The 43,094-nt window shown below is 42.5% G+C and carries 39 protein-coding genes, 1 pseudogene and 1 riboswitch (1 of these 41 only partly in view); of the genes and pseudogenes, 23 read left to right on the top strand and 17 right to left on the bottom strand.

The window, feature by feature from the left end:
- Positions 1-640: 640 nt before the first annotated feature.
- The 7 genes and pseudogenes from NH462_RS23070 to NH462_RS18585 form a co-directional block, all read left to right on the top strand.
- A pseudogene (locus tag NH462_RS23070) lies at positions 641-898 on the top strand (hypothetical protein); the annotation flags it as partial.
- Positions 899-943: 45 nt separating this feature from the next.
- Positions 944-1,438: an HNH endonuclease gene (locus NH462_RS23065; RefSeq protein ID WP_201435463.1), complete on the top strand. Its 495-nt coding sequence runs from the start codon at positions 944-946 to the stop codon at positions 1,436-1,438.
- A 13-nt stretch (positions 1,439-1,451) separates the two neighbouring features.
- Positions 1,452-1,913 carry an SMI1/KNR4 family protein gene (locus NH462_RS18605; protein WP_236596569.1) on the top strand — a complete coding sequence of 154 codons (462 nt, stop codon included), beginning with the start codon at positions 1,452-1,454 and terminating at the stop codon, positions 1,911-1,913.
- Between the two features lie 406 nt (positions 1,914-2,319).
- The gene (locus NH462_RS18600) at positions 2,320-3,189 is read left to right on the top strand and encodes a polymorphic toxin type 15 domain-containing protein (protein WP_253107145.1); all 870 of its coding nucleotides are present in this window, start codon (positions 2,320-2,322) and stop codon (positions 3,187-3,189) included.
- Between the two features lie 13 nt (positions 3,190-3,202).
- Positions 3,203-3,880: a GAD-like domain-containing protein gene (locus NH462_RS18595; protein WP_253107143.1), complete on the top strand. Its 678-nt coding sequence runs from the start codon at positions 3,203-3,205 to the stop codon at positions 3,878-3,880.
- A gap of 84 nt (positions 3,881-3,964) precedes the next feature.
- Positions 3,965-5,320: a hypothetical protein gene (locus NH462_RS18590; RefSeq protein ID WP_253107142.1), complete on the top strand. Its 1,356-nt coding sequence runs from the start codon at positions 3,965-3,967 to the stop codon at positions 5,318-5,320.
- Between the two features lie 262 nt (positions 5,321-5,582).
- On the top strand, positions 5,583-5,846 hold the full coding sequence (locus tag NH462_RS18585) for a hypothetical protein (protein ID WP_010376000.1): 264 nt from the start codon (positions 5,583-5,585) through the stop codon (positions 5,844-5,846).
- 142 nt (positions 5,847-5,988) lie between these two features.
- Here NH462_RS18585 and NH462_RS18580 read toward each other — a convergent pair whose 3' ends face one another.
- A complete protein-coding gene (locus NH462_RS18580; protein WP_010376002.1) occupies positions 5,989-6,522 on the bottom strand; it encodes a DinB family protein in 534 nt (177 codons plus the stop codon).
- A 186-nt stretch (positions 6,523-6,708) separates the two neighbouring features.
- Here NH462_RS18580 and NH462_RS18575 point away from each other — a divergent pair, with 186 nt between their 5' ends.
- Both NH462_RS18575 and NH462_RS18570 read left to right on the top strand, forming a co-directional pair.
- Entirely contained in the window at positions 6,709-7,437 is a 729-nt protein-coding gene (locus tag NH462_RS18575; protein WP_010605622.1) for a glutathione peroxidase, read from the top strand.
- 289 nt (positions 7,438-7,726) lie between these two features.
- Entirely contained in the window at positions 7,727-9,187 is a 1,461-nt protein-coding gene (locus NH462_RS18570; protein ID WP_253107140.1) for a dihydrolipoyl dehydrogenase, read from the top strand.
- Positions 9,188-9,231: 44 nt separating this feature from the next.
- Here NH462_RS18570 and NH462_RS18565 read toward each other — a convergent pair whose 3' ends face one another.
- Genes NH462_RS18565 through NH462_RS18555 form a run of 3 tightly spaced genes read right to left on the bottom strand, consistent with a single transcriptional unit; the run spans position 9,232 to position 12,505 of the window.
- Positions 9,232-10,965, bottom strand: coding sequence for an EAL domain-containing response regulator (locus NH462_RS18565; protein WP_253107138.1), 1,734 nt, complete (start codon positions 10,963-10,965; stop codon positions 9,232-9,234).
- Between the two features lie 11 nt (positions 10,966-10,976).
- Positions 10,977-11,396 (bottom strand): response regulator, encoded by a 420-nt coding sequence (locus NH462_RS18560; protein ID WP_253107133.1) that lies wholly within the window; start codon positions 11,394-11,396, stop codon positions 10,977-10,979.
- An 11-nt stretch (positions 11,397-11,407) separates the two neighbouring features.
- A complete protein-coding gene (locus tag NH462_RS18555) occupies positions 11,408-12,505 on the bottom strand; it encodes a PAS domain-containing sensor histidine kinase (protein ID WP_253107131.1) in 1,098 nt (365 codons plus the stop codon).
- A gap of 260 nt (positions 12,506-12,765) precedes the next feature.
- On the opposite strand from NH462_RS18555, the gene NH462_RS18550 reads away from it, so the two are divergent.
- The 4 genes from NH462_RS18550 (at position 12,766) to NH462_RS18535 (ending at position 15,969) form a co-directional block, all read left to right on the top strand.
- Complete coding sequence (locus NH462_RS18550; RefSeq protein ID WP_253107129.1) at positions 12,766-13,689, top strand: diguanylate cyclase; 924 nt, start codon at positions 12,766-12,768, stop codon at positions 13,687-13,689.
- A 138-nt stretch (positions 13,690-13,827) separates the two neighbouring features.
- Positions 13,828-14,430 carry an alpha-ketoglutarate-dependent dioxygenase AlkB gene (locus NH462_RS18545; RefSeq protein ID WP_253107127.1) on the top strand — a complete coding sequence of 201 codons (603 nt, stop codon included), beginning with the start codon at positions 13,828-13,830 and terminating at the stop codon, positions 14,428-14,430.
- A gap of 7 nt (positions 14,431-14,437) precedes the next feature.
- Complete coding sequence (locus tag NH462_RS18540; RefSeq protein ID WP_253107125.1) at positions 14,438-15,157, top strand: nitrilase-related carbon-nitrogen hydrolase; 720 nt, start codon at positions 14,438-14,440, stop codon at positions 15,155-15,157.
- Positions 15,158-15,228: 71 nt separating this feature from the next.
- Positions 15,229-15,369: riboswitch (yybP-ykoY riboswitch) on the top strand.
- Positions 15,370-15,405: 36 nt separating this feature from the next.
- A complete protein-coding gene (locus NH462_RS18535; protein WP_253107123.1) occupies positions 15,406-15,969 on the top strand; it encodes a manganese efflux pump MntP family protein in 564 nt (187 codons plus the stop codon).
- Positions 15,970-16,462: 493 nt separating this feature from the next.
- Here NH462_RS18535 and NH462_RS18530 read toward each other — a convergent pair whose 3' ends face one another.
- Positions 16,463-18,628 (bottom strand): M3 family metallopeptidase, encoded by a 2,166-nt coding sequence (locus NH462_RS18530; RefSeq protein WP_253107120.1) that lies wholly within the window; start codon positions 18,626-18,628, stop codon positions 16,463-16,465.
- A gap of 238 nt (positions 18,629-18,866) precedes the next feature.
- Here NH462_RS18530 and NH462_RS18525 point away from each other — a divergent pair, with 238 nt between their 5' ends.
- The gene (locus NH462_RS18525; RefSeq protein ID WP_010376023.1) at positions 18,867-19,442 is read left to right on the top strand and encodes a DJ-1/PfpI family protein; all 576 of its coding nucleotides are present in this window, start codon (positions 18,867-18,869) and stop codon (positions 19,440-19,442) included.
- 46 nt (positions 19,443-19,488) lie between these two features.
- Here NH462_RS18525 and NH462_RS18520 read toward each other — a convergent pair whose 3' ends face one another.
- From NH462_RS18520 to NH462_RS18510, 3 genes are all read right to left on the bottom strand, one after another.
- On the bottom strand, positions 19,489-22,887 hold the full coding sequence (locus tag NH462_RS18520) for an ATP-binding protein (protein ID WP_253107118.1): 3,399 nt from the start codon (positions 22,885-22,887) through the stop codon (positions 19,489-19,491).
- Between the two features lie 154 nt (positions 22,888-23,041).
- Complete coding sequence (locus tag NH462_RS18515) at positions 23,042-24,025, bottom strand: glutathione S-transferase family protein (RefSeq protein WP_253107116.1); 984 nt, start codon at positions 24,023-24,025, stop codon at positions 23,042-23,044.
- Between the two features lie 9 nt (positions 24,026-24,034).
- Entirely contained in the window at positions 24,035-24,322 is a 288-nt protein-coding gene (locus NH462_RS18510) for a pirin-like C-terminal cupin domain-containing protein (RefSeq protein WP_253107114.1), read from the bottom strand.
- Between the two features lie 270 nt (positions 24,323-24,592).
- Between NH462_RS18510 and NH462_RS18505 the strand changes: the two genes are divergently transcribed.
- From NH462_RS18505 to NH462_RS18495, 3 genes are all read left to right on the top strand, one after another.
- Positions 24,593-25,102, top strand: coding sequence for a DUF2141 domain-containing protein (locus NH462_RS18505; protein ID WP_010376030.1), 510 nt, complete (start codon positions 24,593-24,595; stop codon positions 25,100-25,102).
- Positions 25,103-25,250: 148 nt separating this feature from the next.
- The gene (locus NH462_RS18500; protein WP_010376032.1) at positions 25,251-26,138 is read left to right on the top strand and encodes an ABC transporter ATP-binding protein; all 888 of its coding nucleotides are present in this window, start codon (positions 25,251-25,253) and stop codon (positions 26,136-26,138) included.
- Positions 26,139-26,140: 2 nt separating this feature from the next.
- Positions 26,141-26,866, top strand: a complete 726-nt coding sequence (locus NH462_RS18495) for an ABC transporter permease (RefSeq protein WP_253107112.1) — start codon at positions 26,141-26,143, stop codon at positions 26,864-26,866.
- A 251-nt stretch (positions 26,867-27,117) separates the two neighbouring features.
- Here the strand turns inward: NH462_RS18495 and NH462_RS18490 are convergent, their stop codons facing one another.
- A complete protein-coding gene (locus NH462_RS18490; RefSeq protein ID WP_253107111.1) occupies positions 27,118-27,537 on the bottom strand; it encodes a DoxX family protein in 420 nt (139 codons plus the stop codon).
- Positions 27,538-27,672: 135 nt separating this feature from the next.
- Positions 27,673-28,569, bottom strand: coding sequence for a LysR family transcriptional regulator (locus NH462_RS18485; RefSeq protein WP_010376038.1), 897 nt, complete (start codon positions 28,567-28,569; stop codon positions 27,673-27,675).
- Between the two features lie 103 nt (positions 28,570-28,672).
- Here NH462_RS18485 and NH462_RS18480 point away from each other — a divergent pair, with 103 nt between their 5' ends.
- Positions 28,673-29,518 carry an SDR family oxidoreductase gene (locus NH462_RS18480; RefSeq protein WP_010376040.1) on the top strand — a complete coding sequence of 282 codons (846 nt, stop codon included), beginning with the start codon at positions 28,673-28,675 and terminating at the stop codon, positions 29,516-29,518.
- 51 nt (positions 29,519-29,569) lie between these two features.
- On the opposite strand, the gene NH462_RS18475 is transcribed toward NH462_RS18480, so the two are convergent.
- On the bottom strand, positions 29,570-29,926 hold the full coding sequence (locus NH462_RS18475) for a hypothetical protein (protein WP_010605604.1): 357 nt from the start codon (positions 29,924-29,926) through the stop codon (positions 29,570-29,572).
- A gap of 199 nt (positions 29,927-30,125) precedes the next feature.
- Entirely contained in the window at positions 30,126-30,692 is a 567-nt protein-coding gene (locus tag NH462_RS18470) for a uracil-DNA glycosylase family protein (protein WP_253107110.1), read from the bottom strand.
- A gap of 192 nt (positions 30,693-30,884) precedes the next feature.
- Between NH462_RS18470 and NH462_RS18465 the strand changes: the two genes are divergently transcribed.
- Genes NH462_RS18465 through NH462_RS18455 form a run of 3 tightly spaced genes read left to right on the top strand, consistent with a single transcriptional unit; the run spans position 30,885 to position 33,102 of the window.
- A complete protein-coding gene (locus NH462_RS18465) occupies positions 30,885-31,190 on the top strand; it encodes a hypothetical protein (protein WP_253107108.1) in 306 nt (101 codons plus the stop codon).
- Positions 31,187-32,770, top strand: coding sequence for a PepSY-associated TM helix domain-containing protein (locus tag NH462_RS18460; protein ID WP_253107100.1), 1,584 nt, complete (start codon positions 31,187-31,189; stop codon positions 32,768-32,770). Before NH462_RS18465 ends, NH462_RS18460 begins: the two co-directional genes overlap by 4 nt.
- Positions 32,770-33,102, top strand: coding sequence for a DUF3325 domain-containing protein (locus NH462_RS18455; RefSeq protein ID WP_010376049.1), 333 nt, complete (start codon positions 32,770-32,772; stop codon positions 33,100-33,102). Before NH462_RS18460 ends, NH462_RS18455 begins: the two co-directional genes overlap by 1 nt.
- A 348-nt stretch (positions 33,103-33,450) precedes the next feature.
- On the opposite strand, the gene NH462_RS18450 is transcribed toward NH462_RS18455, so the two are convergent.
- Positions 33,451-34,017: a hypothetical protein gene (locus tag NH462_RS18450; RefSeq protein WP_253107098.1), complete on the bottom strand. Its 567-nt coding sequence runs from the start codon at positions 34,015-34,017 to the stop codon at positions 33,451-33,453.
- Between the two features lie 459 nt (positions 34,018-34,476).
- On the opposite strand from NH462_RS18450, the gene NH462_RS18445 reads away from it, so the two are divergent.
- A complete protein-coding gene (locus NH462_RS18445) occupies positions 34,477-37,359 on the top strand; it encodes a hypothetical protein (protein ID WP_253107096.1) in 2,883 nt (960 codons plus the stop codon).
- 26 nt (positions 37,360-37,385) lie between these two features.
- Here the strand turns inward: NH462_RS18445 and NH462_RS18440 are convergent, their stop codons facing one another.
- The 3 genes from NH462_RS18440 to NH462_RS18430 form a co-directional block, all read right to left on the bottom strand.
- The gene (locus NH462_RS18440) at positions 37,386-39,050 is read right to left on the bottom strand and encodes a hypothetical protein (protein WP_253107094.1); all 1,665 of its coding nucleotides are present in this window, start codon (positions 39,048-39,050) and stop codon (positions 37,386-37,388) included.
- Between the two features lie 66 nt (positions 39,051-39,116).
- Positions 39,117-41,036, bottom strand: a complete 1,920-nt coding sequence (locus tag NH462_RS18435; protein WP_039495438.1) for an alkaline phosphatase PhoX — start codon at positions 41,034-41,036, stop codon at positions 39,117-39,119.
- A gap of 196 nt (positions 41,037-41,232) precedes the next feature.
- Complete coding sequence (locus tag NH462_RS18430; protein ID WP_253107092.1) at positions 41,233-41,769, bottom strand: lipocalin family protein; 537 nt, start codon at positions 41,767-41,769, stop codon at positions 41,233-41,235.
- 174 nt (positions 41,770-41,943) lie between these two features.
- On the opposite strand from NH462_RS18430, the gene NH462_RS18425 reads away from it, so the two are divergent.
- Positions 41,944-42,486 carry a hypothetical protein gene (locus NH462_RS18425; protein WP_366034083.1) on the top strand — a complete coding sequence of 181 codons (543 nt, stop codon included), beginning with the start codon at positions 41,944-41,946 and terminating at the stop codon, positions 42,484-42,486.
- A gap of 303 nt (positions 42,487-42,789) precedes the next feature.
- Here NH462_RS18425 and NH462_RS18420 read toward each other — a convergent pair whose 3' ends face one another.
- Positions 42,790-43,094, bottom strand: the 3' end of a protein-coding gene (locus tag NH462_RS18420) for a class I SAM-dependent methyltransferase (protein WP_253107088.1). 361 nt of this gene lie beyond the right edge of the window; 305 of the gene's 666 nt are visible here — the last part of the coding sequence; its start codon lies beyond the right edge, outside the window; the stop codon is at positions 42,790-42,792.

Below are 43,094 nucleotides of genomic sequence, written 5' to 3'. Positions count from 1 at the left end.
TAACTTAGACGACAGCGGTAAAGCAAAAATTGAGAATGCACCGCCCGGTCAATACACCGTGCAATATGGTGAGGATAAACGCGATTACCTACCAGAAGATAATCGCCCTAAAAATCCACTGTATGGACAAATCACCCCAGCGCAAGCGGCTGAAATGGTACGCAGCGGCAATACCGCACCACTGATAGAAGCCAATGGCATTGCAACCCAAGCAGGTGATTGGTTGTGGGGCACACTACAAGGCGACTTTAATCAAAACCCCTCCACGTCACAAATCGTAGTAGGTACCTTGATTTCCATGATACCGATTATCGACCAAGTCATGGATTTACGAGATATCATCGCCAATGTCATGCTACTGACTGACGATGATGAAGCCAACGACACCGACGCTTGGCTTGCCTTTACCCTCACGGGCATTGGTTTAGTGCCAGTTGTGGGCTCAGCAGTCAAAGGTGTGGGCAAGGTTATCTTAAAAAATACAGGAGAATCCCTCTCTGCTGCGCTTGCCGTTTTACGCAAGCTAGGCAAAGGCGACCCAGTTAAGTACCTAAGAGACATCAACTGGCAAGACCTTGGAAAACAATCCGCTACGGAAGTAAAAAACATCGTCAAAGGCCTGCGCGATTCACTTGATGACATGTCTACCAGTTGGCACTACGACCTACTACTTCCAGACGCCGCCATTGAAGGCATGCAAGCCACGGTAAAACGCTTAGACGACGTCACCCCCAAAATCGACCAGCATATGCAACAAGCCGCCCAAGAAATCGGACAGCGAGTTAATAAAGCACTGGATGAGTATCAAGGCCAATCACCAATTCGAGGCGTCACCGATAAGCCCACCAAAGCCAAAGCCGATGAATTGGAGCCACCAAAAGGGAATGAGTTGCCGGGGGTAAAAAATAGTTTTGAAGGCACAACCACTATAGATCCGCAATCCATGGAAAAGCTGAACGACTTAGAACGTAAAGTTAAAGTATCAGATAGTGGAAAAGCAATAATACAGTTTGGCATAAACGCTGGGAAAGAAAAAACAATTATTCTTTCTAAAAAAGCTGGCCAGATAGAAACCAGGAATGGCATTACTTTAGCGAGAGATAAATATGGATTTCCTATCTTTAACAGCAAATTCGATACACATGTACCCAATAACCTTTTAGGTAATAAAGATGCTGCTTCACACTTTCAATATGCAAATGAAAGGCTGAGGAGTTCACTACAGAAAAACCCAAGTTTAGCTGAAGAGATGGGGCTAACAAATATTCAATTAAAACATTTCTTAAAAGACCCTGCCCCCAAAAAGCCACCAGCAGGATTAACTTGGCATCACCATCAAGATACAGGTAGAATGCAGTTAGTCAATCAAATAGAACACGACGCTTTCGTGCCCCATACTGGAGGAATGTCTATTTGGGGTGGAGGCTATAAAAAGTAACAAGGAGCAAAAAGTGAATATAATTTGGGAAGAGTATGTAGATCCTCCTTTGCAAGATATCTCGAGCAATGAGATTTCAACCATAGAGGCCATTATAGGTTTTATACTACCTGCTGATTACAAATCTTTTATAGTTGACAAGCAGGGGTTAGTACCATCTAAAGAGGTAATTGAATCAGGTGACTTAGCACCCGTACCGTTTGGACCGTTATTTCACGTTTTAGAAAATTGTTCCTCTGAACACATGCTATATAGTGCTCTGGAAAAATTTAATAAATGGAAAGATTTATATCCGAATATCTTTCCTATTGCTGATGCCGGAGGTACTGGCAACTTTTTTGCCTATAATTTTAATATTGATCATTCAAATCCACCTATAATCTTCGTGAATGTGGAAGAAGATCCTGATTCACCAGAAGCTTTTATATATGTTTCAAGAGATATAAATGAACTTCTCAATAATTTGAGAGCTTAGTAACCTAATCTGAATCTGGATATATCTTCCATACGTGCTTCTAGGCTTACCCAAGGGTGTTGACTTGTTTTACACCCTTAGCAGTTTTGTGGACAGAGACTAGGAGGCATAGTGCCGCACGGTACGATGTGTGCATCGCAGGGCAAAACTGCCGGAAAATTCTAGCCAAACTGTGGGTAAACTGAGTTGCTCAACCAGTCTGAGCACCAAAATGTCAATATTCAGAATCGACTAAATAGAGGTCTATAGACAAGGTTATCTTAAAAATACCGGAGAATCCCTCTCTGCTGCGCTTGCCGTTTTACGCAAGCTCGGCAAAGGTGACCCTGTTAAATACCTAAGAGACATCAACTGGCAAGACTTAGGAAAACAATCCGCCACGGAAGTAAAAAACATCGTCAAAGGCTTGCGCGATTCACTCGATGACATATCTACCAGTTGGCACTACGACCTACTACTTCCAGACGCCGCCATCGAAGGCATGCAAACCACGGTTAAACGCCTAGACGACGTCACCCCCAAAATCGACCAGCATATGCAACAAGCCGCCCAAGAAATCGGACAGCGAGTTAATAAAGCACTGGATGAATATCAAGGCCAATCACCAATTCGAGGCGTTACCGATAAGCCCACCAAAGCCAAAGCCGATGAGTTGGAGCCGCCAAAAGGGAATGAGTTGCCGGGGGCTAAACTCAAAGCTATAAAAATGAAGAAGTATAGACCTCCTTGCTTCATGCCTGGCGAAGACTTAGCGAAGAACTTTAAGGGTGGTAAGCAAGCTCTAGAAAAAGAGTTTTATAAACAACTAAAAGCTCAGCAGCACGGCATCAATAAAATGACGGTTGAACAATATTTAGAAAACCGTAAAACCTTGACTGACCTTGTTAAAGAGCATGGACATAAAAAAGCAAGAAAAATTCTAACGAATGGCGGAATGGCACAAGTATCAGCAAGAAAGAAGTTAGAGGACGAAATGTATGAATCAATATTAAAAAGTTTGAGAAAGCAGGGTATTAAAGGTCGAAATGCTGATAAAGTCGCAACAGAGAAGATAAAAGAACAAATGTCTCAGTTAGCTGCTTTACATGATCCTGACCTGATAGCGGGCGGTAGTGATAAGATCAACAAACTCGGAAATAAAAATGTAAACTCCTCTCTCGGTTCTCAGTGGTCTAAAGGGGGGAGAGTTTCCGGTATGGATGAGGCAGCAAGGGTTGCGTTGAGAACAATGGGCCCTACCACCCAAATGAATATAGAATTAGAACGGTGTAAGTAAGGAGGTTAGAATAATGACCAAACAATTTGAAATAGATGAAGATTTCGAGTGGTTTCTTGAAAAGTTTGAAGAGCCTAGTGAAAAAAATCAAGCCCCAGCAGAAATAATAAAAAAGTTTGAAGGTAAACTACCTACTAGATTATTAGAATATTGGAGTGAATACGGATTTTCTGGTTTCGGGGAAGGACTTTTTTGGTTAACTAATCCCGATGATTTTGAAGATACCTTAGATGCATGGCTTGGAGATATAGGTATCATCGAGCAAGACACATATTATGTAATTGCTCGCAGTGCTTTTGGAGAGCTATTCTTATGGGGAGAGAAATTTGGACATAAATATCTAATCGACCCATCTCACGGTTGGATTATAGAGAAAGAAGGTAATGCCGAAGACATAGCAGTTGGAGAAGAAAACGATGCCATACAGTTTTTCTTTGGTGCAAAAAGGCCAACATCGCTGGATATAGATGATACGAGTGGAGGCTTACTTTTTGAGAAATGTAAACTTCGATTATCTCAATTAAAATATAACGAAATGTATACTTTTGAACCCGCTTTTTTTCTTGGTGGGCAGCCTACCATTGACAATGTCAGTAAAGTAAATATTTTCGCCCATCTAAGTGTATTAGCATCATTTGGTCAGAAAGAAATACTAGACCAACAAGGGCTTATAGCTAAGGCTTATTCATAATAAATGCTCCTGTTATTAAAGTAGCAAATAAAAACCACTTAACTCCTTACCACTAAAAACACTTACTTATTAATTGAAAATGCGATGATGATTAACTTTGAACTCATCGCTAATCAAATTGACGTCAGCGCCACACAAAATATCACCCTTAAGGCGGGTCGCAGCCATCGCAGTGTTATCCAAAGTGATATAAACCTCAAGGCAGACAACAACCTCACCATCACCGCACCGGCGGGAAGTCAAATCATCCAAAGCCAAGGCAATATCACAGTAAAAGGCAGTGGCTCTGGCAACCTCACCCTTGCCAATGGTGGCAGTGAAATCAGTATTGACTCAAGTGGTAATGTCAACATCTTTGCAGACAAGTTACTGACCTTAAAAGGCAAAGCCATGACCGTGTTTGACGGCAGCATGGAGCAAGATATTGATGGTAAACAAAGTGCCACTATGCCGAGTGTACCGCAAATTCAAGCGCTCTCTGAGAATGCTCGACTCTCATTGGCTGCCGATGGCATTGCCACCATGGCAAGCAGTACCATTGAGCTGTCTTATACCTATCAAGATGGCAGCCCAATTATGGGCGCACCTTATACCATTCGATTTGCAAACGGCACAGCGCTGACCGGTAACTTAGACGACAGCGGTAAAGCAAAAATCGAAAATGCACCGCCTGGTCAATACACCGTGCAATATGGTGAGGATAAACGCGATTACCTGCCAGAAGATAATCGCCCTAAAAATCCTCTGTATGGACAAATCACCCCAGCGCGAGCGGCTGAAATGGTACGCAGCGGCAATACTGCACCACTGATAGAAGCCAATGGCATCGCAACCCGAGCAGGTGATTGGTTATGGGGCACCCTACAAGGCGACTTTAATCAAAACCCCTCCACGTCACAAATCGTGGTAGGTACCTTGATTTCCATGATACCAATTATCGACCAAGTCGTGGATTTACGAGATATCACCGCCAATGTCATGTTACTGACTGACGATGATGAAGCCAACGACACTGACGCTTGGCTTGCCTTTACCCTAACGGGTATTGGTTTAGTGCCAGTAGTGGGCTCAGCAGTCAAAGGCGTAGGCAAGGTTATCTTAAAAAATACCGGAGAATCACTCTCTGCTGCGCTTGCCGTTTTACGCAAGCTCGGTAAAGGCGACCCAGTTAAATACCTAAGAGACATCGACTGGCAAGACCTAGGAAAACAATCCGCCACGGAAGTAAAAAACATCGTCAAAGGCCTGCGCGATTCACTCGACGACATGTCTACCAGCTGGCACTACGACCTACTACTTCCAGACGCCGCCATCGAAGGCATGCAAGCCACGGTAAAACGCCTAGACGACGTCAACACCACACCAGAAAAGCATAACTTCTCGGCGGATAAACCACCTCCCACTACGCTATCCGGCTTGTGGTTTGAGGAGTCAGTGTGATGTGGGGCGACGTTTTCTTGATTCGCTCAATAGCGTTGTTTCAACGGAATAAACGAGGAGCACATAAATACCACTTTAAGATATTTTTGGCTCTAACTACAGAAGTGCGGTACGGGGAATAACTAGATTAGGTTCCAAGAAAAACCCCACTGGATACGAGGTTACAGATTTTTCAAACGGATACGCCAAAGCTATATATCTAATAGAAGATGGTAACATTAAATTGCACACATTATCCCCTGAACTAAAGAAGTGAATTAGAATGAGCAAAATTAAAGAACCTTTAAGATCAATATTAAGAGACTATTGTCATGTTGAAGTTTATGATTCCAATATATTAAGAATGGATATCGGTCACGGAGAATCTTACCCTTATGACAGCGACTTGGTAAAGGCTCAACTTCGGGAGGCTATAGACTTAAATCTTATTTCACTAACAGAGTATGAAGAATTAACAGACGAAGATTTTGACTCGATAGAGGACCTTCATGAATGGCTAGAGGAGCTCTATTCAGAGTTATTATGAAAAGTTAGCGAGTGAAATTCTTATTAGCAGGCTTTGCCGAACACGGTTTTGAATAGACCTGTAGAGCTAATGTCTAGCTTTATAACCCTTCTCATTGCTGATAACACTAGACATAACTGAAGCGGTAAAACCAGCCAGAGCACTAACCAAATGATATAGGGATCCGAGCTAATAGATCGGTTTCTCCCATATCAATACCAATCTGGCTGAGTAATGTCGTTATTTGCCCTCTATGGTGCGTCTGATGATTAAATAAATGATGCACTAAAAAACCAAACTTGCGAGAAAAGGTTTTACCTTGTGTGTTTTTGTAGTGTAAATCGGCTGCAAGCGCCTCCTCAGTGACTTCATTCGCAAATTCAATAATCACCTTATCCATTTCAGCCCGTGCCTGTCTCAACGCTACAAAATCTTCATACAGCATCGCATCAAGTTTTGTCGGCAGCGGCATCGTTGCTACAGCGTTCAGTGCTTCAACATGATAGCTATGCTTTGTATAGCGCTTAAGCCAAATAATATCGGCAACAAGAATATGGTTTAACGACCCCATGATGGAGCCAAAAAAAGCCCCTCGATCTTGGTGTAATTCCGTGACGCTCAATCCCGAAACAGCTTCATATAATCTTTCGTTCATCCAGCGATTGTAATCCGCCATTAATTCAAAGTTTGCTTTCATCTAAATATTCCCTGTTCCCGTAAAAATTGACTAACCTCAACTTAGCGGCATTGGCTAGGTTAAAAAATACAAATATTTGAAGTTGAAAACAATCAATTTTATTGAACACTTTAATCTTAACTATCAATTACACAAATCAAAATACGCACGGCATAATGGCTACATCAACTTAAGAAGGAAAGCAAAATGTTAAAGAATATTGAAGGTCAACGCGTACCACAGGTTACATTCCCAATTAGAGAAAATGAAGAGTGGAAACACGTCACCACAGATGAAATTTTTAAAGGTAAAACTGTGGTTGTATTTTCTTTGCCTGGTGCCTTTACACCAACTTGTTCGTCTACGCACTTACCACGCTATAACGAACTTGCTAGCGTATTTAAACAAAATGGTGTCGACGAAATCGTGTGTTTATCCGTTAATGATACGTTTGTAATGAACGCATGGGCACAGTATCAAGAGGCGCAGAATATTACACTACTACCTGACGGTAACGGCGAATTCACTGACGGCATGGGCATGTTAGTTGATAAAAACGATTTAGGTTTTGGCAAACGCAGCTGGCGTTATTCAATGCTGGTAAAAGATGGTGTGATTGACAAAATGTTTATCGAACCAGAAAAGCCTGGCGACCCGTTTGAGGTATCAGACGCAGATACTATGCTGGAGTACATTAACCCGCGCCAAATCAAACCAGAGCCGGTTACCGTTATTAGCAAGATTGGCTGTCCATTCTGTGAAAAAGCCAAAGCTTTGCTAAAAGAAAAAGGACTGGCATATGAAGAGCTGGTACTTGGTCAACAAGCATCGCTAACCAGTCTCAAAGCGCTGTCTGGTCGCGAAACCGTGCCACAAGTATTTATCGGCGGTAAACACATCGGTGGCTCAGACGATTTAGCTGAATATTTCGCTTAATCACTCATCTCCCACAACATGACTTGGTGAACTTGCTCACCAAGTCAAAATGTTCCCCCTCAACACAACACGATGGCTAATAACTGACTGTCATGGGGGAGTATACCAATTTATCTTAATACTTGCTCAATTTGAAGGAGCCAATCTGACGCTAACTGCGTTAAAAATTTCTCATTTAGAACAACTAAATAGCAAAATTTTTTCCTGGTTATCGACAAGGTTTTCTCGCCTCAAATAGACCTCTTAATTAAGTAAACTGGTATCACACTTTCTGATTTCGGAGCAAAAAATGAAAAAGATAAACACCGACGTAGTCGTGATTGGTGCGGGAACAGCGGGTCTCAGCGCCTATAGAAATGCCAAAAAATATACCTCAGAAGTACTGATGATTGAGTCTGGCGTATACGGCACAACGTGCGCACGGGTTGGCTGCATGCCGAGCAAGTTACTGATTGCCGCAGCTGAAGCCGCACATCAAATTGAAGTCGCACCTAAATTTGGTATTAATGTAAAACCCGCTGAAATTGACGGTAAAGCGGTTATGGCGAGAGTCAAACGTGAGCGAGATCGCTTCGTTGGCTTTGTCGTCGAAGCTGTAGACGAATTGCCTCTGCAGGATAAACTACGCGGCAGTGCAAAATTTATCAACAGCCATACGGTACAGTTGGACGACCACACTCAGATCACAGCCAAACGTTTTGTTATCGCTACAGGTTCAAGACCTAGTTACCCCGGTGCGTTTAATAATTTTGGCGACCGCTTAGTCATTAACGATAACGTTTTTGACTGGGACGATTTACCCGACTCAGTGGCCGTATTTGGCCCCGGTGTGATTGGCTTAGAACTAGGTCAAGCGCTACACCGACTTGGCGTAAAGGTCAAAGTATTTGGTGTCGGCGGTGGCCTTGGCCCACTAACAGATCCAATCGTCAAAGACTATGCCACCACGGTGTTCAGTGATGAGTTTTACCTCGACACAGATGCCAAAGTATCAGATATGAAACAGGTCGGTGACAAAGCCGAGCTTACCTACATTGACAAACAAGGGAAACCACAAACCGAGCAGTTTGACTATGTGTTGGCAGCCACAGGTCGTGTGCCCAATGTTGATAACTTAGGGCTAGAAAATACCACGCTTGAGCTTGATGACCGAGGCGTACCGCTAGCCGACCCACATACCATGCAATGTCTTGATGGCTCAGGTAACGCTCCGATTTTTATTGCTGGTGATGCCAGCAACCAGATCCCGCTTCTACATGAAGCCGCAGATCAAGGCACGATTGCAGGTGAAAACGCCGGTCGCTTCCCTGATGTGAGAGTGGGACTGCGCCGTGCAAAGCTTGCGGCGGTATTTAGCGACCCACAAATTGCGATGGTTGGAGCAAGTTATAAAGAACTGGAAAAGCAATATGGCAATTGCGGCTGCTTTGCCATCGGAGAGGTGAGCTTTGAAAACCAAGGCCGCAGCCGCGTGATGTTAAAAAACAAAGGCCATATGCGAGTCTACGCTGAGCAAGGCACCGGATTATTCTTAGGTGCCGAATTTGTCGGCCCTGCTGCTGAGCATATGGCGCATTTACTTGCTTGGGCGCTACAAAACAAGATGACCGTGCCGCAAATGCTCGAAATGCCTTTCTACCACCCAGTGATAGAAGAAGGCCTAAGAACGGCACTGCGAAATCTAAATGCAAACTTGAAGTTTGGCCCAGATATTATCAAGCACTGCTTGGAATGTGGTCCTGGCGCTTAATACAAACATTGCTGGAGCCAGCCGTAACTGCTGGCTTTATCTTTTTACTGCGTTGCTTTAAATTCTCTGGCGAGCTCTCTATTTACCGCTTTTATCGTTTTCACTACGGACTTTTCGGAAACAGGGCTCGAAAAGTAATACCCCTGAATTTTATCTACTCGTGCTTCTTTGCACACATAATACTGCTGATAGTTCTCAACACCTTCAACAACAATGCTCAATTGCAGGCTCTTAAGCATATCAATCAAACCCTTAAATATCCTTTTCCCTCTATCGTCTACCTCAATTCTGTCGGTAAGCGATTTATCCACTTTAACAATATCAATTGGATAATTAAGCAAGTGCGATATTGAAGAATAGCCCGTTCCAAAATCATCTAGCGCAATCTTGCAGCCAAGCTCTTTAATGCGGCTTAGGCTTGATATTACCCGTTCACTTTCATCCAAAAGCGCAGTTTCTGTTAGCTCAAAGGTAAATAAAGTACCGTCAATATCGACTCGTTTTAGACAATCATTGATATATGCTGGTAGAGAAATGTCTCCGAGCTGTAATGGCGACAGGTTTATCGCTAAACGAATAGGATATCCGCACTTTGTCTGTATCAGTTTCAATGTAGTGATCGCGTGCTCAATAATCCACTTCCCCAACGGTTCTATGAGCTTTGACTCTTCAGCGATTGTAATGAACTCTTGAGGACTACTTGTGTATTTTGCAGTAGGCCATCGGATCAACGCTTCGAGAGACACAACTTTGGCCTGCTGAATATCTACAATCGGCTGAAACGCCAACTCTAACTCTTGCCTCTCTATCGCACCTCTTAAGTCTTGTTCCACGTTATACTTCATTTGGAACTCAGTCTGCATATTATCTTCAAAAATGCACGCTATCGCACTTTGCGAGGATTTAGCCCTAAATAGTGCAATATCAGCAAAACGTATTAAGTCATCAGCATTATTACCATTGAGTGGGTAAAGAGAAATTCCCATTCTTACTTGGCAGTAGATGTCCAACTCATAGATTGAATAGCTTCGGCTTAGTAACCGGATAAGCTTTTCAGCTTCTATTTTAATTTGAAGCGGGTTGTCACAAGACACCATCAAACAAGCAAACTCGTCTCCACCAAAACGACTGACAATATCCTCTTGCTTGGTGTGCCTCTTGAAGCTTGCTCCTAGTTCAAGTAAAAGTTGATCAGCGATTTCATGACCAAAGCGATCATTTATCTTTTTAAAATCGACGATATCAACGACAAGGATCCCAGCACACTTATAGCGCTTTTTATCGGCTTGCATCAGCCGCTGGCAGGTTTCTTCAAAATAGTAACGATTATACAACCCCGTCAATGAGTCGCGTTCAGCCATCTGCTTTACTTGCAGGTAGCTTTTATGCAGTTGACTTTCTAGCTCAAAGCGTTTCCTTGCTTGGATAATAGAACGGCTCAAAAGCGATGCGGTGACTTCTTCTTTGAGTAGAAAGTCCTGTACGCCCAAATCTAGACATTTCAAAACCAACTCTTCAGAATGCAAATTGCTGATCATGACTATGGTTAAATCTTTAATATGGTTAATACGCTTAAGTTCAATAAGTAAGTCCAAACCATTTTTGGACGGCATATTGTAATCCAGTAGTAATAGGTCGAAGCAAAGCTCTTCTAGCGCAAAGATTCCTTCTTCTACTGTACTAACTTCTGTCAATTGATGTTCAATCCCGCCTTTCACTAAGGAACGGCGGATCATCTTTCGGTCAACCACATCATCATCAACGAGCAATATATTCATTTACAACCTCATTACTTAGTTGGAAACTGTACAATTCGCCAATATCCATCCAACATATCAACAAGGCTCATCATTGAGTTACTTGCTTCTTCTTTTAAAAAATATCCTGCTACGTTTTTTTCATAACTATGATGAATATCATCTTCATCTTTCGAAGTAGTAAGTACGAACACAACGGTATCTTTTAACTCAGGGTCTTCTCTCAACCGAGCTAAAAATTCAAGACCACCCATACGAGGCATTTTTAAATCTAATAAAACAATAAATGGATACTCTATTTTCTTAGCTTGTAAGAATTCTAACGCTTCAACGCCATCAATTGCCCGTACCATAGGGTTCATTATCTTGCGCTTTGCAAAGCTGCGTTTTACTGTCATATAGTCAACGTCATCATCCTCGACGACCAGCACTGTAATATCATTATTTTGCATAAACTGAATCCCTAATTGGGGTTAACTCTGGTATCTACTTTTGGCCACTTGAGTACAAACTCAGTGCCAACATTACTATCTACGATATCAACTGAACCGCCATAATGATTGAGCACTTTTTTAATGATTGCCAATCCCATACCGCTACCTTCTTGTTGATCTCTAGGTTTAAGCGTTTGAAACATTCCAAATACTTTATCTCTATATTCAGATGGGATCCCTGGGCCATCGTCAATAAAATGCATTTCATACTCTTTAGCGCTTTCTTTAACGTGGATTATTAGTGAGCCATTTTCACAGTCGTGGTGTTTAAGCGAGTTGCTAATTAAATTGCGGGTAACTACTTCAAGCGCTGTTTTTGGTAAGGTGACAATTAAAGAAGTGCATTCCAATTTCAGCTTCGCCTCAATATCAATCGAGTCATATATCTCTTTTGTAAACTCGCTGAATTCAAACGTTTCGTTTTCGCTATGCTTTCGATTTACCCGCGAGTAAATCAATAAGTCATGGAGCAATTTACTCATTCTTGATACACGTTGCTGAATTAAATCAAAATTCTCCTTAGCGCCTTCGGGTAACTCATCGCCGTAGTCTTCATCAATCCAAGTTACCAACTTGGAAATAGCATTGAGTGGCGCTTTTAAATCATGAGAGGCAATATAAGCAAATTCGTCTAAGGCTTCATTGGAGCGCTTTAACTGAGCGACAAGATGCTCCCTTTCGGTTACGTCACTGGAAAGCCCTAAAATATACGTCACGCCTTTGGCATCATAGAATCGCTTTTTGCGAGTAAATAATGTTCTTACGCCACCATCTGGGAAATTGATAATCTCCAAACACTCTGCATACCCTGTTTCCAAGGCTTTTTTATCATCTTTGATGAACTCTTCCACTTCTTCTTGTTGATAAGAATCAAGTGTGGTGTAGCCAATAATTTTCTCTCTGGCTTCTTCTGGATACATGGAGCGAAAAGCACTGTTCGCTTTTACGATCCTAAGCTGATCATCTTTGATAAAGGCGTAGTCCGGAATATTGTCAAAAATTAAATCGGAAAGCGCATCATCGCCAATAAATCTGTCTGCTTTCTCAAGTAGGGTTGAGTCTGTCATAGGAATTTACATTGGGAACAGGTAATAAGATCTATAGTAGGAAAGCGATATTATTCAAGATAAAAGTAATGGAAATGTTAAATAACAAGTGTGCTTCATCACAAAAATGTCTACACTATTATTCGTGCCAGATGCTTTATTTACAGTGCGATACTTACCTAATATTAATCCTGTTAATAGCAACATAAGTGCACTTTGACTTTTTAAACATAAAGACATAGCACACAATCTAAGCCTGCAATAGGAATAAAGGCAATAGCATGTTTGAAGATGTTGTAGAACTAAATAACTGTACCATAGTAGTCGTAGAAGATTCGCCACTCACTCAAAAGGTGCTATGCGCATGTTTAGAAGACATATGCAAAGTCGTCGCTTTTGAAAGTGCAGAGAAGGCCATGGAATATGTAAAACTTGCATTGCCAGATTTAATTCTAATGGATTGGATGCTAGAAGGGATAACGGGCATAGAAGCCTGTACAGAGCTTCAAAAAGACCCTATAACCGCCCGAATTCCTGTCATATTTGTGACATCTAACATTAAAGAAAATCAGCAAGAAATGTGCTGGGATGCAGGTGCTGTCGATTTCATCAGCAAACCAATTGTGGCGCGAACGCTATTTAACCGCGTACTTACCCACCTAAAGTATAAAAAGCAAGCCGATCAACTTAGGGAGTATTCATACGTTGACGGACTTACAGAAGCGTTTAATCGCAGGTTATTTGATACTGACTTGGAGCGCCACTATCGTGGTGCAAAGCGCTCTATTAGCCCGCTTAGTGTCGTGATGCTCGATGTTGACTATTTCAAACTCTATAACGATGAATATGGTCATTTGATGGGTGATGATGTCTTGAAGGTTTTTGTAAGCACCGCCAAAAATCATATTCGTCGACCTATGGATGCGCTGTACAGGTACGGCGGTGAAGAGTTTGCCATCTTACTGCCAAACACCCCCTATTCTTTCGCCTTAGAGATCGCGCAAAGAGTGGTACAAACCTTCTTCGAAACCGCTATTGAACATAAACTTTCACCACTAAAAGCTGTATCGGTTAGTGCTGGTGTCGCTTCACTTAGTGAGGATAATATCAATCAAACTGTTGAAGAGTTAGTAGAAAGAGCAGATAACGCGCTATATGAAGCTAAAAAGAATGGTAAAAATCGAGTGTTTGGAGAGGCAAGCTAGTAGCTATTCGTTAATATACTTTCCTGTATTCTCATCGCCACAAAGGGCGGATCAGCGCAATCTCTGAAGTAGGAAAAGGGAGCTGCTTTAGTGCTTTTCTTTTTGTTAAAGAAAAATAGCAACAACAAGGAATTAGTCATGAAACTTCCACTTATAGATAACGCCGAGGCAGAGTATATTCCAGCGTTTCTGACCAAGGCAGAAAGCCGCTTACTGTATCAGTGGTTAATCAAGCACTGTGATTTATCTCAGCCTGAAATCATCACCTTGCCTAACGGTGAAAATACAGAGATTAGACCCTGGAAAATGATGTTTGTAGAGCCAAGGCTAGAAGATCCAGCGGTATTTCCTAGCTATCATGGTAGACGCCAAGCTTGGCCTGATTTGATTGCATCAATACAGCAGCGATTACAGACTCAAATAGGTGTCGAGTTTAGTGTCTGTGTCTGTATTTTTTATCCAGATGGTGAAGAGTACATGGACTTTCACAGTGATCTGTCCGCATTTGGGCCAACTAATGTTATCGCTTCTCTGAGCTTAGGTGCCGAGCGCTTGTTTCAAGTTCGTCATCAAGAAAATCCCGATGAACAATTTGAACAGCTGCTAGAAGATGGCTCGTTATTTATCATGGGAAATGGCTTTCAAACGCAGTTCCAACATGCAGTACCTCCTGCACCTAAAGAGATTGGTGCTAGATTCAATCTGACCTTTCGGCAGTTTACTTGGCCCAATATTACGTAGGTGAACGATGAAAGTGGGATTTTATCAATTTGCAGTCAACTATGGCGACCCTCAATACAACCGGACAACCATAGAAAAAACTTTATCACAGGCTGACTTTGATCTCATCGTCTTACCCGAATTATGTACTTCGGGTAGCCTCTTTCTTTGCCACACTCATATGGAGGAAATGGCAGAGGAGTTATCCGACAGCACGACTATCAACCTGCTGCAATCTATCGCACAACAGCAACAAGGTACTATCATTGCTGGCATCATTGAAAAGGCGGACTGTGAGCACTTTAATAGTGCGGCTATAGTGGGTCCAGAAGGGATTGTTGGCGTACATCGCAAGGTTTTTTTAGCGCCGCCCGATAAGCGCTTTTTTCGATCAGGTAATGCATTCAAAGTGCACGAAGTAATGGGTATTAAAGTGGGTATTTTATTATGTTACGACATCTGGTTTGAAGAGGGGCTGACGCAACTCACCGAGCAGGGTGTACAGCTCATTGTGAACCCTTCAAATTATTGTGGCGAAGACAGCCTTGATACAATCATAAAACAAGCCAAGAAGTATAAAGTCCATATTATGTCAGCCAATCGCCTAGGAATGGACCACAGCAATGGCACGGGAATTCAATTTATCGGCCAAAGCCTTCTTGTGAACCCTAATGGCGAGGTACTTATACTCGGCGATGCTAAGGAGCAGCTTATCACAACCGAAATAGACTGCTTTGCCCCGTCATAAAGGTAACGAGAATTATTACCGTCAAAAGCTGCTCAATTTTGGTTTTGCATCCACTGCAATTCTTGATATTATCGCAACTCGTTGGGGAGTAGCCTGCTTCCAATGCTCGGAAGAGTCCGTATCAACATAATTGGCCACATGCCATGGTGCGGACACCTCTCGGTTGGCGAGACCATCGATATATCCATGCCTGTGGTCGGGCGTGTGGATGTATCGTGGACTCAAATCGCCCGGCCGGAGCAATGTAAATGAATTTCGTCACCCTGCTACTGTTAGCATACGCCATGTCTACCGATGCGTTTGCTGCGGCAATCGGTAAAGGCGCCAGCCTAAAATCACCTCGGCTTACCGAAGCCATAAAAATCGGCCTTATTTTTGGGATTATTGAAGCCAGTACACCGCTGATTGGCTGGTTAATAGGACAATCTGCTGCAGACTATGTCGAGGCTTGGGATCACTGGATTGCCTTTATCTTATTGTTAGGGCTTGGCGCTCATATGATTTATGAAAGCCTTAAGGGTAATGACGATGCGCCAACTCAACACGCTAAACAACCTTGGTTAAAAACCATTATCACAGCGTTTGGCACCAGTATTGATGCAATGGCTGTCGGTGTCAGTCTCGCATTTGTTGATGTGAATATATGGCTCGCCGCTTCGCTCATTGGCCTTGCCACCACCATGATGGTAACAATTGGTGTGATGATTGGGCATTCGGCTGGAAAGTTCCTTGGTAGTCGAGCTGAAACCTTTGGTGGGGTGATCTTAATCTGTGTGGGAACTTGGTTGCTATATAGCCATCTTTCGATTTAATCGCAAAAAGAGCGGTATATTTACCGCTCACTTGCTTATGTACGCCCTTGACATTAGGCCTTTTTAATCGCTTTTTTCAGCTTTTTGATTTTTGCTTCATGCTTTTCAATCTTTGCTTTACGCGCTTTCAGCTCTTTTTTAAGCGCTTTAACATCGCTTTTCTTCGCCATAACTAATCTCCTTTGGTTGTTTTGCGAACACCTACTACCATAGCAAAGTGGCTGACAATATCAAACTGCACTCGTACTAAGGATCTATCTAATCCTAAAACAAAACCCCTTAGCATCACGCCAAGGGGTTTTTTATACCAATTTACTAAATTAAGTGGTCTATTTTGAGGCAAGAAAATCTTGTCGATAGCCCAGCAAAAATTTTGCTATTTAGTTGTTCTAAATGATAAATTTTTAACACAGCTAGCGTCAGATTTAATCCCTCAAATTGAGCAAGTATTAAGTCAAATTGGTATTATTATCCGAATAGTAGAGTAAACTTTTTACTTCTCTACTGGAAAGCCTCTATCACGCATAAGCGCTTCAACTTCAGCGTCACGGCCTCTAAACTTGCGATACGCTTCTGCTGGATCCATTGAGTTGCGAACTGAGAATAGGTAATCCACTAAACGCTGTGCAACGTCTTTGTCGTAGAAGCCACCTGGCGCTTCAGCAAACGCTTCTGCTGCATCAGAAGTTAATACCTCAGCCCACAGGTAACCGTAGTAACCCGCTGAATAACCTTCACCTGAGAACACGTGACCAAAGTGAGTAGTACGATGACGCATCACGACCTCGTCCGGCATGCCTAGCGCACCTAACTGAGACTTTTCGAATGCAACAGGATCACCAATCTTATCAGGATCTGTGGTATGGAAAAGCATATCCATGATAGCCGAGCCAAGGTATTCAGTCGTCGCGAACCCTTGGTTAAAGGTTGCTGACTTCTTGATTTTCTCGACTAGTGCTTTAGGCATAGGTTTACCTGTTTTATAGTGAACTAGGTAACGATTGATCACTTCATCTGTCGCCAACCAACGCTCCAATAACTGAGATTGGAACTCAGTGTAGTCGCGCACGCCAGAGTTTGAACTTGGATACTTCACGTTTGATGAAAGCGCATGCAGTGCGTGACCAAACTCGTGGAAATAGGTTTCTGCATCTGACCAAGAAATTAAGGTCGCTTCACCTTCTGGTGCTTTCACAAAGTTGGAGTTGTTTGAGCTAAGCACATTTGTTTTACCATCAAATGTTGTATGGCTACGATATGATATGGCCCACGCACCAGAGCGTTTACCTTTACGTGCGAACGGGTCTAAATACCAAAGGCCGATATTATCACCGGTGGTTTTGTCTGTTACTTCCCATACACGAACGTCAGGGTGGAACACTGGTACTGAGCCCTTAGGCACTTCGGTGAACTCAAAGTTAAACAAACGGCCTGCAACATAGAACATTGCTTCGCGCAGATTGTCTAGCTGTAAATAGGCTTTAACTTCGTTTGAATCCAATTGATATTTAGCTTGGCGAACCTTCTCGGCGTAGAAACGATAATCCCATGGTTTGATCGTGATATCAGCGCCTTCTTTGTCGGCGATCGCTTGCATGTCAGCAACTTCTTCTTTCACGCGCGCAATTGCTGCTGGCCACACTTTTTTCATCAGCGCCATCGCGTTTTCAGGCTTTTTCGCCATGCGATCTTCAAGACGCCACTGCGCATAATTATCGTAACCCAGTAAGTTAACGCGCTCATGTCTAAGCGTTAAGATATCAGAGATAATCGCTTTGTTGTCGTACTCATCACCGTTGTTGCCGCGGTTATAGTAGTTGCTCCATACTTTCTCGCGTAACTCACGCTCTGTTGAGTAGGTTAAAAATGGATCCATTGACGAGCGAGAGTTGGTGATCGCGTACATATCCGCCTTGCCGCGTGCTTTTGCAGCGGCCGCTGCCGATGCAACAAACGACTCAGGCAAACCTGACAACTGCGCTTTAGTGAGGTAAACCACGTAGTTTTCTTCATCAGCAAGGACGTTATTTGCAAACTTAGTATGTAGCTTTGATAGCTCAAGGTTAATGTCTGCGTAACGCTTAGCGTCTTCACCTTTTAGCGTCGCACCATTGCGAGCAAAGCCGTTATAACGCATCCAAGTGATACGCTGCTCTTCTGCCGTTAACTTTTTATATTCTGCACCTTCATAAACGGCTTTTACACGTTCAAAAAGCGCTTGGTTTTGGGTGATTTTAGAGCTGAATTCTGAAAACTTTGGCACAACTCGCGATTGGATTTCTCTAAACTCTGGGCTTGAAATGTTTGCACTCCAAAGGCCGTAGTAGGTAAAAACGCGATCCAAAGCGGCACCCGCTCTTTCAAGCGCAACAATGGTGTTCTCAAAAGTTGGCTTAGCTGGATTATTGGCTATTGCTTCAATTTCTTTCAAATTATCAGCCATACCAATTTCAAGCGCAGCTTCTAAATCTTCAAGCTTCATTTTGTCAAAATGAGGAACGCCTTGATAAGGACCTGAAAACTCCTGTAAAAGCACGTTATCATATTGCTTACTTTGCAGTGATTTTACTGGTTCTTGGCTTTGCTCTGCTGTGCCCGCACAACCCGCAAGGGCTAAACATACAGCTGCACTTAATAATGTGATGGAAGGTTTGAACATATTGTTTCATCGCTTGTTGTTATCGTGGGATAGATATTACGGATCGTCTCTAAAAGTGCAATCGCTTTGCGGGAGAAACAAGGTTCTCTGCGATAGAGCAAAAATGCTAGTACTCATAGTAGCTTAAAGACACTCAAACTATAGTGAGTAGAGTTTTTTCATGGGTTGTTACAATTTACCTTGAAAATTTAACTAAAATCAGCCAAGTTAGTAAAAAACTGATCTGTGAGAAGAAATAATGGAAGTTGGTATTTTTATCTATGACGGTGCGGAGTGTTTAGATTTCTGTGGCCCATTTGAGGTATTCAACACCGCAAAGCGATTTATCGAAACGCCAATTAACGTCAGCTTTGTCGCACCAAGTCATGTTCCTGTTACCTCGCGTGGCGGCATGAGTGTAAACCCCCATTACAGTATCTACTCGCACCCAAAGTTTGATTTGCTCATCGTAGTCGGCGGACTGCATCACCAAATTTGCGGAGATCACAACGTACTTAATTGGCTTGCAGAAACAGCGAACCATACCTCTCAGTGCGCATCTGTTTGTACGGGTGTGTTTTTATATGCCGAAGCAGGCCTCATTGATGGCAAGCGAGTCACCACCCACTGGCAGGATATTGACGATTTGAGAGAGCAATATCCCTCTTTAGAAGTCGTTGAGGACGTAAGGTTTGTAATGGATCAGAATTTTACTAGCTCAGCGGGTATTTCGGCAGGTATCGATATGAGTTTAGAACTGGTGAAAAAGCGCTTTGGGCAATCGGTAGCAAGAAAGACTGCAACCCAAATGGATTATGACTGGCCTAGAAGTTAATAATGATGAGTAAACCCACCATTATTAAACTAAGGCCTCGCTCACTCTAGCCATTGTTGATATCTGCGAACTCTAACTCACTCACGCGCTTTTTCGCAAATACGACGACTTTATCGTATTCACTTTGCGCCTGTTCCAAGTGTGATTTACACTGCCCTGCTTGGTGCTCACGCGCATAAGTCTCTATTTTATCGAGCAGATCAAAAAGTGTTTCTGCAGCTAAATCACCAGCTTGACCTTTAAGTGCACGGCTGTACCTTGCCGAAGCGTCGCAATTACTATTTTTGATACTCAATCTAAGCTGTTGCATTTGATTTTCAGAGTCGTTCAAGAATAAGGTGTACACCTTTTTAAGTAATTCTTCGTCCCCAGAGAGGCGCTCGAGCACGTCAGCTTCGTTTATCGGCATGCCCGTTTGCTCTTCTGCCACGCTTTCAAACGGGTGAATAAGCACAGAGTCATCATCCTTAGCATGCACACCTAGCACATCTAGCACGTCAAATAACTGTTCGACGACCACAGGCTTAGTCACAAACTCATCCATTCCTGCATTGAGACAACGTTCTTTTTCACCCGCAAGGGCACTGGCAGTCATCGCAATAATGATCGCATCTTTATACTTATCGCCACCTTGACCTTGACGGATCGCTATTGTGGCCTGATAACCATCCATTCCTGGCATATTACAGTCCATAAAGATAGCATCAAAATCAACCTCTTGATGCTCAAATAACAGTAGTTTATTCACAGCATCTTGACCATCAACGGCAAAACTCACCTTAGCTCCTTGTCCTTCCAAAATGCCTTTTGCCACAATCCGGTTGATTTGATTATCGTCTACCACCAAAAAGTGACAGCCCGCGACCAAGTTACCACTTAATGCGACTGTCTCACCTGACTTCTTCAAGCTAGGCTGTAATCGAATTGCTTTATTTAAGTCAAATAGCGCGACAAATTCTCCAACCCGAAGAGGTGAAGAGATATGCACTATGTTATCAGCATCGTTAATATTCTGAAGTTCATCCCCCACCAATATAAGTTTCTCAAAGTGATTTTGAGTTGATTTCACCTGAATATAATCTTGCTCATTCGTAATGATGCATATATCACTCTGCGTCTCTTTCTCAACGTACTTACCACCGCATTTAGCGATAAGCTTAGCGATAGAGTCTGACTCCAATTTGGTTTTACTGAGCACAGAGACTGTTTTGCCGGCCAATACTTCAGGCACGTTGATGGGTTTAGTTTGCGCACTAGAAAACGGTAATTCAAACCAAAACTTGCTGCCTTTAAACTTTTCACTCTCAAAGTGAATATGGCCGAGCATCTTTTCGACTAACTGCTTACAAATAGAAAGTCCAAGGCCTGTTCCACCAAACTCGTTCGAGGTATTAGCAGATTCTTGACTAAACGATTGAAATAGCTTGTTTTGATTAGCTTTTTCAATTCCCACGCCAGTGTCTTCCACTGTGACTTTAAGCCATACCGTGTCGTCTAACTGTTCTGTGGTAACGGTCAATTTCACATGACCTTTTTTAGTAAATTTAATCGCGTTACTAAGGAGGTTATAAATTATTTGTTTAACGCGCGCCGCATCACCGCACAGTTCAATATGCGCTACACCAGTTTGGTCCAAAATATAAGTGATACCTTGCTCTTTGGCTTTCGCCGACATAGACAGCGCGACATGTTCAATGACAGAGAGCGGGTTGAATGGTTCATTATCAATGTCCAGCTTACCCGCTTCTATCTTCGACAAGTCCAGCACATCGTTAATTAACGACAAAAGCGTAGTCGAGCTGGTTTCCATCATTTCTAGGTACTTATGTTGGTGCTTAGTAACGGGCTCTTTTCTCACCAAGTTTAGCGACCCTAAAATACCATTGAGGGGCGTTCTCATTTCATGGCTGATAGTGGAAATAAATGCACTTTTCACTTCTGACGCTTTCGCTGCTTTATCTCGAGCCTCCACCAGCTCTTTGGTACGCTCCTCCACCTCTTGCTCTAGTCGTTCATTTGCACCAACTAACTGTGCCTCCGCTTCTTTTTTCGCAGTGATGTCTTCAACAAATAGTGCGACACCCTGAATGTGCCCACTCCCCCCATAGATAGGTGATAAACTAAGTGATAGCCAGATGTTTTCATGGGCGTTCAAGTCTAGTTGTAATGACTTAGACTCCACCACTTCGCCCTGTAAAACCATATTGGCATAGTGAAATAAAAACTGATGCACAGCCTCTGGCAAAAACTGTGGGTTGTTACCTAAATGACTGTTATTCAGCAGCTTAAAGAAGCGCTGTGCCGACTCATTAAAGCTGGTGAGCTTTAAGTTGCTATCAAAGCCAAGGACACCATCTGATGCACCATCTAAAATCGCCTTAAACTCTGCTCGCGTTGAATCAAGCGCACGTAAACTACTGGTATATTGCCAAAACGCAAAAAAGATGAGAGCGAATACACCGCAGGCAATCGCGAGTAAAACATAGGTGGTTAATCGTTTTTCATTGAGGCTTTGCTGATAGGTGGCAAAGGGGATGAGATTAACCAGCTTTACCGCTAAGTTATTAAAGTTTGCCCCTTCGACCTTGCTAATTAGCGCTAAAAACTGCTCCCCAGTTTGCTTATCTTCCACCAGTTGGATGTTACTGGACCACGGAGTAACGCGATACAGTGTATTAAAGCTGATTTCAGGGTTTAAATCCTTGCTATATCGTAGCGAAAACTCGGGGTGATAAATAAACGAATCATCTTCACCTAAGAACATCACTTTTTGCATATCTGGCGCTTGAGAGACTATCCTCTCTATCATCTTTTCAGCATTGGTATTAATTACCAAGATACCAAATAAGTCGTTATCTATATCGTAAGTCGGTAAGGTAAAGCGTTTGGTTGGTTGAAAAGGCGTAACAATTTGTCCGTGCTCGCGATTTAAGTTGATTGTTGTGGAATAGATAGTACGTTCTGGCAGTTGCAGTGCTTGAACGTAATAGTCGTGCTTACTTTTATCTTGTAATTTGCTATCAGGGACCGTGATCACTTGGCCTAGCTGTCGCTCAACCCTAACCATTTCCATCCCAGAATGGGCATCAAGTAGGCGGATCTGATTAATGCCTTCATACGAATATAACATTGACCTAAAAATCGTGCTTAGTCGTGCCCGCCAAACATCAAGCGGCGTGTTTTCTTGAGGGTCGATACCATCGTTTTTTTCCGCTCTGGCGATCCCCTGAATTGGCGGGGTGTCTAGCAGAAAATAAAGAAACCGGCGGTTATCGTCGATCTCTCCCAAATAAATATTGTTTTGCGCCCAATGTACCTGCTCTAAGCGCTGATAAAAGCTTTCGTTAAGGTCGCGATGGATACTGTTTTCAAAATATAAGATGGCACTCACCATCACGGCGAGCAGCAGTACAATAGCGCCCTTAGCAATATTGGAAGAAGACACATTTTCTCCTTGGACAGTGGCCTGACTGTTAGGCATAAAGACCTAAAATGCGTTTGCACTTAAGCACAAGGAGCAGCTATAAGCAAACGCATTATTAAATCTAGTCCAAATAGAAACAAAGACAAAGATTACTTACCCTGCACACGGAGGTTATTTACAACGTGATGCCTTTACGGTTATGAAAACGGTGATAATCAATGCTTGGCCCTTCTGGTACCACTTGGGTTGGATTGATCATCGTATGGCTAACGTAGTAGTGCCTTTTAATGTGGTAAAAATCAACCGTATCTGCAATACCTTGATGTTGATATAAGTCACGCACATACGCAGAAATATTGGGGTAATCTTCGATTTGCTTAATGTTGCACTTGAAGTGACCATGGTACACGCTGTCGAAACGGATGAGAGTCGTAAATAGTCTCCAGTCGGCTTCCGTTAATTGTCCTTTCACAAGATAACGTTGCGCAGCGAGTCTTGCTTCGAGCTTATCTAGCGCGTTAAATAACGCGCTTACCGCACTATGATAAGCATCTTGGGTTGTCGCAAATCCGGCTTTATATACGCCATTGTTGATGTTGTGATAAACAAAGTCGTTTATTTCATCGATTTCATGCTGTAGCGCCTCTGGGTAATAATCAGTGTCGTTTCCCGTTATCTGGTTAAAGGCACGATTAAACATACGAATGATTTCACTCGATTCGTTGCTCACGATTTGCTCCGTTTGTTTATCCCAAAGGACTGGCACCGTGACTCGACCCGAATAATTTGGGTCGTTTTTCGTATACAGCTGATGCATAAAGCTGAGCTGATACAGGCTATCACCGACTTCTGGACGCTGACTGGTAAAACACCAACCTTGATCTAACATATCAGGGTCTACAATCGATACATCAATATGCGCCTCTAAATGTTTAAGCTTTCGGAAAATGAGCGTTCTATGAGCCCAAGGACACGCAAGAGAAACATACAAATGGTAACGTCCAGACTCGGCTTTAAAGCCCGCTTTACCCGTTGGCCCTGCACTGCCGTCTGCTGTTACCCAATTTCTTAGTTTTGCAGACTCACGCTCAAACTTGCCTTGGCTACTTTTTGTGTCATACCACTTATCGTGCCATTGACCGTCAATTAATAATCCCATGTAAACCCCCTATACAATATCGCCGAAGCGTCCTTGTTGATAATCTCTTACCGCTTGATGAAGCTCCTCTTGGGTATTCATCACAAATGGTCCCATATGCGCTATTTTTTCATTAATCGGCTGCCCTGCAAGGATCAAAAAGCCAACATCATCCGTCGCTAAGAGAGCTAGGTTTTTACTTGGGTCAAGCTCAAGCAGCGTTTGCTCCCCATAGTTTTCAAATCCAGCGATGCGGTTAATATTTACGCCAGCACCATCTTGTGTTGCCTGTGCTTTGTTAGTTCGAATAATTTTCATAATAGCTCTCGGGTTAACCTGAACTTGGAATAATCAGTTCAGCGCAATTATTTAATAGTTAGCCTACCAAACCTGCGTGAGAATAAAATTAGTCAAATTTGGCTATTTCGTTCTATTACATCGAATGATTGTTCCAATCTATTACAACGCGTGGTCATACTGGTCAGAACAGTCTTTAACATTGCTCGCATCTAACAATTTTTAACAGTATTTACACAATTATCTGACAAGCTTGTGAAGCTACAATTTAACCCTTAATAGGAGCAAAGGATGAGGTCCCTAAGTTTATTGTTTGCGCTGGCACTACTTGCGGCGTGTAGTTCAACAAGTCCGGTAAGCGTAAATACGGTTGCAGGTCCCCCAACGAATCTTACGGTTGAGATCACTGATGTGACCAATACCGATGGTCAAATGCTAGTACTGTTATTTGACAACAGCGCTGACTACCACAGCGATAAAAATGTGAATGATCCAGACGCTCACTTTTTCCGCAAGCTGATTGTCACACCGCAAACCCCTACCACAACGGTCACTTTTGAAGGCGTGCCTGCAGGCCAGTATGCGATCCACGTGATCCATGACGAAGATGGTGATGGCGGCATGGATCGGATGATCTTCCCATTTACCGGTATGCCAAGTGAGCCTTATGCGCTGTCGAATAACATTCACGATAGCTTTTCAAAAGGCGATTTTGAAGAGGCTTTGTTTACTGTAAAGGCCCCTGACACTAAGATCCAACTTGCCCTCTCTACGCATTTATCAAAAATGACAGGGCTGTAATGCTTGAATACTCACAGGTGCAGCAATGCCTGTGAGTTCTCTTTTTAAGTTCTGACATTTGTCATTTTATTTCCTGACAACCCTCACTCACGCTTCATCTTATAGCAGCGCATACTGCAAATCGTACAGTTCAGTAGGAGCGAAGACGGTGAGCAACGCCATTGAGTTATCAAATATCAGTTTTGCATACAACAATACTAAGCCAATATTAGCAGACCTAAACTTTACGCTTGAACAGGGTAAAGTATATTCCATTCTTGGTCCAAATGGCGCAGGAAAAACCACCCTAATCAATATAATGCTTGGCAGACTAAGACCCACTTCAGGACGAGTTTCGGTTCTTGGTCATCAGCCTGAGTCTGATTTTTGTCGCCAGCGCGTGGGTGCCATGATGCAGTTAGGCGGACTACCTCTGCAAACCAAGGTGAAGGAGTTTCTAGCGTTATTTGCAAGTTACCATCAAGCCCCAATTCCATTGGAGAGGTTAATTTCACTCTGCCAATTAGCACCATTTTTAGAACAAACTTTCGATACGTTATCTGGAGGTCAAAAGCAACGACTGTTTATGGCAATTGCACTGGCAGGCAATCCCGACATTGTTTTTTTGGATGAACCCAGTGTTGGTATGGATGTAGAGTCAAGACAGCAACTGTGGCAGGCCGTACGGACGTTAAAACAACAAAATAAAACGGTACTCCTTACCACACACTATCTTCACGAGGCAGAAGCATTAGCGGATGAATTGTTGGTGTTAAAAGAAGGAAAATGTACCAAGCTTAACGATATACCTGAACTTGCTTACACCTATCGTCGCTCACAAATCAAGTTCACCAGCGACCTGTCTGCTGCTGCACTGGTTAACGCACTTCCCATGATAGATCTGAATGTTAAAGGCGATCAGTTCACTATATTGACGGACGAGCCAAACCATATTTTGCAGCAGTTATTAGAGAAATTTTCTATCCGCAATTTGTATGTAGCCCCAATGAGCCTCGAAGAAGCTTATTTATCTCTAATGAATGCTAGGAGCGCTTAACCATGATAAACACAACATCCTTTATACTTGAAAGCAAAACTGAACTCTTGAGCACATTTAGAAGTAAGGGTTTTGTGATCCCAGCCACCCTATTTCCTTGCTTGTTTTATCTTTTCTTCGGCGTGGTGTTCAGTCATCATGACTCCCATAACTATATGTATATCAATTATCTGATATTTGGCATGATAGGACCTGCGCTATTTTCCTTTGGCGTTAACGTCGCCCTTGAAAAGCAAAATGGTTGGCTGATACTCAAGCAGCTCTCTCCCGTTTCTCCCTATCAGTATCTGCTCGCAAAATGTGTGAGTGCGACGGCTTTTTCATTGCTCGTAGCCTGCCTAATGAGCTTGCTGGCATTATTTTCTGGCGTGTCTTTAAGTTTAGCTCAATGGTTACTCGTGATTGCCATTGCCCTGCTCGGCACCTTGCCTTTGTGTATGTTAGGGCTGTTAGTTGGGCTGTCAGTGTCAGCAAAAGCGTCACCTGCAGTGGTTAATTTAGTTTACCTACCACTCTCCTTGCTTTCTGGCTTGTGGCTGCCTATCACACTATTTCCTGAAGCAATGCAATGGTTTGCTTGGCTGTTGCCCACTTTCCATATTTCCCAGTTAGCGCTTTCGACCATTGATACCACCTTGGGTTTTCCAATTTACCTCCATGTGGCCGCCCTAATTACACAAACGCTAGCATTATTTTTTGTCGCACAAATTAAATTTAAAAAGGCTTAACAGGACAACCAAAAGCGCACGGTCCCAACCCTGTGCGCTTTTATTTTGTAATTACTTAACCTGAGGTTTGGATAAGGAATGTTCCAACTCATTGTTGCTAAAGCACAACTTAGTTTTTTCCTTGTCTAGCCAGAGAGTTTTAGGGAAAACAAGGCGAATTTACGCACCAATAGCTGGCTATTGGAAGTGAATTCAACGCAGTTAGCGCTAAAACTGGCTGCTAGAAAGGCATTAATTATCCGCAGCTCAGGTTACTTACTCTCTACGAGCTTACTATCGATACTGAATTTACCAGCACCTGACACGGCAAGTGCGAGAAAGCCACCAGCCATTGCAATATTTTTAAAAAACATTAAGAACTGCATTTGGTCGGCCAGCTCAAAGTGAAACAGCAACGCACTGACAACACTAAACCCTGCAAATGCAATTGCTGTCAGTTGAGTAAATGCTCCCGCAAGAATGAAAAGCCCTCCTATCAACTCAAAGGCTATAACCAATGGCAGCAGCTCGCTTGGTAATCCGCTTGAAGCCATGTATGCAGCATTACCTTCGAAGTATTGGATTTTATTAATCGCAGCCAGTATAAAAATGCCTGACAGCCCTACTCGACCAAATAAAGATAATACTGATGCCATGGTACTGTTCGGTTTAATGATGTTAATTAGGTTCATGATACTTTCCTCGATAAATATAGACGGTATTGGATTGGCTCTCGGTGATGAGCCGTTAGAAGAAAGCATACGTTCGCTTTAAAATAATTAAATTAGTAAAAATATCACACATCATTCTATTGAAAAGAATTAAAGTTATCCAAACAGATTCGCTTCCAATAGGTAGTCAATAACCGCCCGTGTCCTAGGTGGAATTTGTTTACGTGATGGATACACGAGAGAAAACACCAGTTGCTCGCTACTTAACTCTGGACAGATCATTTGTAACTCCCCATGCTCAACTTCTTGCTTCACAGTAGAAGGCAATAACTGCGCAACTCCTAATCCTGCCACTGTCATTTGTTGTAACAGCATAGGGGAATTGCACCAATGTACTTGAGTTGGTGTAAAGTTTACGGCTTCACCGCCACGATAAAATTGTGTCATCCCCGTTGATTTAGCCTGCTCTAACAGTAACCAAGGTAACTGATTTAGCTGTGTGTCTTTGCTTGGTAAACCATGCAATGCTATCAGTTTAGGGCTTGCATAGAGCTTAAAACATTCTTGATGTAATTGCCTTGCAACCAGTGCGCTATCTTTAGGAAAGCCAACCCTGATGGCGAGATCTATTTGGTCGTTAATAATATCGCGCTTGTCATCATCAACGATGATATTTAACTGGATCTTCGGATATCGTGCAGTGAGCTCAGGAAGTTTAGGTAACAGAAACTTATGTGCGGTGTCGTGTGTCATGGTTATTGAGACCATACCATGAGGCTCTTTGTTATCGAGCAATACCTCAACATCATCCAAAATAGCGTGCAATGAATGCGCTTGAGCCAAAATGTCACGCCCCTCTCGCGTTAGCGTGAGTTGCCTCGTGCTACGCTGCAGTAGTCGAACGCCTAGCATGGTCTCTAACTGAGACACTTGTTCACTCACTCTAGAACGGCTAGTAGCCAGCTTTCGCGCAGCTTGAGCAAAGCTTCCCACATCCACAACCGTTGCAAATATCGCTAAGAGTTTTAGTGCATTTAAGTCTATTGTACTCAATTTCAGAACTTATCATACCGAATTAACCCACTTATGATAACAAAAATTACCACGCATAATAGCCACATCTAATACATTCTCGTTTTAAAAAGAGGTATACATCATGATCGCAATCACAGGCGCAACAGGCAAATTAGGTCAATTAGTTATCGAGTTTTTGGCACAGAAGATCCCAGCCAAGCACATTGTGGCTCTAGTTAGAGATCTCGATAAAGGAAAGGCACTTACCAATTTAGGGATCACTGTACGGCAAGCTGATTACGACAAACCGCACACACTTGACGCAGCACTTACAGGTGTTGAAAAACTGCTACTGATCTCAGGCAATCAGATCGGAAGCCGCACACCTCAACACAAAGCAGTTATTGACGCCGCAGTGAAAAACCAAGTGCGCTTAATTGCCTATACCAGTATTTTGAATGTGGACAATTCACCACTAAAGCTGGCTAAAGAGCACAAAGAAACAGAGGCGTATTTGAGATCAAGTGGCGTGGCTTATAGCATGCTGAGAAATGGATGGTATAACGAGAACTACACTGATTTAGTACCTGTATTTACAGCAAATAATGCCATTACCTCAATCGCGCCGAAAGCTCAGATCAATAGCGCTGCTCGTGCAGACTACGCACTGGCTGCTGCAACCGTATTAAGTAGTTCTGGCCATGATAATTCAGTCTATGAGCTGGCTGGCGATAACGCATTTACAATTGAAGGTTTGGCACAAGCTGTGTCAAAGCATAGTCAAGTTGAAGTAAAAGCAAAGTTTGTATCTGACGAAGAGTATTTGGCCTACTTGGTTGCTCTTGGCGTGCCCGCAGGTTTTGCCGCACTATTGGTTGACGCCGAGGCACAAGCGCAACAAGGATATTTGGCAACCCAGAATAATGCGCTCAGCCAGTTGATTGGTCGCCCGACCACAACGGTGGCCCAGTCGCTCGCAAAAAATTAAGCGTATTTTACCGCTGATATAGTGCACAGGCTTTGCTTGTGCACTTATTTTTTACTCAACCTTACCTTCTAAGGTTGATATCAATAAGTCTCGGCTCACTAGAAAACCACAAATGCTCACCACGACTAAAAAGATACCGTACATAGAGCCGATATAAACCCAGTCGCTTTGGCCAAACCAAAGGCTTGCACGAGTACCATCATTCACTAACAAGATGTTAACAAGAGACAATGTGATCACGCTGCGAAAATAAATCGGTTTATCCATATGGCTCGCAAATGCTGCGATAATGAGGGAAAACAGGCATAAGTAGAAGCCTATAACGGAAAACGCACCAGGTTGCATACTAGGATAAAATGCGACGAGAGAAAGGAGTACAGCAGCCCAACCGGTAGTTTTGTATATCATTATCAAGTCCTTTGAAAATGTTAAAAAGTGTTTGTTATGTAAACAGGCTGGAGTATGAGGTAATACTCGTAATTACGCAACTAAATGGTGATAAATATTGGCTGATATGACCTTTATTCCTTAGTTTTAAACCTATCAGATTGCCTTTGATTTTAAACCTAACCCTAAAGCATTAATTGAAAACTTAATTATCGCGTTATCAAGATGATAGCGCAGCTGAAACTCTTGTCTTTAACTGCGGTACACTGTCTTTTTCAAACCAGTCGTGCTTTTTTAACCAGATCTGATTACGGGGGCTAGGATGAGGTAATGGCAAATGACTTTGGCTGGAAAAGTCAGCATTTTTTACCACCTCAGTTACTGATGAATATTGCGTTAAGTAGCATTTTTGCGCATATTGCCCAATAAGTAGTGTCAACGATACGTGGCTGAGTGTAGCTAACACCTGAGAATGCCACGTTGGCGCGCAGATTTTAGGCGGCGGTAAATCTCCAGACTTCCCTTTACCCGGGTAACAAAACGCCATAGGCATAATGGCAAATAGTTCAGGGTTATAAAACTGTATTCGATTTACACCGAGCCAGTCTCGCAATCTATCTCCACTTGGGTCATTAAACGGCTGGCAGGTTTGATGTGCTTTTAACCCCGGCGCTTGGCCTATAATTAAGACTTTGGCCTTATAACTGCCTTGGATGATAGGTTTTGCCCCCATGGGAAGCATTTTATCGCAAAGCCTGCACTGCCTAACACGTTCAAAAATATCCATCTTCCCTTACCTGTTTTACCCAATCGCACCGTGGGTGATTATGACATAACCACATTCAAAACCCCATTGAACCAAAAGCACTTAGTCGTTAAAACGCCTCCACTCAACTTAAAACAAGTACGAATCACTATCATTTAGATGCAAATTATTGGATAATATTCTATTACGTTTTCTGTCTTTTTAAGAGGTGCTATGCCTAGTCGGGATAACACAAACAATAAGGCTATTTTGTACAGAGCTGAAGTGCTAGCACGCTTTTTCATCGCTATTTTCGGCGGCTATTACGTGACCGTTTTGGCTTCATCTTTGTTAGCTTTAACTTTACCTACTCCGCGCCTAGATGCGCTTTTATATGCATTAACAACCGGCATCGTCTTTTACGCCATCGTTTTTATTTGGGTGCTTGGATGCCGCTCTTTTAGAAAAGTATTTCTTGGCATGATCGGACTACTTTGTATTCTCTACGGCGCACTTACGCATTTTGGAGGCTCCCTGTGAGAGAGTCATTTTTCCGCAGTATGACTTGGCTACACACTTGGGTTGGTTTACTCGTTTGTTGGTTGCTGTTTTTAATCTTTTTTGCCGGTACAGCGAGTTTTTTCAGACATGAGATCAGTCTGTGGGCACAACCTGCGACACATCATCTACCTCATTACGATAGCGCTCAACAAAATGAAACCGTCAAAAAGAGTATCGAGCGGTTTCAAGATATAGCACCAAACGCAGAATCTTGGCGTATTGAAATGCCAACGGAGCGTCGCCCCAGCTTGCTACTGATGTACTCAGAAAAGCCAGCAGAAGGAGAAAGGCGCGGAAAACGCCACTCGGAGTATCTTGACCCAGTAACGCTGGAGGCACTTCCTGAGTTTAGAGAGACTAAAGGTGGTAACTTTTTCTACCGTCTGCATTTTGACTTGCATTACATGAACGCGATCACCGCGCGTTGGATTGTCTGTTTTGCAACTCTGTTTATGCTGATTGCGCTTATTTCTGGCGTAGTGATCCATAAGCGCATTTTCAAAGACCTATTCCAATTTAGAAACGGGAAAGGGTTGAGAAGTTGGCTAGACGCCCACAATCTCTCTTCCGTGGTGGCATTACCGTTTCATATTATGATCACTTATACTGGCTTAGTGACGCTTATCTTTATGTTGCTGCCACAATCTGCCGAGCAGCGCTTTGAAGATACAAAAACGCTCCGAGCCGAACGCTACCCCTTTCTTGCTGAGATCCCTGAAACAGGACAGCCACTGCAGGATCTTGAATTAAATACAGCGTTAGATCATTATTTTACTAACTCAGGCGACGCACCGCTTCGCCGCATTGTGATCTCATCGCCAGGAGATGCAAGTGCAACAATTAAGCTTTATGCCAATGCTCAACGTGCTGTTCAGGATGATCCACCAAGCTGGATGTATAGCGCGGCATCAGGAGAGTTGTTAAAAACACACAATGTGACACTGTCTGGCGCTGAAAATCTTTACGGCGGAATGATAGCACTGCACACCGGGCGGTTAGCAGAGCCGCTTTTGCGTTGGTTATACTTTGTTGCTGGATTAGCAGGATGTGCCATGATTGCAACGGGTGCGGTTATGTGGGCAAAAAGACTGCGCCAAAAGCTCAAAGGTGATGACAAGCCGGGTGTAGGCCTTAGGCTTGTGGAGTCGCTCAATTTAGGCACCATTATGGGTCTGCCAGCCGCAACGGCGATGTTCTTTTATGCAAACCGATTGCTTCCAGTGGAATTAGCGGGGCGTGCAGACAAAGAAGTTCTGGCGTTCTTTGTTACGTGGGGAGTATTCACTCTGGCTGCTCTCTTTAAGTCGGATAGACTAGCGTGGCGGCTATCTGCGAAAGTGAATGCAATCGTGTGGGGCCTACTGCCTGTCGTAAATATGCTAACCACTGATAGCAGTCTTGTGAGCTATTTCATTAATGGTCAGTGGGTATTATTTGGTTTTGATGTGATGGCTATTGGTATCGCGTTCGGTTTCTTGGTTCAAGCCAAAAAGCTCGGCAGTACCAAAGCAGCACCAGCGACACCACGTCGCCAAGCAAAACATGAGGTAAACGCCTAATGGAATGGCTAACGTTTTTACTTTGTCTGCTAGCGTTTATGGGTTTTGCAGTAGCAAAACCCAATCACTATAAAGAAGTATTTGGTACACGTCCAAAAGGAAACATAACAAACCAATTAACCATTGCCGGCTGGCTTTGCCTCAGCGGCAGCTTGGCACTTGCTCTTAAAACTCAAGGGGCCTACGGTAGCTTAGAGTTTATCGGTTATATGACCTTGGCAGTATTACTACTTATCGCTATCTTTGCGACCAAACCTAGTTACTTCAGATCACTATTTTACCTAGTCATTACCGCTATGCTGCTCAGTACGCTGTATTGGATCATATTTTAACTAAGGCGCCACTAATGGCGCCTTTTTTAGATCACAATTTTACTAACATTCCTTTGTTAACTCTTTGAAACCACATCATTTAGCATAAAATATCAGCAATAATGGCGGTATACAGCGCAAATTTACTAACTCAAACTAAGGTAAGTTAGTAAAATCGTGATCTAATGAGCTCAATTAGCTTAATCAGTTAGTAAAAATATGATCTGATAGTCTTGTTTTCGGACTAGCTTAGTAAAATCCTGATCTAAGCGCCAAAGGAATACTATTGGTTAGTTAAATTCTGATCCAGAAAACGAGAAGAGTAACTCAGCTCTGCTCCGAGCTTAAGTTTTATCTTACCTTCAAGGTCTATAGCGCTCTATGCTGCGCTAAAAAGTCACGGGTCAGTTCGTTGGCTTGAGCAATTTCTTCTGGTGACATTTTTCCCTCGAGATCTCTGATAGTCCACTCAACTCTGCCAAATACGTTACTGTTACTCACCACTTCTACAAAAAAGTAAGCAAAAGCGAGAGACTTAACATAATCCTGCCCACCAGTTTGTGGATCTAAGTGTTGAAAGCCAGAGATAAGCTTTAGCATCGAACTCTCACCACCTTGAAGTGCGACCTTGTGCGCTAAGCGATACTTAGTCGTGATAAATGCTTGTCGACGCGAAACTTGTTCATCTCTTGGGACATCTTTTAACTTCAGCTCATCAACCAGCTCAACGTCGCCCAGTAGCCAAAGCAAAGACACCGCTTTATCTGAGCCCTTTTCAGCAGCTTCTATCAACATGTCAACATAAGGGCCATCGCGATCTGCGATGCCTAAGCACATTTTAAATTTTCTATGCATACTATCTATGATTTCATAGTACTCATCATTAGCATGCGCTCGTTCAGCCCAAGTGTCGAGTTCACTCTGCGTTTTAGGCACTCTTCTGCATATTCTTATGTTGTTTGCATTTTGAAATAGACGCTCACGATCTAAATGATCCGATTGGGTTATGACTTCATTACTTACAGTTTTCTTGCTCGCATAAGCTTCTATTATGGAAGGTTTTTCAACGACATTAATATCGTTACTTGCCGGTATTTTATGAGTATTTTCGTACAAGCTCAGAGAAAATAGAATGCAAAGGCTAATAAAAATGACTATTACCGCTAACTTTTTCAATCAACAACCATTCCCAACTCTTCATGATTTACACAGAGATATAATTAGGTGAACCAGAATTAACTACTTACTGCTATCCAACAATAACTCGTGCTATATTCTTTCGACAAAAAGCTTTTCATAAAAAAACAGCCGAACTAAGTTACTGATAATAAACAATGTAAGTAACTCATGATACCCCCTTAAATATAAAGTTCTTATAAAACAAAAGGATTATGTATGCAGAGTGTACATTTAAAAGTAAGTAATAGCTTTGCTCTAGCACTTCTTCTTACAGCTTCATTTGCTCAAGCTCAAAATGAATTACCACAGTCTTATTTCAACCTCTCTGAAATTAGACAATTTGAAAAAGTTTTACACGCAGAGAAAAAACCAAATGGAGAGCATGAAATAGTATTAGTCGACACAATCGACAATTCTAATTATGTGACTTTCTTAGTCAAAAAAGATGATCGTTTTATCGTTAATCAAAGAATGTTACTTGGTGCAGCTACAAGTAAACATGTACTTGTTACTGTAAATAACACTGCGTCTCAGTTTTTAGTCTTAGCAGCAGAAAATCGATTATTAGTTATTGATACTAATAGTAAAACTCTTATTAATTCGACTGAAATATCAACATCTCCCATTGTTTCTTTGCAAAAATCGCCGTGGAAACAAAGCGAGGTGTTGATTACAACAGCAAGTTCAATATACGCAGTATCCATCGACAGTAATACCGAAGTTCGAAAACTATCTGATGTTGGTGGTAGCATGCTCGCAGGTAGCTTTACTGCTGAGAATCGTAAACAGATATTGCTGTCCACAGGAGCTATCTATGAGCTCATCGCGGAACAGTTAACGGTGGTGGGTAATGCCAATGCAAATGTATTATCTGGCAAAAACTTCTTAAAGACTTTAGATGAAAATAAGGACGGTATTCACGAAATCTTAATGCAAAATGACGCTGATTCTCAAGTTGAGATCTTTGATAGTATTTCTCAACGAATTGAAGCTATTTTCGGACTGCCAGATGAGCACCGAATAGTCCATCCAATAAATCAAACAGAAACTGATAAGTTGATAACTTGGTCATCGAGCACAAGAGGCCTCGAACGGCAGTTTGAGCGATACCGATACTGTGTTAGAGACTTAAAAAGAAATGCTCCCGCAGCAAAATGCTATCGCTTCGATCATGACCTTAGATACGTCCATCGTTTTATAACCTACTATGGAGACATCACTTTCGATGGTAAAGTAGATTTGATTTATACTACTGAATTTAACCGTCAAAACATTATTTTTGATACTCATGTCGCTTCACAGCAAGCCATGTTACCAGAATATGATGTTCGCTGTATGCATTCTCAGCAGAATATGATTGAGGATGTCAACAACGATCAAGCGCAATTATCTTGCCACTCCAAAACGCTTTTTGAAAGTGCAATGAGCGGGGGAACTTACACCAAGAACATGAGAACCAAAATCAGCTTACAAAACAGCGATACACTCTCAAGGTATACGTATGATTCTGAATTTGCCGAGTACCTCACAAGCAAAAAGTTTGAATTTTATGATGATTTCAACAACGATGGAAAGCTAGATAAACTCTTCTATACGTATTTGCTACTCGACAAATATCCTCATCGCTTCATTGTTACCACTCAAGAAGAAGCCAATGAAAACAGTCTAGATAGTGTTACTCTCCCTCTAGAGTTTCATGTCGAACCACTTAAAAAGCTTGTCTACGCAAGAACGATAGAGAGCCATCTATTGCATGGGTTATATGTTCAAGTGCAGGATTCTACATGGTATTACCAATTTGATTCAGAATTTCAGCAAATTGGTGACGGGTCATATGTCGACATAGCATCTGCAGCATACCATGAAGAAATTGGCACTTATGCCTTAACGAAAGATGGTGCCATTCTTGTGATCAATACAAGCGAAACTCCACTTCCAATCACAAAAGTGTGTGAAGGTGATGTGCCGGTCGGGTTACACCAAAGTGGCCCACATTCACTGATCTATTCTTGCAGTACAAAGTTCGGCCAGCTTGATACATTTTCTCAGCAAATAGATTGGGAAATCAATGGGGTTGCCAATAACGGCTATGTTAATACTTCGGTAGTGAACGATAGTAAGTTTTTGGTGACATCTGGATCCGCTCCCCAAGTGTTTGAAATCGCAAAAGGTCAGCCAAATCAGGAAGTAATACCGCCACTCGACTATAGAGTTCATATTAGCGAGCAATTATCTATTACGCTACCAGAAAAACATGAAAATACCTCCTACGCTTTCACAAATTTCACCCGTCATGGGGAGCTAAGCTCAATAGATCCTGCACCTAGTCAGCGCTTTTTATATCAGCCACAGTCTCTTGGCCATGAATACTTAGAATATAGTGCAACGCAGGGAGAGTGGGAAGTCGCAAAAGGGGATGTCAACATTGAAGTCTACAATGCCCAACCACAAATAAACAATATTGAAGTGGCTACTCACTGGAATAAGCCCTTAAAGATTACATTACCTGCAGAAGACGACGATTCAACATCTTTAAGCTATTCCTTGCTAAATAAAGAAAATATCGAAGGGCTCACATGGCTTGATAGAGAAGCCGGGATTTTACTATTTACACCCACATCTTGTTGCGGTGACGTCCATATACAATACAAAGTAAATGATGGTTATGTGGACTCTGAAACTGGCATTGTATCGATTAAACTCACCAACAGCACACCAACCGCCGAGAACTTAGCGTTTGATGCTGTACGAAATGAGCTGACAACAATTAAACTTGATGGTAACGATGCTGACTCAGACCTACTTATTTACACTGTGAGTAACCCAAATAAGCTTGCAAATTTCATTCTTGATAGCCAAACAGGGGTGGTAAAATTTACAGCGAATGAAAGTACACCACAAAGTTTCCACTTTGAGTACTTTGTATCTGATGGTTTCGCAAACTCAGAAACTAAGATGGTTGAAATCAGTGTGAAAAATCAGCCAAAAACACCACCAGAGAAAAGCTCTGGCAACATGCATATGCTTTTACTTATTTTTCTCCTAGGGACCTTCGTCCTGAGATCCCCAAAGCGTTTGTTAACCTTTAAAAAAGGTTAAATCTGATGTAGGAGCTCATTGAGCTCCTACCATTTTTTCTCGGCTTTATTCCAATCCAGCTGCATATCCCACACGTATCGGTGCTCTGGCTCTAGAGGCTGTTGAGAATCATCGACTTGTTCAAGCACATTGCGTGCTTTTACTATAGTGGCGTCACGACCGAATAGGTAACTTTGCTCTTTGACAATAGTTAAATAGGCTTTATTTAGTGCCAGCGCACGTGGTTTTGATGGTGTGATCAATTCATAAAGGTTTTTCGCAGACTGCACTTTTTTGCTGTTTACCGTACCATCCTTGTTAAACCAGCGCATTAGCATCTCTTGGTTTTGCCTAAACTCATCCCCACCGCCAACACGCATCATATAGGTCAAGAACTCGCCCTGCTCTTCGCCTTTGTTAGGTACGTCTTGCATCTCTTTTAAATTGATATAACCCCAACCCAGTTTGCCTTCAACTTTACGCGCAAACGAGAAGGTTTGGTCATAGGTTGAGCCAATGGTTTTGTGACAACCATTACAAAAAGCAAGCTCTTGCTCATGTTGCGGACGAAGCGCACCATTTTTGTCTTCAATATAACCGTTAATTGTCCAACCGAAGTTGTTATTGATCCCTTGGTCGCCCAAATAAAGCGTTTGTGGGTAATTTTCGAATGACTTTTCTTTAGCTTCTCTGTAGTAAGCAGCACCGAGTGATTGTTTGGATTTAAAGTTGTGCTTCTTCATGTAGCGCACTTCTTTCATTCTTGGCGCATTAAATACTTGGCCATTATCATCCACTCCAATATACCGAACGGTGTGTAAGAATTCAGTGTCTTGTGGATATAACTGATGAGCAAGCTCGATAGGATTGGCATCACCAAGGTAACGTTCACTGCGCAGCATGCTGGTGATCTGTGTGAGTTTGCCATCACCATTTAAATCTACGCCAACTCGCGATTCAGAAATCACTGGCGTTGATATTTCGTCAAGCCCCTTTACAGCCATTTCAACCAGACTTAAGTTGGCAAGATAGACGTCCTGATTATACGTTTCGCCCTTTTCTCTGAAGGCGTCAGCAAGACGGATCATGACATCCCCCGTCGAGCCATTGGTTGGCCAAAAAGTACTAGGAAAAGGCTTATAATTGAATGCCACCCAGCCACTGCCGTCTTTTGCTATACCAAGCTCATCGAAGGCTTTTTCCGGATATGCCAAGTTGTTAAGCGGGGTGATCTCACCTTTCCAGTCGGGGTTATTTTTTAGTTTTTCGATGAAAGGGCTGTAATTATCTTGGTTAACCCAGTTAGTAATATCTTGATCTGAGATACCTTTGATAAGCTCAGAACGATCTTTAAACAAATTTTTCCAGTGGTTTTTAAATCCAAGATCGGAAAACTCATAGGCGCCTTGTAAATTGGCATCACGCATCATGTTTGGTCGGTTTTTTTCATCATATGATTGATGGCAGGCATAGCAAGGGTTATTCACGCCATCCGTTTTGGTGTAACACTGAGGTGGGATCACTGATTCAGGGTTATAGACTTCATTGTGCTGCATAAATGCGGCCGCAGGAATATCATCACCCTGCTTATAAGGTGTTGTAGTTTGCGCCGACATAAGTGCGGTATTGGTTAGCCCTTGGGTCTGTTCATCATTACAACCAAACAAGGCTACGCTCGTCAATGCCACTAGAGTTAGGCTAACGTATTTCATTTTTATGACTCCAAAATTTTGCTAAAAAAAAGCAGCGCACCATGAAGTGCGCTGCTACTTGCTTAATTATTTTGCTTTAGGGTCATAAAGCCAAAGCGTGTTGTTTTCTTGGAAGCCATCTTCACCAATGATGATGCGACCATCTTCCATTACGATTACGTTATCAGGCTGCGAAAGCTGATTGACGTCACAACGCTCAGCGCCAGTTAGTGACGAGCGGTAAGTTGCACCCATGACAACCGGTTCAATGCGAGTTAAGTTATAGTTGTTATCGATATGAGCACGGTATACACCGCCACAATCTTTAACACGCGCAGAAAGCTGCATGTCACCTTCGCCATCAATCATGGTGTTGTCGATATCCGAGATACCGATATACATATAGGCTTTATCTACCACCTCACCGGCAACAACATCTTGACCAGTTACCGCCTCAAGTACGCGGTTATGGTTGATGCTTAAGCCTTCAAGTTTACGCCATTCAGCCGTAGCGCCTTTTTGGCGTGCAGCCTGACGAGACTCAAGGAAGATAGCACGGTTGTCCATCGCTTTACCTGCCGTTACTTTACCGCCACCGTTTGCAACTGTTGGATAAGTAGCAGCACCTTCTGCCCACGCTTTTACATCAGCAACAGACAGATAGCTTGTTTGACCTTCAACATAGTCAGTCTCATTGATGCCGTCGTATTCGGCCACCCAAGTTTCAATCTGTGCATTACTGCCGCTACCAAGCTCAACCCAGCTAATGTCAAAGCCAGTTACAGCCGGATCGGTAAGGCCTGCATCTTGAGTTAGCTTTGCTGCGTATAGGGTACCTGCACTTAAGTCTTCTGGTTGATCTGCAACAAATTTAAATAATACGCCACCGGTATCATCTTGTGAGGAATAGACAGTACGACGGTCAGGCATTACAACTGAGTTTTCATGCTCATAACGACCGATTGTAAAGTGTTTTACAACATCAGGCGTTTCGGTTGTAGGATTTTTGATTTCTGCAATGTAACCGTAGCGATAAGGGTTAGGGAAATCAGGTGCCATTAACGCTTCCATTGTGTCGTTACCTGTTTCAGCAGGGTTATTCCACTGTGGATCTTGTGTTGAATCAACTTCAGACCAGACAATCCATTCTTCCGAAGTCAGCGGTGTGCCCCAAGGTGATACTGAACCAAAGCAGTTAGCAGCAGTGCCTTTAACACCGTCAAAGTCTACCATCATGGCTTCTTCGATTGACCATTTACCCGTTGTCGCTTTACTCATTTTCAAACGACTGACACCACCTGGGTACGCTTCCCAGTTTGTGAATAGGTAACCTGTGTTTGCATCGACTGGAATATAACCATTGAAATCAGGGTTATCATTTTTAATGATTTCTTCACCAGTTGAGATGCTGTAATGTACACCCAAACCACCTGCTAACCCCTTAGTGCCAAGGTTTGCGAATGTATCACCTGTTTGGCCTAGAATTTGATATTGACCAATTGCAGAAATCACGGTTTGTTGTTCCATGGTCGAAGCAGGAACTGGCGCGCTTGGGATATTTGCAGGTAAATTATTAAAGTTCACACCGGTTAGTACACCAACAGTACCCGTATTGAATGGCTTGCTATTGAACTTATCAGTAGCTGTGTTGGTATCATTTGGGTGCTGTACATTGAAGAACAAGTCACCCCCTTCAGAAAGAAATAGACCTGTTACTTCAGCACCAGCTGGGACGGTTGCGATGCGAACAAGGCCAGGTACGCTGTAACTACCATCACGACCATTTTGGCCGTCTTGTCCATTTTGACCGTCCTGGCCATCAGTACCATTTTGTCCATTTGTGCCGTTTGTACCATTTGAGCCATTAGTACCGTTTGCACCATCTTGGCCAGCAGTGCCCTGCTCACCTTGAGGACCCGCAGGACCTTGTGCTCCGTCGTCACCATCACAGGCTGTAAGTGCCATTGCAACTGCCGCTGCAATAAGAGAATATGCTACACGCTTCATGAGTTACTCCAGTTCCTAAGTATTATTTTTTGTAAAGCGTGCAACAGTGTGAAGTGTTCCTGTTACAGTTGACTGAATGATTTATTAACCATTTCCTACAGGAATAAGACACTTAGACTCAACCTACATACAGCCTCCCTTCTGTTAGTAAGTTAAAATACCCATAAAAGGAACTTTAGTGTAAAGGGGGTTTACACTATTCTTTTTGAATGGGTTTGTGTCTCATATAGATAAGTTCATTGGTGTTAAAACCATATTGTTCTGACATGGTTTTAAACTTGTTCATTACGGTATCGGACACTTTAGGTGCTCTAGAAAGCAACCAAAGGTAATCACGGTTGTAGCTGGTAACAAATGCATATTGGTAATCCTCATCTAACTCGAATACCACATAACTGCCATAAAACGGACCAAAAAATGACACTTTCAGATGCGCTATTTCATCATTTGCAACAAACTTAGCTTTGCCAATCGCTTCTTTCCACTCCCCTTCCTCTGTTACATATCCCTTATTGACGACTTTAATTGAACCGTCAGGATTTTGGCTATACGTCGCCGTGACGTTCTGCATTCCCCTTTCAAATGAGTGATCTAATCGCGCAATTTCATACCAGGTGCCAGTATAACGCTCAACATTAAAGTCTTTAACTGGTTTAATGCCCTCAGGCAGCCCTGTGCATGCTGAAACTACAAGCACCAAAATCACCGTGAAAAATAACTGACGTACTTTCATATAAGTTCTCCATATTCCATCTTAATGTCATACGTAGAAACCAAGCACTAAGATTAACGATAGGTTCGATTTTTACCTAGTAAGAATAAAATTTAAATTGAGACCCTTACCATGCCAATTTCACCTTATTTATTTTAAACTTACGTGCAAATGAATAGTTCGCAGCAAAGTATGATGAATACAGCACAGAGCAAAAAAATACTAACTCATGGTTTGGGTGTAGCAACGGGTAAAGTTGCGTTTTATATTGAACATCCACCAAGCATAGAACCTTATAATAATTTGATGCAAGTCAGTGCGTTAGCCAATAGGGAGATCGAACATATTAATGCGCATTGCGGCAATGGTTGGCGGAAAATCTTCAATGTTTTTGCCAAGTTCTTATTTGCTGCAAGGCTGCCAGATCACGATATTACTAACTATTCAACTTGGCAGTCATATCGTGATAGCGCATTACTTCAAGCTTCAAGTCAAGAAGCCCTGCTCTTCTCAACGCCTGATTTTTCAGCAAAAACATACGATTGGCATATTATTGCAGGACGCATCTACGCGAAATCATTGCTCAGAGATCAGATTTTTACTAACAATCTAATTTGGCTAGATGATGAGTTCGCCGTTGACTATAACTTGCGCCTTATCATTTCGCCATTTTTGGATTATCGCCAACTTAGTAATATAAAAATCAATAAGTTAGTAGAGATAATAAGACAAGGTTAGATATTAGGCGACAACTGAACTGCATACCAATTCGTGAATAGATCAAATTTTTACTAAGTAAAATACTGATCTACCTTCCGTATCACAGTCATTGAGATCAGAGTTTTACTAACTTTTTAGAAGTAAATGACTTGAGGTTTAGATAAAGCGCGGCGACGCTATTAGCGGAGCAGCAATTGGTTTGGTATAGATCATTATTTTACTAACTTAATACAAGCTACATTGAAAAAGTAAGAAAGGAAAAGCCACACCCGAATATGGTCTGGCTTATTTATCCGAACCTCAGGTTATTTAGATAAAAAACTACTGTTTTTCTACCACAAAGCCTGCAAACCCAAGGGCTTTGAAGAAAGGTTTAGCAATGCCAAAACCTGCGGTGTCTAGCAGCTCTGCAAGACGCATCTTATCCAAGGGGTAAAACTCATGCTCTAAATTCACCCTCATGCGCTGCTCGCCAACATCAGTCAGCCCAAGTTGTTTGCAAACGATTAATTGCGCTTCACGTTCAAAGCTTGTCGCAGGTTTTTCTAAGTCGGCAATAAAAAGACGCCCATCCGACTTTAGCTGCTCACTCATTTGCTTAAACAAGCTTGCTTTATCACCGTTAT

It is taken from the genome of Pseudoalteromonas sp. OANN1, assembly GCF_024124685.1.
GTDB classification, from domain to species: Bacteria; Pseudomonadota; Gammaproteobacteria; order Enterobacterales; family Alteromonadaceae; genus Pseudoalteromonas; species Pseudoalteromonas piscicida.
Note: the sequence above shows the minus strand (reverse complement) of the source record. Positions and strands in the feature narration are given on the sequence as shown.

Bases quoted from the DNA above. Each gene is read 5' to 3' on its own strand.
- NH462_RS18525 (WP_010376023.1), top strand. From the start codon at position 18,867: ATGGAAGTTGGTATTTTTATCTATGACGGTGCGGAGTGTTTAGATTTC.
- NH462_RS18455 (WP_010376049.1), top strand. From the start codon at position 32,770: ATGGAATGGCTAACGTTTTTACTTTGTCTGCTAGCGTTTATGGGTTTT.
- NH462_RS18555 (WP_253107131.1), bottom strand. From the start codon at position 12,505: ATGACAGACTCAACCCTACTTGAGAAAGCAGACAGATTTATTGGCGAT.
- NH462_RS18475 (WP_010605604.1), bottom strand. From the start codon at position 29,926: ATGATATACAAAACTACCGGTTGGGCTGCTGTACTCCTTTCTCTCGTC.
- NH462_RS18510 (WP_253107114.1), bottom strand. From the start codon at position 24,322: ATGAAAATTATTCGAACTAACAAAGCACAGGCAACACAAGATGGTGCT.
- NH462_RS18495 (WP_253107112.1), top strand. From the start codon at position 26,141: ATGATAAACACAACATCCTTTATACTTGAAAGCAAAACTGAACTCTTG.
- NH462_RS18435 (WP_039495438.1), bottom strand. From the start codon at position 41,036: ATGAAGCGTGTAGCATATTCTCTTATTGCAGCGGCAGTTGCAATGGCA.
- NH462_RS18585 (WP_010376000.1), top strand. From the start codon at position 5,583: ATGAGCAAAATTAAAGAACCTTTAAGATCAATATTAAGAGACTATTGT.
- NH462_RS18570 (WP_253107140.1), top strand. From the start codon at position 7,727: ATGAAAAAGATAAACACCGACGTAGTCGTGATTGGTGCGGGAACAGCG.
- NH462_RS18595 (WP_253107143.1), top strand. From the start codon at position 3,203: ATGACCAAACAATTTGAAATAGATGAAGATTTCGAGTGGTTTCTTGAA.
- NH462_RS18425 (WP_366034083.1), top strand. From the start codon at position 41,944: ATGAATACAGCACAGAGCAAAAAAATACTAACTCATGGTTTGGGTGTA.
- NH462_RS18470 (WP_253107110.1), bottom strand. From the start codon at position 30,692: ATGGATATTTTTGAACGTGTTAGGCAGTGCAGGCTTTGCGATAAAATG.
- NH462_RS18490 (WP_253107111.1), bottom strand. From the start codon at position 27,537: ATGAACCTAATTAACATCATTAAACCGAACAGTACCATGGCATCAGTA.
- NH462_RS18575 (WP_010605622.1), top strand. From the start codon at position 6,709: ATGTTAAAGAATATTGAAGGTCAACGCGTACCACAGGTTACATTCCCA.
- NH462_RS18480 (WP_010376040.1), top strand. From the start codon at position 28,673: ATGATCGCAATCACAGGCGCAACAGGCAAATTAGGTCAATTAGTTATC.
- NH462_RS18535 (WP_253107123.1), top strand. From the start codon at position 15,406: ATGAATTTCGTCACCCTGCTACTGTTAGCATACGCCATGTCTACCGAT.
- NH462_RS18560 (WP_253107133.1), bottom strand. From the start codon at position 11,396: ATGCAAAATAATGATATTACAGTGCTGGTCGTCGAGGATGATGACGTT.
- NH462_RS18540 (WP_253107125.1), top strand. From the start codon at position 14,438: ATGAAAGTGGGATTTTATCAATTTGCAGTCAACTATGGCGACCCTCAA.
- NH462_RS18440 (WP_253107094.1), bottom strand. From the start codon at position 39,050: ATGAAATACGTTAGCCTAACTCTAGTGGCATTGACGAGCGTAGCCTTG.
- NH462_RS18550 (WP_253107129.1), top strand. From the start codon at position 12,766: ATGTTTGAAGATGTTGTAGAACTAAATAACTGTACCATAGTAGTCGTA.
- NH462_RS18445 (WP_253107096.1), top strand. From the start codon at position 34,477: ATGCAGAGTGTACATTTAAAAGTAAGTAATAGCTTTGCTCTAGCACTT.
- NH462_RS18545 (WP_253107127.1), top strand. From the start codon at position 13,828: ATGAAACTTCCACTTATAGATAACGCCGAGGCAGAGTATATTCCAGCG.
- NH462_RS18590 (WP_253107142.1), top strand. From the start codon at position 3,965: ATGATGATTAACTTTGAACTCATCGCTAATCAAATTGACGTCAGCGCC.
- NH462_RS18430 (WP_253107092.1), bottom strand. From the start codon at position 41,769: ATGAAAGTACGTCAGTTATTTTTCACGGTGATTTTGGTGCTTGTAGTT.
- NH462_RS18565 (WP_253107138.1), bottom strand. From the start codon at position 10,965: ATGAATATATTGCTCGTTGATGATGATGTGGTTGACCGAAAGATGATC.
- NH462_RS23065 (WP_201435463.1), top strand. From the start codon at position 944: ATGGAAAAGCTGAACGACTTAGAACGTAAAGTTAAAGTATCAGATAGT.
- NH462_RS18580 (WP_010376002.1), bottom strand. From the start codon at position 6,522: ATGAAAGCAAACTTTGAATTAATGGCGGATTACAATCGCTGGATGAAC.
- NH462_RS18515 (WP_253107116.1), bottom strand. From the start codon at position 24,025: ATGGGATTATTAATTGACGGTCAATGGCACGATAAGTGGTATGACACA.
- NH462_RS18530 (WP_253107120.1), bottom strand. From the start codon at position 18,628: ATGTTCAAACCTTCCATCACATTATTAAGTGCAGCTGTATGTTTAGCC.
- NH462_RS18465 (WP_253107108.1), top strand. From the start codon at position 30,885: ATGCCTAGTCGGGATAACACAAACAATAAGGCTATTTTGTACAGAGCT.
- NH462_RS18505 (WP_010376030.1), top strand. From the start codon at position 24,593: ATGAGGTCCCTAAGTTTATTGTTTGCGCTGGCACTACTTGCGGCGTGT.